Consider the following 57,466-nt stretch of genomic DNA (forward strand, 5'->3'; position numbering starts at 1 on the left):
TTGATGTAAGGAATATTGAGCTGCTTGGCCAGCGCCCCCGAAATCTGCTCTTCGGTGACAAACCCGTTCTCAATGAAGACACGCCCGAGTTTGCGGCCGGTACGCTTTTGCTCGGTCAGCGAAAACTGCAGTTGCTCTTCAGAAAGCAGTTTCTGCTGTACAAGAATTTCACCGAGGCGGACCTTCTCCGGCCGTGCCATACGCGCTCCTTACTCACAGAGGAAAATATCACTCGCGTATTTTAGCCAGAATCTACTTTCTGCAGTGAATTGTTTTTATTGGGAAATTTGGCAAATCCGGCTTCTCAGCCGTCGAGCGCCTGCCGGAAATCCTCGAGCAGGTCGACGGAATCCTCGATGCCGACCGATACCCGGATCAGGGATTCGGCGATGCCCATGCTGGTGCGCCGTTCCAGGCCCATTTCATAAAAGATGGTGTGCGCCACCGGGATGACCAGCGTGCGCGTGTCGCCAAGATTGCTTGCCGGAATGCCCAGCCTGAGCCGGTTCAGGTAGTCGAAGCAGTCGATGCCGTCCTTCAGTTCGAAGCTGAACAGGCTGCCGTAGCCGGCGAACAGGTCGGTCGCCAGCTTGTGCTGCGGATGGGAGGCCAGGCCCGGGTAGTGCACCGCGGCCACCCGGTCATCGGCTTCGAGCATGCGCGCCAGCGCGAGCGCGTTGGCGCACTCGCGCTCCATGCGCAGCGCCATCGTTTCCGCGCCGACGGCGATATGGTGCGCCGCTTCCGGACCGAGAGCGGCGCCGAAATCGCGCAGGCTCTTGGCGCGCACCTGCGCCATGCCCCACTGGCCGGGGATGTAGCGCTTGTAGGTGTCGAGAATGTTCGGAAACCTGGTCCAGTCGAACAAGCCGGTGTCGGTCAGGCTGCCGCCGAGAGCATTGCCATGCCCGCCAATCGATTTGGTGAGCGCGTTGACGACCAGGCTGGCGCCGACCATCTTCGGCCGGAACAGGTAAGGCGAGGTCATGGTGTTGTCGACCACATACAGGATGCCGCGGTCGCGGCACAATTGGCCGATGCGCTTCAGGTCGGCGACCTGCGTGCGCGGATTGGCAATGGTTTCGACAAACACCAGACGGGTCTTCGGGGTGAGCGCCGCCTCGACATTCTTCACATCGGTGGCATCGACCAGCGCGACATCAACCCCAAGGCCGCTGACGGTCTGCCACAGGCTGTTCGTATTGCCAAACAGAAATCCTGACGACACGACGTGGTCCCCCTGCCGCAGCAGCGCCTGCACTACAGCGCCGATCGCTGCCATGCCGGTGGAAAAACAGATCGTCGCCAGCCCCTGCTCCATCCGGGTAATCTTGTCTTCCAGCGCCGAAACCGTCGGATTGCCCTGGCGTCCATAGCGGTAGCCGGGCTGTTTGCCCTGGAATACCTCGGCGAGCTGGCGCGCGTCGCGGTAGCCGAAGGTGACCGAGGTATGCACCGGTTTGTGCAGGGAACCGTGCTCGATCGGCTTCTGGCGATCGCTGTGCAGGATGGAGGTAGTGAAACCGTATTTCTTCGTATCAGTCATGGCAAACAAAAACCCGTTCAGCGTGCGCTAGAACGGGTTGGCGATGGGAATCCGGATCCGTTTTAGCTGCATTTGTCATGGGACTCGACCCGGGCGCCCGCAAGCAGAATCAAATCGGCGCGGTCCTTATCGTAACGCAAAACGCAGCGAACGCAAAACCCTGGCATGTTACGGCACTTTCCTACAACTGTCGGAGAACATCCCTGCTTAAATTTGCACTAATCCGGACAGCAGTGATCCTAGTCAAACAAGCACAGTGTGCCGTCACGCGCCTGTCGAAACATTATCGTGACGAACAAACACGAAACCGGATGCCACCAATATTGAACGATGGATTTCGAGAGCCTGGTATTGCAAGAGTCGCCGGACGCCATCGCGGTGCTGGACGCGGGCGGCAAGATCCTCCACTGGAGCAGCGGCGCGGTGAACGTGTTCGGCTACATGCCGGAGGAGGCGGTTGGCGCCTCGCTCGGCGCGCTCATCGCCCCCCCAGGCCGCGAGCAGGATGAACTGCAACACCTGCAGGCGGCGATCCGCACCGGTTCCTGCAGTTACGAATCGGTGCGGCGGCGCAAGGACGGTTCATTGCTGTATGTGGATGTGACCGCCAAGGCGATCACCGGCAGCGGCGGCAGTGAACTCCTGCTGACGTCCCAAAAGGATGTGACCGCGTTGAAGGTCTTGCGCGATGCCAAGCTTCTCGAAGCGCGGTTTCGAAATCTGCTGGAATCGATGCCCGACGGTATAGTGATGGCCAATTCCACCGGGTATGTGGTGCTGGCGAACTCGCAGGCGGAAAAGCTGTTCGGCTACGACTCCGGCGAGTTGCGCGGCCTGCCGGTGGAAATGCTGCTGCCGGAGCGCTTCCGCCACGGCCACGTCGGTCACCGCGGCAACTACTTTGGCCAGCCGCGCACGCGTTCCATGGGGGCTGGACTGGAACTGTATGGCTTGCGCAAGGACGGCGTGGAGTTCCCGGTCGAGATCAGCCTGAGTCCGTTGCAGACGGAGGAAGGCACGCTGGTCATGAGCGCGGTGCGCGACATCAGCGAACGGAAGAAGGCGGAACGCAAATTCCGCGGCTTCCTGGAATCCGCGCCGGACGCCTTCGTGATCGTCAATCGGCAGGGGGAAATCTTGCTGGTGAACTCGCAGACGGAAAAGCTGTTCGGCTACCGGCGCGAGGAATTGCTCGGCAAAAAGGTCGACGTACTGGTGCCGCAGCGCTTTGAAACAAAGCACCCGACCTACCGCAGCGGGTTCTTCGACGAGCCGCGCACCCGCGCGATGGGCGCGGGACTGGAGCTGTATGGGTTGCGCAAGGACGGCACCGAGTTTCCGGTAGAAATCAGCCTGAGCCCGCTGGAGACCGAAGAAGGCATCCTGGTATCGAGCGCGATCCGGGACATTACCGAACGCAAGCGTATCGAGCGCACGTTGCACGACAAAAACATCGAGCTGGAGAAGGCGAACCAGGCCAAGGACCGTTTCCTGGCAAGCATGTCGCATGAATTGCGCACGCCGCTCAATGCGATCATCGGCTTCACCGGCACCTTGCTGATGCGCCTGCCCGGCCCGCTCACGGGCGACCAGGAAAAGCAGCTCAAGACCATACAGACCAGCGCGCGGCACCTGCTCTCGCTGATCAACGACCTGCTCGATCTGGCGAAGATCGAATCGGGCAAGATCGAGCTTTCCGCAGAACCCGTGGTTTGCCAGTCGGTGATCAACGGATTGACGGAGACCCTGAGGCCGCTGGCCGCGAGCAAGGGTTTGCAATTCCGTTCCGAACTGCCGGCCGAAGATGTCGTGATCACGACCGACCGCCGGGCGCTGAGCCAGATCCTGATCAACCTCATCAACAACGCGATCAAGTTCACCGACCGCGGCGAGGTGGCAATCACGCTGGCGCGCCCGGACGGCGACGGTCCCGGCGCGAGCATCACGGTGCGCGATACCGGCATCGGCATCAAGCCGGAAGAGCAGCCGAAACTGTTCCAGGCCTTCACCCAGCTCGACGCCACGTCGACGCGCCGTATCGAAGGGACCGGGCTGGGTCTCCACCTGAGCCAGAAGCTGGCCGACCTGATCGGCGCGCGGATCTCCTTCGAGAGCCGCTACGGCGAAGGCAGCGCATTCACCCTGCTCCTGGAGGGCTCGACCGCATGAACGCTCGCCCCGCCCCCGCCGTCCGGCCTGCGCCGGATCCCTGCAACCATGATCCATGGAGGACCCGCCCTTGAACGCGCGCATCCTCATCATCGAAGACAATCCGGCCAACATGGAGCTGATGGCCTACCTGCTCGAGGCACGCGGGCATCAGCTGAGCTTTGCCGCCGATGGCGAGGCCGGGCTGGCAGTTGCCTTTGCCGAGCCTCCCGATCTCATCGTTTGCGATGTCCACCTTCCGCGGCTGGACGGCGATGCCGTCGTCATGGCGCTGCGCCAGCACCCGGCGCTGTGCGATGTTCCGGTGGTGGCGGTGACGGCGCTGGCGATGGTGGGCGACCGCGAAAAACTGCTTGCGGCCGGATTCGACGGTTACATCAGCAAGCCGATCGAGCCGGAGACTTTTTCGCAAGACATAGAAGGCTTTCTGTCGAGGAAACATGGCACGCCGCAAGCGACGGCGCGGTGAAGGTGCAGTGACGGCAGGATCGCCGCGCCCTGCTTCCGGTATTGCACGATCTCCGTCCCGGTCTGTCGAATAGCAGGTGCGGCCGCGATGCATCGAGTCACAAGGAGAGAAGATGGCGACTATTCTGATCGTTGACGATCATGTGCTGAACCGGCAATTCCTGATGGTTCTCCTTGGTTACAGCGGTCACCGCCTGCTCGAGGCGACCAATGGCGCCGAGGGGCTGGAGCTTGCATGCGCCAAGCGGCCGGACCTAGTGATTGCCGACATACTGATGCCGAACATGGACGGCTATGAATTCGTCACCCGTCTGCGCGCCATTCCCGCCATCGCCCACACGCCGGTGATTTTCTACACCGCCGCCTATCACGAGCGCGAGGCCGGCATCATGGCGATGGCGTGCGGCGTGAAATGGGTCCTGCCCAAGCCGTCCGACCCGGACCTGATCCTGAAAACCGTGCATGAAGCACTCGGCGTGCAGGGCAAACCCCTGGCGGAACATGCGCCGGCACCGGTACCGGTGGAACAGCCGCGGCTCGGCGCGCTCGACGACCAGCTGTCCCAGTATCTGACGGAACTGGAAACGAGCAGCCATCTCGTGTCGCAGCTCGTCCATGGCGGCGAGGTGATGAATGCCGACATCGAAGGCTTGCAGCATGTGGTACAGCGGCTGTCGAAAGCGCTGTCCAGCCTGCAGGCGGTAAGCCTGCGCCTGACCGCATTGATCGAACTCGGGATCGAACTCGCGGCCGAGCGCGAACCAAGGCATCTGCTGGACATCAGCTGCCGGGTGGTACAGGACATCTGCATCGCGAAATATGCCGCGATCGGCATTTTCGCCGACGATCACAGCGGGCTCGAGCATTTCGTCACCCGCGGGATCGATCAGGACACGCTCGCGCGCATGGAGGCGCCTGCGCCCGGCGCCGGCCTGTTGGGCGAGATGCTAGCCGCCCGTGCTCCAAAGCGCCTGCGCGGCCTGCAGGGCGACCCTACCCGCGTCGGCCTGCCCGCGATGCACCCGCCGGTGCACTCCATCCTCGCCGTGCCCGTCGCGTCGCAGGAAAATGTCTTCGGATGGCTGTACCTGTGCGACAAGCTCGGCACGGAAGAATTCAGCGAGGTCGATGAACGGGCCGCGGTCACCGTCGCGGCGCAGCTCGCCGTCGTCTACGAAAACCTGCTGCTGTACGGGGCGATCCAGAAACAGCATGAACAGCTGAAACTGGAGGTCAACGACCGCAAGCAGGCGCAGGAAGCGCTGCGGCGCAGCCTGCGGGCGCGCACGGTCATGGCGGAATGCAACCACATCATGGTGCACGCATCCGATGAAACGAGCTTGCTGAAAGACATGTGCCGTACCGTGGTGGAAGCCGGCGGTTACCGCGCTGCGTGGATCGGCTATCTCGACGACGGCGGCAGCGTCAGGGCGGTCGCCCATGCCGGCGCACCGGTCGACTTCCAGCGCGCCACGGCGAACCGGTTTGCGGCGGCTCATGCCGCAGGCCCCGAGGCGTCGAAGGAGCCGGGCCGCGCCTGGCTCGTGATCGACGTCGCCGCCGGACCACCCGCGCGCGCCGGCCTCGGCGGCCCCGGGAGCGGCGATGACGAAGACGCGGTGGTATCCCTGCCGCTGAAGGACCATGGACGCGTCTTCGGCGTGCTGACAATCTGCGAACCCCATCCGGGGCTGTTCGACGCGGAGCAGATCGCCATGCTCGAAGAGCTTGCGGACGACATTTCCTTCGGCGTGGTCAGCCTGCGCACGAAGTCGGCGCGCGAACAGGCCGAGCGCGCGCTGCGCGCCACCGAAGAAAAGCTGTCGAGCATTCTCGACTCGATCGACAACGTGGTGTGGTCGGCCACCCATGAGCAGTTCATCTACCTGAATTCGATGGTCGAAAAGATTTACGGCCGGCCGATCGAACAGTTCTACCGGGACCGGACCCTGTGGTTCCGCGTGATCCATGCCGAAGACAGGCCGGCAGTGCTCGAAGCGCACGCCGGCCTGTCGCGCCAGTCCCGCATCACCTGCGAGTACCGCATCACGCGGCCCGACGGCGAGGTGCGCTGGATCGAGGAACGTGCCAGGGCCATCCGCGACGAGCGCGGCCAGTTACAGCGCTTCGACGGCATCGCCATCGATATCAGCGAACGCAAGGCGTACGAGGCGCGCATCGAATACCTGGCCGGGCACGACGCGCTGACCAGCCTGGCCAACCGCAACCTGCTGGGCGACCGCATCACGCAGGCAATGGCGCACTCGCGCCGCAGCGGGACGCTGCTGGCGCTGCTGTTTCTGGACCTCGACCGCTTCAAGGGCATCAACGACAGCTTCGGCCACGAACTCGGCGACGCGCTGCTGCTGGAAGTGTCGCATCGCCTGCGCGCGGTGATCCGCGAAGGCGATACCGTCGCGCGCCAGGGCGGCGACGAATTCATCATCCTGCTCACGAACCTGCAGCGCCCGCAGGACGTCACCGGCGTCGTGCACAAGATTTTCGATATCTTCACCGAGCCGTTCATCATCCGCGGGCACGAGCTCTTCGTCAGCACCAGCGTGGGCGCAACGATCTATCCGGACGACGGAGAGGACATGCAGTCGTTGCTGCGCAACGCCGACATCGCGATGTACCGGGCAAAGGAAGAGCGCGGCAATGCCTTCCAGTTTTATTCCCGCGAGATGAGCGTGCGTGCGCTCGAACGCGCGGAACTGGAAAGCGCGCTGCGGCGCGCGCTCGACCGCAAGGAATTCGAACTGTTTTACCAGCCCAAGGTCGAGGCGATGTCCGGGAAGATCATCGGCGCCGAGGCGCTGATCAGGTGGAATCATCCGGACATGGGCATGGTATCGCCGACACGCTTCATTCCGATGGCCGAGGAAATCGGACTCATCGTGCCGATAGGAGACTGGGTGCTGCATACCGCGTGCGCACAGAACAAGGCATGGCAGAACGCCGGACTGCCGCCGATCAGCATCTCGGTCAACCTGTCGGCGCGCCAGTTCCGGCAGGAGGGGCTGGTCGAATCGGTGGCCCGCGCGCTCGAAGACATGGATCTGGATGCGCGGCACCTCGAGCTGGAACTGACCGAAAGCATCGTGATGAACAGCGCCGAGCTGTTCATCGAAAAACTGAAGGAACTGGAAGACCTCGGGGTGCAGCTGTCGATCGACGATTTCGGCACCGGCTACTCCAGCCTCTCCTACCTGAAGCGCTTCCCGCTGCACCACCTGAAGATCGACCAATCCTTCGTGCGCGACATTGCCACCGATGCCGACGACGCGGCGATCACCAGCACCGTGATCTCGCTCGGCCACAGCCTGAACCTGAAGGTGATCGCCGAAGGAGTGGAGACGGAGGAACAGGTCGCCTTCCTGCGCGACCACAACTGCGACGAGATGCAGGGCTACTATTTCAGCCGGCCGCTGCCGGCAAATGAATTCGCCTCGCTGCTGCGCCAGGCGGCATGAAGTGCAAAAAAAGCCCGCTGTCCCTGCCGGGCAGCGGGCTTTTCTCCGCCTGGCGACGGCCGGTCAGTCGACCCGCGCCAGATTCAGGTTCAGCTGCGACCGTACCGCGTCCTCGCTGGACGGCTTCGGATTGTTGCGGGCGAATTCGAGACGATCGAGGTAATCGCGCGACACATCGCCGGTCACGTACACGCCGTCGAAGCAGGACGCCTCGAAATTCCGCAGCGCGGGATTGATGTCCGAGATGGAGCGCTTGAGCGCCTCCACGTCCTGGTACACCAGCGCATCCGCGGTGATCTCGCGGCACACTTCCTCTTCGCTGCGGCCGTGCGCGATCAGCTCGTTGCGCGTGGGCATATCAATGCCGTACACGTTCGGGAATTTCACCGGCGGCGCCGCCGACGCGAAGATCACGCGCTTGGCGCCGGAGTCGCGCGCCATCTGCACGATTTCGCGGCTGGTGGTGCCGCGCACGATCGAGTCGTCCACCAGCAGCACGTTCTTGCCCTTGAACTCGGCGCTGATCGCGTTGAGCTTCTGGCGCACCGACTTCCGGCGCTGCGCCTGGCCGGGCATGATGAAGGTGCGGCCGATGTAGCGGTTCTTGATGAAGCCCTCGCGGTACTCGAGGTTGAGCTTGTGCGCCAGCTCCATCGCCGCCGGGCGGGAGGAATCGGGAATCGGCATCACGACGTCGATGTCGCCGCCCGCGAACTCGCGCCGGATCTTCTCGGCCAGGTATTCGCCCATCTTCAGGCGGGTGGCGTACACCGATGCGCCGTCGATCACCGAGTCGGGACGCGCAAGGTAGACGAATTCGAACGCGCACGGATTGAGCACCGGGTTGTCCGCGCACTGCTGGTTGTACAGCTTGCCGTCGAGGTCGATGAAGATCGCTTCGCCCGGCAGCACATCGCGCAGGAAGCGGAATCCCAGGCCTTCCAGCGCCACCGACTCGCTCGCGACGATGTATTCCGTGCCCTTGTCGGTGTCATTGAAGCCGATGCACAGCGGACGGATGCCGAACGGGTCGCGGAACGCGAGCAGGCCGTAGCCAGCGATCTGCGCGACCACCGCGTAGGACCCGCGCACCCGCTTGTGCAGCGCGGTCACCGCCTTGAACAGCGCGGAAGGATCGAGCGAATAACCGGTCGTCGCCTGCTGGATCTCATGCGCAAGCACGTTCAGCAGCACCTCGGAGTCCGAATCGGTGTTGATGTGGCGGCGGTCGTTGTTGAACATCTCGACCTTGAGCTGTTCCCAGTTCGTCAGGTTGCCGTTGTGCGCGAGGATGATGCCGAACGGCGCGTTCACGTAGAACGGCTGCGCCTCTTCCGCGCTGTCGGAACCGGCCGTCGGGTAGCGCACCTGGCCGATGCCGGCAGTGCCCGGCAGCGAACGCATGTTACGCGTCCGAAACACGTCGCGCACCAGTCCATTGGCCTTGTGCATCGAGAACATATTGCCGTGATTGGTTGCAATACCGGCCGCATCCTGGCCGCGGTGCTGCAGCAGCAACAGCGCGTCATAGATCAGCTGGTTGACCGGGCCTTGGGAAACAACGCCAACAATGCCGCACATGGTGGGGCTCCTTACTTGAATATTTCAAAACTGTACATGCCGCGCGAAGTCGCCCGGCAGGAAAGGCTTGACGGTGCGCGCGGCGGTTTCCGCCAGCGGGCTGAGCAGCGCCTCCTTCCAGAAGGCCTGCTGCGGAATCGCCGTCATCCCGCACAACAGGACCGCCGCCAGCACGATCACCAGGCCGCGGCCCAGACCGAACAGGCCACCCAGGCCGCGGTCGGCCAGCGTCAATCCGGTTGCCTTGATCACCGCATCGATCGCCATGCTGAGCAACATCATGAGCAACCTGACACCGATGAACAATGCAACAAATGCCACGATCAGCCGCGTGGTATTGCCCGGCACCACGTCCGGCAACAGCCTGGCCAGGTCCTCGCCGTAGGCATTGGCGACCACGAAGGACACCACCCAGCTCATCAGCGACAGGATTTCCTTGACCAGGCCGCGCAGGGTGCTGATCACGACCGAGCACACCAGCACGAACACCACCAGGTAATCGAAGATTGTCACGGCGCGGCAAAAATCAAGCGGGCACCAGCGTGCCGTTCAGCCCGAGCTTGACGATCCTGGCGCGGACTTTCTCCGCTTCTTCCTTGCTTGGGAAGGGGCCGACCCGGATGCGGGTACGGTCGCCCGACTGGGTCGCGATCTTTTCGGTATACGACTTGATGCCGGCGCCTTTCAGCTTGCCCTGCAGTTCATCGATCTTTTCTTTGGTCGCAAGTGCCGCAACCTGGACCACAAATTTCTGATTTTTCTTGTCGGCGGCCTTGGGATCGGGTTTCCCGTCCAACAATGCCATGGCGCGCGCCGCATCCGCCGCCTTGTCAGCCTTTTCAGCCTTGTCGGTCTTCTCGGTCCTGGCTGCCTTGTCCTGCGCATCAGCGGGCTTGGCTTCGGCCTTGGCGGTATCCGCTGCCGGTTTGGCATCGTCCCTTGGTTTGGCGGCAGTGTCTTCCGCTGCAGCCGCCTTCGGCTCGACCGCCGCAGGCTCGATCACTTCCTCCTTCGGGTCAAGCGATGCGGAAGCCGCCACCCTGGTCGCCACCGCCGGTCCGTTCGGCCGGACAATGGCGCCGCCGGCAGGTTTGTCCTTGGAAGGAATCTGGATCGCGATATCGTCGGTCAGCGGCCTGGGCTCGGAATCGAGAATCATCGGCAGGCCCACTACCGCGGCCAGCACCAGCGCTACTGCGCCGATCAGCCGGCGGCGGGCGCGTTTCTTTTCCGGCAAGACCGGGTCGAGCGGATCATTGCCCTGCTCGTTCTTGCCGGTCCGGCGCCTGGCGCGGCTGCGTACCGCCTTGGAATCCTCTTCGGCGCGCGAATAAAAGGCGCTGTCGTCGGAAGCCGATTCCTGCTTGTTTTTACGGAGGAACGAGAACAAGCTCATGCGATAAAAATGAAGTCCATCAGTGAAAGCGGATGCGGTCTTGATAAAGCGTCATCGCCCTCAAGCCTGGGCGCCGGCCCTTCTCGCTTCCATCACGCCGGCGACAGTCAGGAAGGATCCGAAAACCGCAATTCTATCATTCTCCCCCGCCCTGCTTCTCGCGCTCGCGAATGCCGCCGCCGGCGATGCAAAGGTTTCAATGCTGCGTTCGGCGCCCGCCCCCGTCTGGGGAACGACGCCCGCTTCGAGCAGCTTCTGCTTCAGCTGTTCGGCCGTCGCCGCCCGCGGCAGCGGCAGGTCGGTCAGGCACCAGTGGTCGACGATGTCCTTCAGGTGCGCGATCACGCCGGCGATGTCCTTGTCCTGCATCGCGCCGAACACCGCATAGGTGTATGGATGAAAGCCCATGTTGTTCAGGTTCTGCGCAAGCGTTGCGGCGGCATGCGGGTTGTGCGCAACGTCGAGCACGATGCTCGGGCGACCCGGCAACACCTGGAAGCGGCCGGGCAGTTCAACCAGCACCAGGCCGTTACGCACTTCCTGCGCGCCCACCGGCAGCCGATGGCGCAGCGCTTCGAGGGCGGCCAGCGCCGCGGAGGCATTGAGCAGCTGGTTGGCGCCGCGCAGGCTGGGATAGCCGAGCGAGTTGCGGCGCTGCCCGCGCCCGCCGTAATTCCATTGCTGCTTGTCGCCGGAATAGTTGAAATCGCGGCCGAACAGCCAGAGGTCGGCGCCGATCGCCTGCGCATGGTCGATCAGCGATTGCGGCGGCACCGGATCGCTGCAGATCGCCGGCTTGCCGGGCCGGAAAATGCCGGCCTTTTCGAAGCCGATCTGTTCACGCGTATTGCCGAGGTATTCGGTATGGTCGATGTCGACGCTGGTGACGATGGCGACATCCGCATCGATCACGTTGACCGCATCGAGGCGTCCGCCGAGCCCGACTTCGAGGATCACCGCGTCCAGCTGCGCCTGCGCGAACAGGCGCAGGATCGCCAGCGTGGTGAATTCGAAATAGGTCAGCGAGACGTCGCCGCGCGCTGCCTCCACTGCCGCGAACTGCTCGATCAATGCCGCGTCGCCGGCCGGCTCTCCGAGGAGGCGCGCGCGCTCGTTGAAATCAATCAGGTGCGGCGAGGTGTACAGCCCGACGCGATAGCCTGCCTGCATCAGGATGGATTCCAGCATGGCGCAGGTCGAACCCTTGCCGTTGGTGCCGCCAACGATGATCACCGGGCAATCGAAGCGGATCTGCAGCCGGTCCTTCACCTGCGCGACGCGTTCCAGGCCCATGTCGATGGCCCTGGGGTGCATGGATTCGAGCTTGGCGAGCCATTCGGCGAGGGTTGCGGGAAGGTTTTGCATGGCAGGAAGAGAAAAAACGGACGCTGAAAATGAAAAGCCCGGACCTGTTCAGCCCGGGCTTCGCGGCGATATCGGAATCGTCAAGCCAGGACTTCGGCCGGCTGGTTCTGCAGCAGCGCCAGCAGGCGCGCGATTTCCTCGCGCATCTTGCGGCGGTCGACGATCATGTCGATGGCGCCCTTCTGCAGCAGGAATTCGGAACGCTGGAAGCCTTCCGGCAGCTTCTCGCGCACGGTGTTCTCGATCACGCGCGGGCCGGCGAAGCCGATCAGCGCCTTCGGTTCCGCGATCACCACGTCGCCCATGAACGCGAACGACGCAGACACGCCGCCCATGGTGGGGTCGGTCAGCACCGAGATGAAGGGCAGCTTCTTTTCGGACAGCTTGGTCAGCATCGCGGTGGTCTTGGCCATCTGCATCAGCGACAGCAGGCCTTCCTGCATGCGCGCGCCGCCGGTGGCGGTGATGCAGATGAACGGCACCTTCTGTTCCAGCGCCGCCTGCGCGCCGCGCGCGAAGCGCTCGCCGACCACGGAGCCCATGGAGCCGCCCATGAATTCGAATTCGAAGCAGGCCACCACCACCGGCAGCGACATGATCGCGCCGCCCATCACGATCAGCGCATCGGTTTCGCCGGTGCCTTCCATCGCATCCTTCAGGCGGTCCGGGTACTTCTTGCTGTCCTTGAACTTGAGCGTGTCGACCGGCAGCGCTTCCTGGCCGATTTCATAACGGCCGCCGGCGTCGAGCAGCGCGTCGAGGCGCTCTCGCGCGCGGATGCGCATGTGGTGGTCGCACTTCGGGCAGACGTGGACGTTCGATTCGAGGTCGGCACGGTACAGCACTGCCTCGCACGACGGGCACTTGACCCACAGACCTTCCGGTACGGACTTGCGCGTGCCGGAGTCGGATCGCTGGATGCGCGGAGGAAGCAGTTTTTCAAGCCAACTCATGGAGACCTCATTTCGGTTTTTCAGGTTCGGCATTGTACCGCCCGCCTTGCCTGACGCCAATATCGCGGATCAATAACAAAATGACACTTTATTCGTCCAGCGCGTGGCGGATGCCGGCGATGAACTGCTGCACTGCCGCAACCGCGTTCTCGCGCGGCGTGTTTTCCAGCTCCTGGATGATGCGGCTGCCGATCACGACCGCGTCCGACACCGAAGCAATCGCTCTTGCAGTCGCGCCGTCGCGGATGCCGAAACCGACACCGACCGGTACCCGCACGTGCTTCTTGATTGTCGGCATCTTGTTCGCCACCCCTTCGAGGTCGAGATGGCCGGAGCCGGTCACCCCCTTGAGCGACACATAGTACACATAACCGCTTGCTATTTTGCCAACCTGCTCAATCCGCTCGGCGGTCGAGGTCGGCGCGAGCAGGAAAATCGGATCGAGACCGTTTTCCTTCAACGCTCCGGCAAACTCCTCGCATTCCTCGGGCGGATAATCCACTACCAGCACGCCGTCCACGCCAGCCTCTTTCGCCGCCGCGATGAAGGCAGCGCTACCCATGTGTTCGATCGGGTTTGCGTAGCCCATCAGGACGACGGGCGTGGTCTGGTTGGTCTCGCGGAATTGCTTGACGAATTGCAAGACCTGCCGCATGCCGACGCCATTGGCCAGCGCCCTCTCCGAAGCGCGCTGGATCACAGGACCGTCAGCCATTGGATCGGAGAAAGGCACGCCGAGTTCGATCACGTCGGCGCCGCCGGCGACCAGCGCGTGCATCAGCGGCACGGTGAGTTCCGGCGCGGGGTCGCCGGCGGTAATGAAAGGAATCAGGCCCTTGCGGCCCTTCTCGGCAAGCGCGGACAGCGCGGATTGGATTCTCGACATGGTGGGATTCGCTTTTGTGCCGTGTTGTCAGCGTCCGGAAACCCGCGCCGCCCCTTGGCGGGGGCGGCGGCAGGTCCGGTGCGAACGACGGCGATTGTTATCGAAGGGATGGCGCACGGCCGGCTTCAGAACTGCTTCTTCATGCGTTCGGCGACGGTGTGCATGTCCTTGTCGCCGCGCCCGGACAAATTCGCCAGGATGATCTTGTCTTTCGGCAGGGTCTTGGCGAACTTGGCCGCGTAAGCAAGCGCGTGGCTCGATTCCAGCGCCGGGATGATGCCCTCGATGCGGCAGCAGTTGTGGAAAGCGTCGATCGCCTCATCGTCGGTGACCGACACGTACTGCGCCCTGCCCGCATCCTTCAGGTACGCATGCTCCGGGCCGACGCCGGGATAGTCGAGCCCGGCCGACACCGAGTGCGTCTCGATGATCTGGCCGTTCTCGTCCTGCAGCAGATAGGTGCGGTTGCCGTGCAACACCCCGGGCGAACCGGCGATCAGCGAGGCCGAATGGCGGCCGGTTTCCAGCCCCTCCCCCGCGGCTTCGACGCCGACCAGCTGCACTTCCTTGTGGTCGATGTAGGGATGGAAGATTCCCATCGCGTTCGAGCCGCCGCCGATGCAGGCAACCACATAGTCAGGCTGGCGGCCGGTCAGCTCAGGCATCTGCACCAGGCATTCCTTGCCGATCACCGACTGGAAGTCGCGTACCATCATCGGATACGGGTGCGGGCCGGCGACGGTGCCGATGATGTAGAAGGTATTCTCGACGTTGGTGACCCAGTCGCGCATCGCTTCATTGAGCGCATCCTTGAGCGTCTTCGAACCGGACTCCACCGGCACCACCTTCGCGCCGAGCAGTTCCATGCGGTACACGTTCTGCACCTGGCGCTTGACGTCTTCGCTGCCCATGTAGATCACGCATTCCAGGCCGAAGCGCGCGCAGATGGTCGCGGTTGCCACGCCGTGCTGGCCGGCGCCGGTCTCGGCGATCACGCGCGGCTTGCCCATGCGCTTGGCCAGCAGCGCCTGGCCGATCACGTTGTTGATCTTGTGCGCGCCGGTATGGTTCAGGTCTTCGCGCTTGAAGTAGATCTGCGCGCCGCCCTGCATTTCCGACCAGCGTTTGGCGTGATAGATCGGGCTGGGGCGGCCGACGAAATGCTTGAGTTCGCGTTCGAATTCGGCGAGGAAGTCGGGGTCGCTGCGGAAATGCGCGTAGCCGTCCTTCAGCTCGGCCAGCGCATGGGTCAGGGTTTCGGAGACGAAGCTGCCGCCGTACTGGCCGAAGTGGCCGCGGGCGTCCGGCAGGTTGTAGCGGGCTGCCTGGTGCAATGCGGTGGTCTGGATCGCCTGGCGCTCGGCGTAGTGTTCAAGCGCGTTCAGTTCTTTCATGGGGGTTCTCTCTGTTCATTCGCTCGTGGTCGCGTCCGCCTCGCGCACCGCGGCAATGAATGCGCGGATGCGGGCGGGGTCCTTGATGCCCTTGGCCTGTTCGACGCCGCTGCTGACGTCGACGGCGCGGGGGCGCACCTGAAGCACTGCCTCAGTGGCGTTTTGCGCGCTCAAGCCACCACTCAAAACGACCCGAGGCGCGAGCTCTTTTGGGATGAGAGACCAATCGAAAACCTTTCCACCGCCGCCATAGCCGTCCACCAGCGCATCAAGCAGCAATCCGGAGAACAGCGTGCTGGCTGCACGATACTGTTGCTCGCATTTTAGCAAATCCGCAGCTGTCATATCGGCACCGATCCGCACCGCGCGCAGGAAAGGCCGGTTGACCCGCTGCGCGATCGCCACGCAGTCCTCCACCGATTCGTCGCCATGGAATTGCAGCAGGGATACCGGCGCGGCCCTTACCACGGCTTCCACCTCGTCCGGCGTGGCATTGACGAACAGGCCGACGGCGGTCACGAAAGGCGGCACGCCGGCCAGGAGCGTGGCGGCCTGCTCGGGCGCTATGAAGCGCGGGCTCCTCGGATAGAACACCAGCCCGATCGCGTCGGCACCGGCCGCGACGGCGGCCTCAAGGTCCTCGGGGCGCGTCAGGCCGCAAATCTTGATGCGTGTACGGAAGTTCATGGTTCGGATACGGATGGTGGAACGGGCCGGTTCTGTCCCGGCTTGCATTACAGCCATGGCATGCCTGCGGCAGGCTCCTGCGGCAGCTGCCATTTCGGATCATAGGCGATCTTTGCCAGGTACAGGCCGTCCGGCATGAAAGTCGGCGCGGCCCGGCTGCGGTCCCGGCTTTCCAGGATGTCCGCCATCCATCCCGGTTTCTGGTTGCCGTTGCCGACCACGATCAGCGAACCGACAATATTGCGCACCATGTGATGCAGGAAAGCGTTTGCGGTCAAGGTAACGACAATCATGTCGCCGCGGCGTTCCATCCGGATCTCGTGCATCGTCTTGACCGGCGATTTTGCCTGGCACTCGGCAGCGCGGAAGGCGGAAAAGTCATGGGTGCCGAGCAGGAATCGCGCGGCCTCGCGCATCGGTTCGAGCTGCAGCGGGCGAAATACCCATCCTGCCTTTCCGGCGAGCAAGGGCGACCGTACCGGATGGTTGTAGATCACGTAATGGTAGGTGCGCGCGGTCGCGGAAAAGCGCGCATGGAAGGCATCCTCGCCGGCGCCCTGCACCTCGCACGCCCAGCGCACGGCGACCGAGGACGGCAGGAAGGCATTGACGCCGCGCACCCAGGAGAACATGTCGCGAGCGAGCCCGGTGTCGAAATGCACCACCTGCTCCAGCGCATGCACCCCGGCATCGGTCCGCCCGGCACATGTGGTGCCGATGTCGACCAGCGCAAAACGCTTCAGCGCCGCTTCCAGCGTGTCCTGCACGGTGCCGCCGCCCGGCTGGGTCTGCCAGCCGCGCCAGGGCTTGCCGTCGTATTGCACACCGAGCGCGATGCGTTTCAAGTCGTCTTCCTGTCTGGATAAAACAAAACGGGCGCCAGCTTCACGCCGCGCCCGTCAAACAAACACCTGCCGGATCAGGCCAGTTCGAGCAGCAGGGTCTTGGCCCGCTCGCTTTGTTCCGGCGTACCGCCCTTGAGCACTTCGTCCAGCAGTTCGCGCGCGCCTTCCTTGTCGCCGATTTCCTGGTAGGCGACCGCCAGGTCGAGCTTGGTCGCCATCTCGGCGCTGACCGTGGCGTCGTCCGCGAGGAACTGGGTATCCATGCTTTCGAAGTTCAGGTCGGGCAGTTCCGCCGGCGCGCCGGGCGCCGCTTCCGCCGACAACGGCTCGGCCGCGGCAAGGTCGTCCGCCGGCAGGCCGGCCGCCGGCTCGAGCGACAGCGGCTCGATCAGGTCGGCATCCATGGCGTCCGCGGTGGCATTGTTCTGCGTGCTTTCCGCCGCCGGTGTGGCGGGCGCGAGTTCGAGGCTGATGCCGGACAGGTCGAAGTCCAGCGGATCGGCCTCCCTCGGCGCTTCTGCCGGCGCCTCGAGCTCTGCCTCCAGGCTCGGGATGTCGATATCCAGCGGGTCGGCTTCAGCCGTTGGCGCCGCGTCTGGCAGGGCGTCGGCGGACGCCGTTTCGTCGGGCGACGCGTTGCCCGGCGAGGCGTCGTCCAGCGTCAGGTCATCCAGCGAAAGATCGGCCAGCATCGGCTCCGGTGCTGCCTCTTGTGCCGGCTCTTGCACCGGCTTGGTGTCGGTCAGCGAGAACGCCAGGTCATCGATGGACGGGATCGACGGCGAAGAGGGCTCGGAAGCCGGCTCCGACAGCGGTTCGAATTCGGCGACGGGCTCGCTCGACAGGTCCGGCATCGGCTCCGCCGGCTTGGCGGGCTCATCGAGGAAGTTGAAGTCGATCGACGTCAGGTCAGCCGGCGGCTCCACCGGTGCCGGGCGCGGAATGGTATCCGGCGGCGTCAGGTTCTGCATGCCGTCGAGGTCGAAGTCGAGGTCGTTGCTGGACAGCTTGTGCTCGGGCTCCGGTTCCGGCTCGGCTTCAGGCAGCGACTGCAGCGGGACATCCGACGCCATTTCCGTATTGTTGAAATAGGAGCTGTCGGCGTCGAGCGTGTCGATGGAGTCCAGCGTCGGCGTATCGCCGCCCTGCGTGGTCGACAGCAGCGTTGCCAGGCCTTGCTCGTCCAGCGGCTGGGTCGGCGCGACCAGGCCGGCCTCGCCGCCTGCCTTCTTGCCCGATGCATAGAGCGGATTGTTCGGGTCGATCGCCGCGCCCATTGCCGCAGCCTGCGCCCAATCCTCCCCTTCGCCCTTGGTCAGGCCGTACAGTTCGGTCGCCAGCACCTCGAAGGCGCGCAGATCCTTGCGGTTGGAATAGATTTCGAGCAGCTTCACCCGCACCGCATGGCGGTCCGGCTGGGTACGCAGCGCTTCCTTCAGGATTTCCTCTGCCTGCGCATCGCGGCCGTAGGCGATGTACACATCGGCTTCCGCAACCGGGTCGACCTCGTTGGTGTCGAGCTGGCCGGCCGACGGCGCGAAGCTGGAATTGAACACGCTGTTGCTGGTATCCACGCTCTGGCCGCCGGTAGAGCCGAACAGCGAGTTCGCCTTCAGGCTGGAATCGGTGATGATGCTGTCTTCGAACTGCTTGCTCTGCTTCTGGCGCCGGGCACGGTAGATGCCCAGGCCGCCGAGCGCGACCAGCAGTGCGCCGATACCCGGCAGGATCAGCGGATTGTCGAGCAATTCGTCGAGGAAGCTCGGTTCCGGCGCCGGCGGAGGCGGCGGTGCGGCGGGCTTCAGCTTGGCGGCCGGCGGCGTCTCGGCTGCAGGCGCGGCAACCGGCGGGGCTACCGGGGCGGACGGCGGTTCAGCCTTGGGTTCCGCCGGCTTGGTTTCGGCAGACTTGGTTTCGGCAGACTTGGCTTCCGCCGGTTTCGCTTCCGCCGGTTTCTCGGTCAACGCTTCCGCCGGCTTCGGCGCCGGTGCGGGCGCCTGTGCCACGGCCGGCGGTGCTGCCGGCGCGGCCGGTTTGGCTTCTGCCTGCTTCTGCTGGTCGGCGAGGGCCTTGCTCTTCACCTCGAGCAGCTTTTGCAGCTCGCTGACATTCTTTTCCAGTTCCTTGACGCGCGCATTGGCCTCGGCGATCGCCTTGTCGCGCGCGATCTTGTCTTCCACCGTCGGCGCGCCGGCCTTGTCCGCGCCCGCTCCGGCTGCCGGCGCGGCGTTGGACAGCTTGAGCTTATCCCTGGATTCGGAAGCCGGGGTCGGACGCTCTTCGACCTTGGCAGTGATCTTGCCGCCCGCGGACTGCTTGCCTTCCGCGGATTTCTGCGGCGCCGCGCCGGCAACCTGGCCGGCGAGCTTGTTGCGATAGGCATTGAAGTCGGCGGACTGGGCGACGATGATTTGGCGCGCCTCGGCGCTGTTGATGCCGCGCGCGGCGTCAGCATCCGGTACCGACAGGATCTGGCCCGCCTTCAGGCGGTTCATGTTGTTGCCGACGAAGGCGTCCGGGTTGGCCTGGTACAGCGCAACCAGCATCTGGTCAAGGGATACGCCGCCCGGCTTCACCTGGCTGGCGATACCCGCCAGCGTGTCGCCGCTGCGAACCTTGTAATCTCCGGGCGCTGCGCCGGTCCGGTTTTCCGCCTCGGGTTGCGGTGCGGGCTTGACGACGCGCGGTGCGGGCGCGGCCTGCGGCGACCTGCGCGGCGCCGGCTCGCGTACCGGTGCTGCGGCCTGCGGCGCTGCCGGAGCCTGGGCGGCCGGTGCATTCAGTTCGGGGACGCTGACCGGCGCGACCTGCGCGGACTGCGTGGTGCGCAGGTCGGCGGGGTCGAGCAGGAAGGTATATTCGCGCACCAGGCGGCCGTTCGGGCCGCTGAGTTCGAGCAGCATGTCGACAAACGGCTCGTTCAGCGGCTGGGAGGATGTCATCCGGATGAACTGGCGATCGCCGCGCTGTTCGATCGCAAAGCGCAGCGACGTCAGGGCCGGCGCGAATTCGATGCTCGCCTGGCGGTAGGCTTCGGCCGAAGCGAGTTTCGCCGAGAGAGCCCCCACTTCATCCTTGGATACGGCGGTGAGCTCAATCTCGGCGCGCAGCGGCTGGCCCAGCGAGGACAGCACCGTCAGTTTTCCCAACCCGGCGGCATACGCATTCGAAAGCACCAGTGCGGACGCAACGGCCGCGCTAAGCTTCTTCAAATTGAACGAGCCAGAATTCGGGCGTTTATTTGAATGCATTTTGGATGGCATAAGAGGGCATTCCGTTTGCGTATCTGGTACCGGCACTAGAACGCATTTCATAAACAGGAGGGCCGGCCCATTTATGAAATGTGTTCCACCACGGCGCCACTGTAACATTGTTAGGGGGAACTTTCACCATATCATCATGGACTTAGGCGCGCAAGTGTAACCAAGTTGCTAACTCGGGTAAAACTGGCATCGGGAATCCGCAAGGTGTGGCAAAAATGATTGTTGTTGCTTGACAACGTGACTGGGGCTTGCCGGCGACCGGTCTGTCGATCCGGTCTGCGGCAAGCCCCAAAATTAACAACTGCTATATATAACTATCTATTTATAACTATCTATTTCCAACCGTTCGCATCAAGCGTCCAGAACGATGCGCAGCATACGGCGCAGCGGTTCGGCCGCGCCCCACAGCAGCTGGTCGCCGATCACGAAGGCCGACAGGTACTCCGGCCCCATGTTCAGCTTGCGCACGCGGCCGACGCCGACTTCCAGGCCGCCGGTGATCGACGCGGGGGTCAGTTCTTTCTCGGTGGTCGAGCGGTCGTTCGGCACCCACTTCACCCACGGATTGCCGGCCTTGATGATGCCTTCGATCTGGGACAGCGGCAGGTCCTTCCGCAGCTTCACGGTCAGCGCCAGGCTGTGGCAGCGCATCGCGCCGATGCGCACGCACAGGCCGTCGACCGGGATCGGTTGCGCATTGCCGAGGATCTTGTTGACCTCGGCCTGGCCCTTCCACTCTTCCTTGGACTGGCCGTTGTCGAGCTGCTTGTCGATCCACGGGATCAGGCCGCCGGCAAGCGGGGCCGGGAAGTACTCGCGCGGCACGTCGTTGCGGATGGTCTCGGCTACCTTGCGGTCGATGTCGAGGATCGCGGACGCCGGGGTCGCCAGTTCGTCGGCGACGGCGTTGTGGATCACGCCCATGCCCTTGAGCAGTTCGCGCATGTGGTTCGCGCCGCCGCCCGAGGCTGCCTGGTAAGTCATCGAGCTGACCCATTCCACGAGGCCTTCGCGGAACAGGCCGTTCATGCCCATCAGCATGATCGAGTTGGTGCAGTTGCCGCCAATGTAGTTCTTGACGCCCTTGGCCAGCGCGGCGTCGATCACGTGGCGGTTGACCGGGTCGAGGATGATGACCGCGTCATCGGCCATGCGCAGCGTGGACGCGGCGTCGATCCAGTAGCCGTTCCAGCCCGCCGCGCGCAGCTTCGGGAAAATCTCGGTGGTGTAGTCGCCGCCCTGGCAGGTAATGATGATGTCGCACTTCTTCAGCTCATCAATATTGTTGGCGTCTTTCAGCGCGGTTTCGTTTTTCGCCATTGCGGGGGCCTTGCCGCCTGCATTGGAAGTCGAAAAGAATACCGGCTCGATATGAGCGAAATCGCCCTCTTCCTGCATGCGCTGCATCAGGACCGAGCCCACCATACCGCGCCAACCCACCAGACCGACTAACTTCACGATTTTCTCCCTCAAGGACACTTCGAAACCATTCCGGCCGTTTTCCGTCGCGGCCGGCGCAACGGGCGCCTGCGCGCCCTGCCTGTTCATTACGACGCCAGCGCCTTCACCACCGCGTCACCCATTTCCTTCGTACCGACCTTGGTCGTACCCTCTTCATAGATGTCGGGGGTGCGCAGCCCCTGCGCAAGCACCGCCTTGACCGCGTTTTCCACGCGGTCCGCCTGCTCCGGCCTGTTCAGGGAGAAGCGCAGCATCATCGCCGCCGACAGGATGGTCGCCAGCGGATTGGCGATCCCCTTACCGGCGATGTCGGGCGCGGAACCGTGCGACGGTTCGTACAGGCCCTTGTTGTTCGCATCCAGCGAGGCCGACGGCAGCATGCCGATCGAGCCGGTCAGCATCGCGGCCGCGTCGGACAGGATGTCGCCGAACATGTTGCCGGTCACGATCACGTCGAACTTCTTCGGCGCGCGCACCAGCTGCATTGCCGCGTTGTCGACATACATGTGGTCCAGCGCGACATCCGGATAGTCCTTGTGCACGTCGGTCACGATGTCCTTCCAGAACTGGAAGGTCTCCAGCACATTGGCCTTGTCCACGCTGGTCAGGCGCTTGCCGCGCTTGCGCGCTGCCTGGAAGGCAACATGCGCGATGCGGCGGATCTCGGTCTCGGCATAACGCATCGTGTCGAAACCTTCACGCTCGCCCTTGAACGGGCCATCCGGGCATTCGCGCACGCCGCGCGGCTGGCCGAAGTAGATGTCGCCGGTGAGTTCGCGGATGATCAGGATGTCGAGGCCCGAAACGACCTCGGCTTTGAGCGTGGATGCGCCCGCCAGTTCCGGATACAGGATCGCCGGACGCAGATTCGCGAACAGGTTGAGGTTCTTGCGCAGTCCGAGGATCGCCTGCTCGGGACGCAGCGGACGGTCCAGCTTGTCGTATTTCCAATCGCCGACCGCGCCGAACAGCACCGCGTCGGCTTCCTTGGCCAGCTTCAGCGTGCCCTCGGGCAGGGGATGGCCGTGCGCCTCGTAGCCGGCGCCGCCGACCGGCGCGGACTCCATGTCAAACTTTTCATCGAGCGCATTGAGCACGCGCACCGCTTGTTCGATGATCTCGGGACCGATGCCGTCGCCCGGCAGGATTGCAATTTTCATCTGTACTCGTCTGCGTTTATTGTTGAATCGTGTTCGCAAGCCACGGCCGGGCCGCGAGGTGGCGTTCTTCGAACGCGCGGATCTTGTCGGCGTGGCGCAACGTCAGGCCGATGTCGTCCAGGCCGTTGAGCAGGCAGTACTTGCGGAACGCATCCACCTCGAACGCATAGCTGGCGCTGCCGTTCGCGGTGCGCACCACCTGGTTTTCGAGGTCGATCACCAGGCGGAAGCCGGGGAAGGCCTTGACCTCGTTGAACAGCTGGTCGACCTGCACTTCCGACAGTACGATCGGCAGCAGGCCGTTCTTGAAGCAGTTGTTGAAGAAGATATCGGCAAAGCTGGGCGCGATCACCCCGCGGAAGCCGTACTGCTGCAGCGCCCACGGCGCATGTTCGCGCGAGGAGCCGCAGCCGAAGTTCTTGCGGGTCAGGAGGACGGAGGCGCCCTGGTAGCGCGGCTGGTTCAGCAAGAAGTCCGGGTTCAGCGGGCGCTTCGAATTGTCCATGCCCGGCTCGCCGTGGTCGAGGTAACGCCACTCGTCGAACAGGTTGGGGCCGAAGCCGGTACGCTGGATCGACTTCAGAAACTGCTTCGGGATGATGGCGTCGGTATCGACATTGGCGCGATCCAGCGGGGCCACCAGGCCTTCGTGTATGGTGAATTTATCCATGGTCCTGATTCTCTTGCGCCGCCCCGGCCCGGGACGGCGTGACTTCACTATCTCTTGGCGGCGTTCTCGACAACTTCGCCTGCCTTCTTCACATCCTTGCCGATGCCCTGGACGGTGTTGCAGCCCATGATGATGAGCGAGGAAGCAATGAGCACGATGATTTTTTTCATTCTTGTCCTCCCTGAAAAAAAGCTATCGCAATGCGCGCACGTCGACGAAATGCCCTTGGATGCCGGCCGCCGCGGCCATCGCCGGCGACACCAGGTGGGTGCGGCTGCCCTGCCCCTGGCGGCCTTCGAAATTGCGGTTGGACGTCGAGGCGCAGCGCTCGCCCGGCTCCAGCCGGTCGGCATTCATTGCCAGGCACATGGAGCAGCCCGGCTCGCGCCATTCGAAGCCCGCATCCTTGAAGATCTTGTCGAGTCCTTCGCGCTCGGCCTGCTCCTTCACCAGCCCGGAACCCGGCACCACCAGCGCCAGCTTCACGTTGGACGCGCGGAACTTGCCGCGCACGACGGCGGCGGCCGCGCGCAGGTCCTCGATGCGGGAATTGGTGCAGGACCCGATGAATACCTTGTCGATACGGATGTCGGCAATCGCGGTGTTCGGCTTCAGGCCCATGTAGACCAGCGCCTTTTCCATCGCGTCGCGCTTGACCGCATCCTTTTCCTTTTCCGGATCCGGCACGCGGTCGTCGACCGCGACCACCATCTCGGGCGAGGTGCCCCAGGTGACCTGCGGCTTGATCTCGGCGGCGTTGAGCGTGACCACCATGTCGAACTTCGCGCCGGCATCGGAGTGCAGCGTGCGCCAGTACTCGACCGCGCGCTCCCAGTGGGGGCCGACGGGCGCGAACGGACGCCCCTTGACGTAGTTGATCGTGGTGTCGTCGACGGCAATCATGCCGGCGCGCGCGCCCGCTTCGATCGCCATGTTGCAGATCGTCATGCGGCCTTCCATCGACAGGCCGCGGATGGTGGAGCCGGCGAACTCGATCGCGTAGCCGGTGCCGCCGGCGGTGCCGATCCTGCCGATCACCGCCAGCACGATGTCCTTGGCGGTGACGCCGAACGGCAGCGCGCCGTCGACCTGCACCAGCATGGATTTGGATTTCTTGGCCAACAGGGTCTGGGTCGCCAGCACATGCTCGACTTCCGAAGTGCCGATGCCGTGCGCCAGGCAGCCGAACGCGCCATGGGTGGAGGTGTGCGAGTCGCCGCAGACCACGGTCATGCCCGGCAGCGTCGCGCCCTGTTCCGGCCCGATCACGTGCACGATGCCCTGGCGCTTGTCGCGCATGCTGAAGTAGGTCACCCCGTATTCCCTGGTATTCGCATCCAGGGTTTCGACCTGCAGGCGCGAGATCGGGTCGGCGATGCCGTTGGCGCGGTCGGTGGTCGGCACGTTGTGGTCGGCCACCGCCAGGTTGGCGGACAGGCGCCACGGCTTGCGGCCGGCCAGCTTCAGACCTTCGAATGCCTGCGGGCTGGTGACTTCATGCACCAGGTGGCGGTCGATGTAGAGGACGGCGGTGCCGTCTTCCTCGGTATGGACGACGTGCGACTCCCAGAGTTTGTCGTAGAGCGTTTGGGCCATGGATCGAAAGCCTGCAAAAAGGTGCGCCTCGAGCGGTTTGCGGGTCATTTCAGGGAGCCCCTGAACTGCCCCGCCAGCCGCTCTATAGCGCAGAAACGGGAAAAATAGTCTTCGATTATGCCATAGTTGTGCAACGCAAAACCAAGCCGGACGCCGCGCCGCCCCCCAATGAAAAACGCCCGCGGACAAGGGCGCGGGCGGTCCGAATTGGCTGTTTTGCAATCAGCGTTGCTTTTTTGCCTGTTCGTACAGGGGCATCACGCGCTGCGCATAGACGGTCAGGTCGCTCAGGCGCTCGGACTGGGACGGGTGTGTCGACAGGAATTTGATCGTCTCGCCGCCGCCGAGCTGCCCCATTTTCTGCCACAGGCTGACGGCCGCCTGCGGGTTGTAGCCGGCGCGCGCCGCCAGCTCGATGCCGACGCGATCGGCTTCGGTCTCGTGCCGGCGCGAGTTGGGCAGCCCCCGCGCGCCCATGTAAGCATACTCTGCCAGCTGCTGCGTTCCCTGGCCGAGGCCGGCGAGCGCGGCGCCGATCGAAATGACAGTGCCTGCAACCATTTCCTCGGACGCGCGCTCCCGCGCATGCTCGCGCAAGGCATGCGCGATCTCGTGGCCCAGCACGGCTGCCAGCTCATCGTCGGTGAGCTGCAGTTTTTCGATGAGGCCGGTGTAGACGGCGATCTTTCCTCCCGGCATACACCAGGCATTCACCTCCGGCGATGTCAGGACATTCGCTTCCCACGCCCAGGCCCGCGCGTCGGCGCGGAAGGCGGCGGTCTGCGGAATGAGCCGGTTGACGATGGCGCGGACCCGCGCGACCTGGGCCGGGTTACGGTTGACGGTGCCCTTCTGCCGCTCCTGCGCCATCAGCGCGGCGTACTGCTGGCTCGAGACGCCTTCCAGCTCCTGCGCCGACACGGCCATTTTCTGCGGGCGGTCGACACCGACCACACCGCCCTGAGTGGTCTGCACCGTTTCGCACGCCACGAGGGCAAGGAGGCTGGCGCCAGCCAGCACCGGCTTCATGTTCCTGACGATCGATTTCATGCGCTCTCCTGATGATGATGCGACTGCCACCGATAGGACAAGACTGCGGCGGCGGCTCCGGCAAGCGAGAAGACCGCCGCAATCAGATAGACTGCCTGCGGACCGAATGTTTCCCAGAGCTCCCCCATCGCCAGCCCGCCGAGCGTGCCGCCTAACCCATAGGAAATACTGGTGAACAGCGCCTGTCCGCGCGCCTGCAGCGGGCCGGAAAACCAGCGCTGCAGCGTCGCCACCGAGGCCGAATGATGCACCCCGAAGGTCGCCGCGTGCATCACCTGCGCCACGAGCAGTACCAGCAGCGATTGTGCTCCGAAACCGATCATCAGGAATCGAGCTACCGCAATCAGCAGGCTCGCAATCATCAGGTTGCGTATGCCGAAGCGCTTGAAGATCGGCGCCTGGTAGAAGAAAAAGACGATTTCCACCACCACGCCGAGCGACCACATCAGCCCGATCACCGTATTGCTGTAGCCGATGCGCGCCAGGTACAGCGAGTAAAACACGTAGAGCGACGCATGGGCGGCGATCATCAGGAAGGTCGACGCGAAGAAGGCGGCCACTTCAGGCCGGCGCAGCAGCGCGGCCACCGACGGCGCGCTGCCGTGCAGGTCGGCGTGCGGCGTTTCCTGCATCCGCAGGCTGGAATACAGCACCAGCGACAGCAGCGCCAGCGCGATCCATGGCATCAGGCGGATGCCCTGCCAGTCGAGCAGCGGGCCGGCCGCGGTCACCGCCAGGATGAAGCCGACCGAACCCCACAGCCGCAGCCTCCCGTAATGGGTCAGGTCGCCGCGCATCTCGGAAAGCATCAGCGCTTCCGACAGCGGCGCTTGCGCGCTGGTGAACAGGTTGACCGCGACCATCACGAGGAAGAACTGCGCGAAGGTCTGGCCGAAGAACATGCCGACGAAGCAGGCCGCCGCGGCGACCGCGGTGATGCGCAGCACCCGCACGCGCTGCTGGTGGCGGTCGGCCACCCATCCCCACAGGTTGGGGCCGAAAATCCGCATCACCTGCATCAGCGACATCAGCACGCCAATCTGGGCGGCAGTCATGCCGCGCTCGGAAAAATAGAGGCTGGCATAGGGCGAAAACACGCCCACGTAGCCGTAGTACGCGAAAAAAAACAGCGCGAAGCTGAAGGATTGCTTGGGCCAGGGCGGGTGCTGCACGGGAAGGTTCTTGCGTTTGAATTTTTGTCGGTCCGCCACCGGCGCGGCGGTCAGCCGGCGCCCGCCCCGGCGGTACCTGGCGGGCGCGGGGATGCGCTTATTTCGCGCGGGCGGCGATCTTCGGGGTGGCGACGCGCACGTCGCCGCACTGCGCGCGATGGCGCAGCGCATGGTCCATCAGCACCAGCGCCAGCATTGCCTCGGCGATCGGCGTGGCGCGGATGCCGACGCAGGGATCATGCCGGCCATGGGTCTCGACATTGACCGGGTTGCCGCTCTTGTCGATCGAGCGGCGCGGCGTGCGGATGCTGGAGGTCGGCTTGATCGCGATCGACACCGTGATGTCCTGTCCGGTGGAGATCCCGCCCAGCACGCCGCCAGCATTGTTCGTCAGGAATCCTTCCGGCGTCAGTTCGTCGCCGTGTTCCGTTCCCTTCTGCGCCACCGACCTGAAGCCGGCGCCGATTTCAACGCCTTTCACCGCATTGATGCCCATCATCGCATAGGCGATGTCGGCATCCAGCTTGTCGTAGATCGGCTCGCCCAGCCCGACCGGAACGTTCTGCGCCACCACCTCGATGCGCGCGCCGCAGGAGTCGCCATCCTTGCGCAGCTGGTCCATATACGCTTCAAGCTGCGGCAGGATCGTCGCGTTCGCGGCGAAAAAGGGATTGTTCGGCACATGCTCCCAGGATTCGAACGGGATGGCGATCTCGCCGAGCTGGCTCATGCAGCCGATGAAAGTGGTGCCGTACTGCTGTTGCAGCCATTTTTTCGCAATCGCCGCGGCGCCGACCACCGGCGCCGTCAGGCGCGCCGACGAGCGGCCGCCGCCGCGCGGGTCGCGGATGCCGTACTTGTGCCAGTACGCGTAGTCGGCATGGCCGGGACGGAAAGTATCGGCGATGTTGCCGTAATCCTTGCTGCGCTGGTCTTCGTTGCGGATCAACAGCGCAATCGGCGTGCCCGTGGTCTTGCCTTCAAACACGCCGGACAGGATTTCCACCGTGTCGGATTCCTGGCGCTGGGTCACATGGCGCGAGGTTCCGGGCTTGCGCCGGTCCAGTTCCGGCTGGATGTCCGCCTCCGACAACGCCATGCCCGGCGGGCAGCCGTCCACCACGCAGCCGATGGCCGGTCCGTGCGATTCGCCGAAGGTGGTAACGGTAAAGAGCGTGCCAAAGGTGTTGCCGGACATGATGGGGAATGGTGTTGATCTGGAAAGGATCGATTCTAACGTATCGACGCGCGTCTCCGCCAATTGTCGACCACCGGAAAAATGACCAGCATGACAACGAATGTCGACGGAATGCCGCGAAAACCACGCACATGCACAACAGGCGATTGCACGTCGCAAAAATATCGTGCAACATCGAGGAACAGTTACTAATATGCAAGATATGTCCAGCGGTATCAGCATGCCCGGTTCCGCACCGGCGCGGCACGACATGACAGAACAGGCAACAAAGGCATCCTGCCTATTTCGCCAGCGGATGCCGGATATGTTGCCTATACAAAACACGCGCAGCTGGAGAGGACAATGAGCAGATCGACAGCGGCAGCCGACGACGATCTCGTATTTCTTGACGAAACAGTTCCCGCGTCAGACACCCGCGCGCAAGCGGAGGCGAAGGGGGTATGGCGCGTGATGATCGTGGACGACGACACTGACGTCCATTCCGCGACCACGTTCGCGCTCAGCAACCTGGAAATGCAGCAGCGTCCGCTGGAATTCCTCCATGCCTACTCGGCGGCCGAGGCGCGCGAACTGCTGGCGCAGGAAGACGACATCGCAGTCATCCTGCTCGACGTGGTGATGGAGCAGGAGGATTCCGGCCTGCAGCTGGTGCGCCACATCCGCGAGGTGCTGAAACTCTCCGAGGTGCGCATCATCCTGCGTACCGGCCAGCCAGGCTATGCGCCCGAGATCGATGCCATCCGCGATTTCGACATCAACGACTACAAGACCAAGTCCGAGCTTACCCGCATCAAGCTGTATACCACGGTAACCGCCGCGATCCGTTCCTACGAGCAGATCCGCGCGATCAACGCGAGCCGGCGCGGGCTGGACCGGATCGTGCGCGCCAGCGCCGAACTGATGGCGCTGCACGGCCTGAACAATTTCGCCGATGGCGTGATCGCGCAAGTCGCACGGCTTCTCGACATGGAAGGCAACGGCGTGCTGTGCGTGCAGGAACGTCCGAACGGGCATGAGCGCGAACTGCAGGTCATCGCGGCAGCCGGCGTCCATGCCAGGATTGCCGGCGCCTGCCAGGAAGTGCGCGACGCACGCATCGCTCAATTGCTGCACCGCTGCATCGGGCAGCGCAACAACATCTATGGCGCCGACTTTGCGACGCTGTACTTCGGCGGCAACGCCAACCGCGACTTCGCCGCCTATTTCGACACACGCGCTTCCCTTGGCGAAATCGACCGCCGCCTGCTGGAAGTCTTCTGCCGCAACATCGCGGTCGGCCTGGACAATGTCCTGCTGGTCACGCGCCTGCACGATTTCGCGTTCTACGACACGCTGACCAAGCTGCCCAACCGTACCCGCCTGCGGGAACTGGTGGACGATGCGCTGACCGGCGCAAACCGCGGCGACGCGACGCTCGCGCTGGTGGACATCGACCATTTTTCGGAAACCAACGATGCGCTCGGCCACCAGTTCGGCGACCTGCTGCTGCTCGGCGTTTCCGCCCGCCTGCAGGCGCAGCTCGGCGACCAGCTGGTCATCGCCCGCGTCGCCGGCGACACCTTCGGCGTGCTCGGCGATGCCGCGCTGGTCAATCCGGCCGTGCTGCTGGACCTGTTCGAGGAACCGTTCAGCATCGACGGTCAGGACGTCCGGCTTTCCGCCACCGCCGGCCTGGTCCGCCTCGGCGACTACGAGGGACGCGGCACGGATGCGCTCAAGGATGCGGATATCGCGCTCAAGCGCGCCAAGCAGGTGCAGCGCGCCGGGCATTTCTACTTTTCGCGCAGCATGGGCGTGGACATCCGCGAGCGCGTGCGAATGATGCACGCATTGCGCAACGCGCACGAGAACCGCGAGCTGTTCGTCGTCTACCAGCCGCAGATCGATCTCGCCACCCGCCGTCCGGTCGGCGCGGAAGCGCTGCTGCGCTGGCGCACCAAGGACGGCAGCTTCGTGCCACCGGACCGATTCATACCGATCGCCGAGTACTCCGGCCTGATCATCGACATCGGCGAACGGGTGATGCGAGACGCCTGCACTGAACTCGTCAGGCTCAGCAAGCTCGGATTCGACCAGTTCACCATTTCCGTCAACGTGTCGCAGGTGCAGTTCCGCCATCCGCGCTTTCTCAACATGCTGCGAACGGTGCTGGCGGAAACGCAGGCCGACCCGTCCCGTGTCGAGCTGGAGATTACCGAATCGATCGCCATGGAAGAGCCGGATGCGCTCATCCAGCTGCTCGGCCAGGTCAAGCAGACCGGCGTGAGCATTGCCATCGACGACTTCGGCACCGGATTCTCCTCGCTCAGCTACCTGCAGCGCCTGCAGGCCGACCGGCTGAAGATCGACCGCAGCTTCGTCACCGAGATCACCAGTTCGTCGCGCGGCAGCAGCATCGCCGAAATGGTGATCCAGCTCGGCCGCAACCTCGGTCTGTCGGTGGTGGCCGAAGGTGTCGAGGATGAGCGCCAGGCGGAAATCCTGCGCGCGCTTGGCTGCCCGCTCGCTCAGGGCTACCTGTTTGCCCGGCCCATGGCAGTCGACCAGCTTACCGCCTGGCTTACCGACAACGGCGCGAAGTAGCGCCGTCGGCGAGCCGGCAACTCGGACACTTTCGCGGGACGGGACCTCCATGATCTTCAAGGGACGCACCCTTACCTTAAGGCGCGCAATCGTGCTGGTGGTGGTGCTCGGTCTGCTCGCGCCGGCCTTGCTGATCAGCGGCTATTCCTGGTTCAGGCAATACAACGACGGCATCAAGAAGCAGACACTGGAACTCCTCGAGCAGAACGCCGACATTCTGTCCAACGGCATGCAGGAACCGCTGTGGAACATCAACCAGGAAAGCGGCAACGCGTTGCTGGACGCGATGATGTCCCGCAATACGGACATCGTGCATATCGAAGTGCGCGACAATGCACTCGGCGTGTTCGTGTCGAAGCAGCGCCCGGAGCGGCGCGACGGATTTACCGCAGCCACAGAAAAGCCGGTGATTTACCGGGAAAGCACGATAGGCTCGGTCAAGATCGAGGTAGGCAGCGCGCGCCTGCGCAGCAACATGCTCAAGGGCCTGATGGAGTCGATGGGAGCGGTGCTGGCGCAGGCGGCGTTGTCGATCGCGCTGATCCTTGCCCTGCTCGACCGCCGCCTGGTCCGGCCGCTGCAAAAGCTGGGAGCCGGCGCGGAGCGCCTCGCCGGCCGCGAGCTCGACGTGCCGTTTACCTGGCAGCGCCTGGACGAGATCGGCTTGCTGAGCCGGCGCATGGAAGACACGCGGATCAGCCTGCGCAAACTGTTCGAGGAACTCGACAGCAAGAACCGCGAACTCGAGCGGGACATCGATAAGCGCAAGCGCATCGAGCAGGAGCTGTACGAACGCGAAGAGCGGTTCCGCGTGCTGGTTGAGCAAAGCCCGATCGCGATCATCGAGTGGGACCGCGCGTTCCAGGTAATCGAATGGAATGCGGCCGCCGAGCGCATCTTCGGCTACCGCCGGGAGCAGGCGATCGGAAGACATGCGGGTTTCATCATTCCCGATGCCAGCCGCGAATCGGTGAACGCCTTGTTCAGCCGGCTCACCTCCGGACAGGGCGACAGCCGAAACATCAGCCAGAACCGGCGTTCCGACGGCAGCATCATCACCTGTCAGTGGAGTCACACGCATATCGCCGACGAGGACGGCAAGTCAGCCCGCCTGCTGTCGATTGCCGAAGACATCACCGAGAAGCGCCACGCGGAAGAAGCGCTCAGCCTGTCCGAAGCCAAGTTCGCCGGCGCTTTCCAGTGCAATCCCGACTCGATTTCCATCTCGCGCATGAGCGACGGCGTGCTGATCGACGTCAACCAGACCTTCGAGCTGATCTCGGGATACTCGCGCGCAGAGTCGGTCGGCAGGACCACGGTCGACCTCAATATCTGGGTGCACCCGGGCCAGCGCCGGGCGCTGCTGCAGGAACTGAGCGCCGGCAGGATGGCGCGCAACTTCGAGTGGGACATGCGCACCAAGCACGGCCAGCTGCGTAAGTGCATGACCAACGCCACGGTATTCAGCGCCAACAACGAACGTTATGCCCTTGCTGTAATCCGGGACATCACCGACCAGCGCCTGCTGGAAGAGCGCAAGGCGGAGGCGGACCGCGCGCTGCTGCGCCTGGCGCAGGGCACCCGCGACATCGCCGGGGAATCCTTCTTCGAACTGCTGGTCGCCGACCTTGCTTCCGCCCTGCGCACCGACTGCGCCTTCATCGGCCTGCGCATGCCGAGTGCGCAAAGCACCCTGCGCTCGATCGCCGCCCACGTGCGCGGCCATGCCGTCGACAACTTCGAATACAGCAGCAGCGGCACGCCATGCGAACAAACGCTCGAAGGCGACATCTGCGTGTTCGCATCCGGCGTGCGTTCCCGGTTCCCGAACCAGATCTCGCTCGGCGAACAGGGATGGGTGAGCTACGCGGGAGCGCCGTTGCGCGACGCGGCCGGCAACACCATCGGCGTGCTCGCCGTGATGCATACCGAACCGATGGGAAATCCGGACCTGATCAAGTCGCTGCTGCAGGTATTCAGCGAACGTGCTTCTGCGGAGCTGGAGCGCAAGCGCGCCGAGGAGGAGCTTCGCAACAGCGAACAGCGCTTCTCCACGATCTTCCAGTCGTCGCCGATCGCAATGTGGGTCACCCAGGTGCGCGGCAATTACATCGTCAAGGACGTCAACCGCGCGTTCGAGCGCTTGTTCCTGCGCAGCAGGGAAAACGTGATCGGCAGGAATACCAGCGAGCTTGGCCTCTATTGCGACGCCGCCGACCGCGCATTGCTGGTGGAGGAACTCAAGCGCACCGGCAGCACCGACAGCAGCCGCGAGCTATGGATGTACCGCGGCGACGGCAGCAAGATCCTGGTGCAGTTCGCCGGACACATCTTCACGCTGGCAGGCGAACGCTACGGCATCCTTGCATGCGCCGACGTCACCGACAAGCGGCGCATCGAGAACGAGATCCGGGAACTGAATGCGACCCTCGAACAGCGCGTGATCCGCCGCACGGAAGAACTGCAGCAGGCGAACGAAGAACTGGCGCACACCCTGGAAACGCTGAACAAGGCGCAGGAGGAACTGGTGCGCAGCGAAAAGCTGGCAGCGCTCGGCTCGCTGGTGGCGGGCATCGCGCATGAGCTCAATACGCCGATCGGAAACAGCCTGATGGCGGCGAGCACGCTGGCGGATCAGACGCGTGCGCTGGCGGCGAGCTACCAGAGCAACGGGTTGCGCCGTTCCACGCTGGAAAGCTACATCAACGACGCCGGTACGGCGGGCGACATCCTGGTGCGCAACCTGCAACGCGCGGCGAACCTGGTGACGGGCTTCAAGCAGGTGGCGGTCGACCAGACCAGTTCGCAGCGCCGCCGGTTCTCGCTGGCGGAGGTGGTGTCCGAAATCATGCTCACGTTGTGGCCGACCCTGAAAAAGACTTCGTTCATCGTGCGGCAGCACATCCCGGATTCGCTTTCCATGGACAGCTATCCGGGGCCGCTCGGCCAGGTGGTCACGAACCTCGTCAACAACGCCCTGCTGCACGGCTTCGAAGGCCGGCAGTCCGGCACCGTCACCATTTCGGCGGAAGAGAGCGGCGAGGGATGGATGGAACTGGCGGTCAGGGACGACGGGGTCGGCATCCCGCCCGCGAACCTGAACCGCATCTTCGATCCCTTCTTCACCACCAAGCTGGGTGCCGGCGGCTCCGGGCTGGGGCTGAACATCACCCACAATATCGTGACCGGAATTCTCGGTGGCCGCATCCGCGTGCAGAGCGAAGTCGGCAAGGGCAGCGCTTTCGTCATCAGCCTGCCGCTGATGGCGCCGCAGCGGCAGGTCGACGACGAACCGATCCGGGCGCAGTCTTCCTGCGCCTGACACTTATGCTGCGGCCCGGGCCAGCGCAAGGCCGGAGAGAAACGCGTTCTCCACCCTGCCACTGCCGTCCAGGCCGGCAGCAAACCAGTCGCCGCAGACCCCAAGCCGCGCCTGCGCATCCCACAGGCACTCTCCGGGCAGCGTGCTGGTCGCCTGCGCATAGCGCCAGCGGTGCACGTCAGCGTAAACCGGCCGCACCTGCGAGCCGGTCGCCTGGTGGAAGGCCTTGAGCAGTTTTTCCTTGACGCGCTCGGGATCGTCGGCAAGATGTTCGGTGCTCCACTCCGGCGACGCGTGCGCGATCCAGTGTTCGCCCGGGCGCCGCTCCGGCTTGGAAGCGTCGCGCGCGATCCATTTCAAGCGCGATCCCTGCACCCAGGCACCGTCATACGGGAGCCCCAGCTCGTCCTGGAAGCCGAGGATCAGCGCCCAGCACGGCGCCAGGTGCTCCTGGCCGACCTCGCCGGCCAGGGGCGACACCGGCTGCAGCAGCGGCTGCGCGAGATCCGCGGGAAGCGCCAGGATCACGGCATCGAACGGCCCGGCGCTGGCGTCGATCGCGACGGTCTCGGCTTGCACCGCCAGCAGCCATTGCCCGCCGAAGCGTTCGAGGCGCCGCACCGTCTGTTCGAAACGGATCGACAGGCCTTGCGCCAGATGCTGTCCGAGCGCGCCCATGCCCGGCACCGCGACCATGCGCTGCTGCGCGCCGGAACGGCCGGCGGCGGATGCGCGTCCCTGGTCGAGGCTCACCAGGCGCCCGGCCCAGGGCGCGACCCAGCCCGCCTTGCGCCAGGCGGCGACTTCCTTCCTGAACGTGTCGCTGCTTGCGGTGAAGTACTGCGCGCCGTGGTCGAAGCCGCCGAGCTCGGTCTGGCGCGTCCCCATTCGCCCGCCGGCTTCGGCGTTGCGTTCATAAATCACGACGCGGTGACCGCGCTCCGCAAGATGGCGGGCACAGGTCAGTCCGGCAAGGCCGGCGCCGACAATGGCAATATGCATGGAGAAGTCCTTTCTCGATCAGAAATCAGGTCAGAAAATGCAAAAGGCGCGCAGAAATGAAAAAGCCGCTCATGGACGGCTTGGTCCATGAACGGCTTTCCCTGCCATTAGTGCGAGGCAGTATCTTATTCGTCACCCTCGGACGGCCAGTCGCGGATATAGGCCTTGAGCATCTTGTTCTCGAAGCTCTGCGCTTCGAACACGGCCTTGGCGACGTCATAGAAGGAAATGACGCCGTGCAGCGTCTTGGCGCTAACGACCGGCACGTAGCGTGCATGGCGTTCCAGCATCAGGCGGCGGACTTCATTGACTTCGGTATCGGGCGTAATGGTGATCGGGTGGTCATCCATGTGCTTGCGCACGGTCTCCGCGCCAACAGAGCCCTTGTTTTCATAGAGCGTCTTCATCACTTCCCGGAAGGTCAGCATGCCGACCAGTTCGCCGAACTCCATCACGACCAGCGAGCCGATGTCCTTCTCGGCCATCGCCTCGACCGCCTTCTGCAGCGGCGTATCCGGGGTTACGGTATAGAGGATGTCGCCTTTGACTTTGAGGATTTCGGATACTTTCATGGCATCGTCCCAGGAGGAAAAATTGTTGTTGTCCCGTTTGAAATGTAGCCTAAGCTGCATGAAAAATCCAGCCGGTGGGTTGTCGCCCGGGTGACAGCCGGCTGTTGCATTCAATGCTAGCATGCAAGGACTCGCAGAGAGACCGACGCAAGACTGATCTAGAACAAGTTTTGGAGACATACCAATGAGCGGCCCCAAATACCCAGGGTTCGACACCCTGTCCCTGCACGCCGGCGCAGCGCCGGACCCGGCCACCGGCGCGCGCGCGACGCCGATCTACCTGACCACGTCCTTCGTCTTCAAGGATTCCGACCACGCGGCGTCGCTGTTCAACATGGAACGCGCCGGGCATGTGTACTCGCGCATTTCCAATCCGACCAACGCGGTGCTGGAAGAGCGCATCGCTGCGCTTGAAGGCGGCGTGGCCGGGCTCGCGGTCGCCAGCGGACAGGCGGCAATGCATCTCGGCCTGGCTACGATCGCCGGGGCCGGCTCCCATGTGGTCGCCTCGCGTGCGCTGTACGGCGGCTCGCAGAACCTGCTTGCATATACCATGAAGCGCTTCGGCATCGAGACCACCTTCGTCGATCCGCGCGACCTCGACGCCTGGCGCGCGGCGATCCGGCCGAACACCAAGGTGCTGTTCGGGGAAACCCTCGGCAATCCCGGCCTGGACGTGCTGGACATCCCGAAAGTCGCCGAGATCGCGCATGAACACTACCTGCCGCTGATGGTGGACGCGACCTTCACCACGCCCTACCTGCTGCGTCCCTTCGACCACGGCGCCGACCTGCTTTTCCATTCGGCGACCAAGTTCCTGTGCGGCCACGGCACCGCGATCGGCGGGCTGCTGGTGGACGGCGGCACCTTCGACTGGCAGCAAGCCTATGAAAAGACCGGCCATTTCGCCGAGCTGTGCGAGCCGTACGACGGCTTCCACGGCATGGTGTTTTCGGAGGAATCCTCGGTGGCGCCCTTCTCGCTGCGCGCCCGGCGCGAGGGCCTGCGCGACTTCGGCGCGGTGATGAGCCCGCACAATGCGTTCGCGATCCTGCAGGGCATCGAGACGCTCAGCCTGCGCATGGAGCGCCATGTGGCAAATACCCGCAAGGTGGTGGAATTCCTGGCGGCCCATCCGGCGGTGGAATCGGTGTCCTACCCGGAACTGGAATCGCATCCCGACCACGCGCTGGCAAAGACGCTGCTGCCCAAGGGCTGCGGCGCCGTCTTCTCCTTCGGCATCAAGGGCGACCGCGCCGCCGGCCGCCGTTTTGTCGAGTCGCTCAAGGTCTTCTCGCACCTGGCCAACGTCGGCGACGCCAAGTCGCTGGTCATCCATCCGGCGTCGACCACCCACTTCCGCGTGCCGACCGAACAGCTTGCCGCTTCCGGCATCACCGAAGGCACGATGCGCCTGTCGATCGGACTGGAAGACGCGGACGACCTGATCGAAGACCTGGCACGCGGGCTGAAAGCCGCACAGAAGGGAGCTTAAGATGCTGCTGAACGTACAAGGACAGGATACCTTCTGCTACACCGGCGGCAAGGCATTCAACCCGGAATTGCCGACCGTCGTGTTCATTCACGGCGCGCAGAACGACCACTCGGTCTGGACCCTGCAGACCCGTTATTTCGCACACCACGGCTACGGCGTGCTGGCGGTCGACCTGCCCGGCCACGGCCGCAGCAAGGGCGCGCCGCTGGCCAGCGTGGAAGCGATGGCCGACTGGCTGCTCGCATTGCTCGACGCGGCCGGCGTGCAGAAGGCCATCCTGGTCGGACACAGCATGGGCTCGCTGATCGCGCTGGAAGCCGCATTCCGGGCGCCGCAGCGCGTGGCAAAGCTGGCCCTGGTTGGCACCGCCTATCCGATGAAGGTATCGGAGGCGCTGCTCGATGCGGCGCTGAACCGCGAGCAGGACGCGGTCGACATGGTCAACATCTGGTCGCACAGCTCGATCGCGCACAAGCCGTCCAGCCCGGGTCCCGGTTTCTATGTGATGGGCGGCAGCCGCCGCCTGATGCAGCAGGTCTCCCGGCGCAACCCGGAGCACAAGGTTTTCCATACCGGTTTTTCGGCATGCAATGCCTACGCGAACGGAGAAAACGCGGCGAAGTCGGTTGCCTGCCCGACCCTGCTGCTGCTGGGGAAACGGGACATGATGACGCCGCCCAAGGCGGCCGCGGCGCTGTCGCAGGCCATCGCCGGCTGCCAGGTGCAGCAGATCGACGCATGCGGGCACTCGCTGATGGCGGAACAGCCGGATGCGGTGCTCGAAGCGCTGTACGGCTTCGCTGGCCGCTGAACTGAAGCGGGGACGAGGCCGCGTGGCGGGCAGGGATGCCCACGAGGCCGCGGCTAGCTGGTCGCGGCAAGCTTGCCCTGCATGAAGTGGGTGGAAAGGGTTTCATCCAGGCCCTTTTCCACCGCATTCTCCACCTTCTTCGCCAGCAGCTCGTTGCTGGCAGTATTGAATACAAACAGCCGGTAGACGTCGGCCACCTTCAGCTTTTCCGGATTGATCAGCAATACCCAGTTGTCCTTGCCTTCGATGATGCGCTTGCCGAAGCGGCTGCGTTTCGGCGTCTCCGCCTTGATGCGTCCGACCCAGCCGGCATCGAGCATCCTCTGCAGCAGGGATTCGGACTCATCGAACCCGAGCCGGGTCCGATCACGGATGGTACGCGCATCCACCGATGCCGTGGCCCCCTCCGCGCGCGCGTCGTGCAGCACTTCCAGGATCGCCATCGCCTCGATGAAGGCGCTGCCCGGCGACGCCTCGTGCCACCAGCGCTCGTACTTCACCACCGGCAGCGCCGCCGCGAGCACCGCGCCCATCAGCGTTAGCAGCCAGGAGACATAGACCCACAGCAGGAAGATCGGCAGCGCGGCCAGCGCGCCGTAGATCACGGTGTAGGTCGGGAACTGGGTGATGAATACCACGAACGCGCGCTTGGCGATTTCAAAGGCGACCGCCGCCAGCAGGCCGCCCGCGGCGGCATCGCGCCAGTCGACGAAACGGTTCGGCACCACGATGTAGAGCAGCGTGAACGCCACCGTGGTCAGGGTCACCGAAATCACGGTGTACGCCATCGCCCCGAAGAACGGCACGCTGCTCACCACGCCGCTGGTTGCGGTCAGCAGATGGGATGTCACCGAGATCGACACGCCGATCAGCAGCGGGCCGAGGGTCATGATCGCCCAGTAGACGACCAGCCGCTGGTGGAACGGACGCGACGACTTCACCCGCCAGATGTGGTTGAACGCGCGGTCGATGGTCATCATCATGATCAGCGTCGTCAGAATCAGGCCGATCGCGCCGACCGCGGACAGCCGTGTCGCCTTGTTCGCGAACTGGTTCAGGTTGCCGAGTATGGTGTTGGCGATACCCTTGGGCATCACGCTCTTGATGAAATACGCTTCCAGGGATGCGCGGAAGGTATTGAACATCGGGAAAGTGGTAAAGATCGCGAACGCGACCGTGAGCATCGGCACCAGCGCCAGCACGGTGGTCAACGTGAGGCTGCCGGCCACCTGCGGCAGGCGTTCCTGGTCGAGGCGCCGCATCGCGAAACGCCACAGCCCGCGCATGTCGTCGAGCGGAAAGCGCTGGAATAAAGGTAGCCTGGAAAGGAACATTCGATCGGTCATCTGCGAAGGCGGCATTGCTTCCTGGGTGAATTTTTTGGCTGTCAAAGCAGCCTATAATACCAAGCATGATTGCCTCCGACCTCCCGATTCTTGTCCTGTATTATTCCCGGAACGGTGCGACGCGCAAACTGGCCGAGCTGATCGCCCAGGGCGTGGAAAGCGTTTCCGGCTGCGAAGCCCGGCTGCGTACGGTGCCGCCGGTATCCACCGTGGCCGAAGCCACCGAACCGGCGATTCCGGGCAGCGGCGCTCCGTATGCCGAATTGCGCGACCTCGAAGAATGCGCCGGCCTGGCGATGGGCTCGCCTACCCGCTTCGGCAACATGGCGGCGCCCCTGAAGTATTTTCTGGATGGGACTTCCGCCCAGTGGCTGTCCGGCGCGCTTGCCGGCAAGCCGGCCTGCGTATTCACCTCGACCGGCAGCCTGCACGGCGGCCAGGAAGCCACGCTGCTGTCGATGATGATCCCGCTGCTGCACCACGGGATGCTCATGATGGGGCTGCCGTATACCCATCCGCAACTGATGACCACCGCCAGCGGCGGCACCCCCTACGGCGCCAGCCACTGGTCCGGGTCGAACGGCACGCACACGGTCTCGGACGACAGCCGGGTGCTGGCCGTCGCGCTTGGCCGCCGGCTCGCCGAAACCGCGGTCAGGCTGAGGAGGCAATGATGCAGGGAACGATGCAAAAGACCTATCACGCCGGCTCGGTCGCCAGCCTGGTATTGCTGATTCTGCTGTGCGTGGCCTGGGAACTGGCGCTCGCGCCCTTGCGCCCGGGCGGATCCTGGCTGGTGCTGAAGGTCATTCCGCTGTTGCTGCCGCTGCGCGGCGTGCTCAAGCGCGATCTTTACACCATGCAGTGGGCATCGATGCTGATCCTGCTGTATTTCGGCGAGGGCATCGTGCGCGCCACCAGCGACCGCGGCCTGTCGGCCACGCTCGGCTGGGTGGAAGTGGCGCTGACGACCCTTTTCTTCGTATGCACCATTCTGTACTTGCGCCCGTTCAAGAAGGCAGCCAAGAAGCTGGCGCAGCAAGCGATCCAGAAGGCGTCGAAATGAACCCGTTCCTAGACCAGTGCCGCGCCGCCATCGGCGCAGCCCACCTGCTGACCGACGCCGCCGACATGGCGGGCTACCTGACCGACTGGCGGCGCCGCTACACCGGACGCGCACTTGCCGTCGCCAGGCCGGCGACGACCGCGGAGCTTGCCGCGCTGGTGCGCCTGTGCGTGCAGCACCGTGTCCCCATCGTGCCGCAAGGCGGCAATACCGGCCTCGTGCTGGGCAGCGTGCCCGATGACAGCGGCAGCGCGCTCATATTGTCGACGGCGCGTCTGAATCGCATACGCGCAATCGATCCGGTCAACAACACGATGACGGTCGAAGCCGGATGCATCCTGCAGCGGATTCAGGAGGCCGCTGCCGAAGCCGGCCGCCTGTTTCCGCTGTCGCTCGCGGCCGAGGGCAGCTGCACCATCGGCGGCAACCTCGCCACGAATGCCGGCGGCACCGCTGTCCTGCGTTACGGCAATACCCGCGAGCTTTGCCTCGGACTGGAAGTCGTCACTGCGGATGGCGAGGTCTGGGACGGCTTGCGCGGCCTGCGCAAGGACAATACCGGTTACGACCTGCGCGACCTTTTCATCGGCGCGGAAGGAACGCTGGGCGTGATCACCGCCGCCGTACTCAAGCTCTACCCGCAGCCGCAGGCACAGCTGACCGCGCTGGCGGCGCTGCGCACGCCGGAGGATGCGCTGCGCCTGTTGTCGCTCGCACAGGACAAATGCGGAGCCGGGCTCACCGGCTTCGAGCTGATGTCCGATTTCAGCCTGCGCCTGGTGACGAAGCACTTTCCGCAGATGCGCCTGCCCTTTCCGCAGGCTTACCCGCAATATGTGCTGCTCGAACTGTCCGACAGCGAATCGGAGAAACATGCGAACGGCGTGCTGGAAGGCCTGATCACGGACGCGCTGGAACAGGACATCATCCAGGACGCGGTGGTGGCTTCCTCCATCGCGCAATCGAAAGCGTTGTGGCAGCTGCGCGAGCACATTCCGCTGGCGCAGGCCGAGGAAGGCAAGAATGTGAAGCACGACGTGTCGGTGCCGATCTCGCGCATCGGCGAGTTCATCCGCGCCACCGATGCGCTGCTGCAGCAGCAGTTTCCCGGCTGCCGGATGGTCACCTTCGGCCATCTCGGCGACGGCAACCTGCATTACAACGTGTCGGCGCCGGAAGGCGAGCCGGCGGACGCGTTCATCCAGCGCCAGGAACCGGTCAACCGCGTGGTGCATGACAGCGTGCACCGGTTCGGCGGCTCGATTTCTGCCGAGCACGGCATCGGGGCGCTCAAGCGTGACGAAATCCGCAGGTACAAAACGGCGGTGGAACTGCAGATGATGCGGGCGGTGAAACAGGCGCTCGATCCGCTGGGCTTGATGAATCCGGGAAAAATCCTATGAACGGGAAAACGCCGCTGTTCGCTCTCCTGCTGCTCGCACTATCGGCGCCGGCATTCGCCGTCTACAAATGCGAAGCCGGCGGCAAGGTCACCTATACCGATACACCGTGCGACGGCGGCAAGCTGATCGAGGCGAACCATACCGCGCCGGCGGATACCGGCGCGGCGAAACGCGAGGCCGATCTCGATCAGCACAAGCTGAAAAAGCTCGAGGGAGAGCGCCACCGGCGCGAGGCGCTTGAACAAAGGGATCTGCGCAAGGCTTCGCACGCGAGCGCCGCAAGACAGAAAAAATGCGCGAACCTGGCCCGCCGGCAAGCCAGGGCCAATGAAGAAGTTGCGCGGACGGCCGGCATCGCCGGCGACAAGGCGAAGCGCAAGGCACGGCATGCGGCAGACGAGTTTGTCGCGCAATGCGGCCAGTGGTATGACCGGGAACTCGGCTTTGCGCGCTGACGCAATAGATCATCCGGATGAACCTGCAGGGTGGGTAGAGCGTAGCGAAACCCACCGGCACCGCCCCTGGAGCGCATGGTGGGTTTCGCTACGCTCTACCTCGGCGGCCCCCACCCACCCTACGATCCTCTACGTGCTAAATTTATCTGGATGACCTACTAGTGCGCGCCGTCAAGCAAGGCGATCAGCGGCTGTAGCGTGTCCGCTTCCCGCTGGTCGAGTGCCGATGCGTGCAGGGAGACATCCCGGGCAACGTCGCGCAGCCGCCAGAGGATCTCGCGCGTCGCCACATCCGTTTCAAACAGGATGGAAGTGCTGCGCGTATCGAAGAACCGGGACGCCTCATCCAGGCAGGCATCGAGCCCGGTGCTGCTGAAGGCCCGCTCGATCGCGGTCACGCGGCGCTTGGTATCGGCGAGCAGCTGGCGCGCTTTCTTCGATTGCAGTTCCGGCTTGTCCATCGACTCCTCGACCGCGGACTGGGCGGTGCAGATGCGCTCGTACAGGGCCTGCACCTTCAGCCGCTCCTCGCCGGTCGGCGTGCCGCCCTCGTCCGGCATATCGCCCGGGGCGCGCGCCGCCTGCATCGCCAGCGACACCACCGTCACCAGCTCGCGCGCGAACTCCCCCGGCATGATCTTCAGCGCCAGTTCGGCGCGTTGCAGGGCCTTGTCCTGATGCAGGAAGATTCCCGAAATCATTTCCGCTGCCGAGATCACCTGCCCGGCCATGCTGATGCTCGCACCGGCGATCTGTCTTGGGTATCCCCCGCCGTCATGGCGCTCGTGATGCTCGTACACCGCTTGTGCCACGCTCGCCGGGTAGTTTTCGAGGCCGGAAATCAGCATCTGGCCGATGCGCGGATGGACGATCACATGACGCCACTCATGCGGATAAAGGGTACGGTTTGACTGCAGGTACTCGGGATCGATGTAGAGTTCGCCGATATCGTGCAGCAGCCCGGCGACGGCAACGACCGTCTGGTCGGTGCTGCTCATCCCGAGCTTGCGGGCGAGGCAGACCGACAGCAGGCTGACCATCACGCTATGCATGAGCGCGGTCTTGCCGCCGCGCTCGATGATCGTCAGCATGGTGCTCATCGCGCTGCCAAACTGGATGCCGGCCAGGACCTGCACCGGCGACTGCCCGTTGCCGATGGTGCGCAGGATGGAAGCCATCGGCTCGACGGTGTCGGCGATGCGCTGCGCTTCCGCCGCGACGACGCCGGTGTCGACGCCCTCCCCGACCGCGATGCTCGATTCGAAGGGTTTGTTCAGCTTGCGCAGGCTCAGCCGTTCCTGCAAGCTGCGCGAAATCCGCGCGCCCTTGGCGACAAGCTTCATGCCGCGCGCATCGAAAATGTCTTCGGTGGCCTTGATGTCCGCCTGATCGGCAAGGTTCATCACCTTGTCGAGATAGTATTTGTTGACGGAGTTGATCAGCTGTTCTTCTGGCATGCGCGGGCGTTGTGCTGTACGGCACCAAACGGGATAATTTCCCTATGGCAACAATTTTCGCATTCTGCCCCGAAAGAGTTATTTCGTAAACATCTTTTTCTGCTGCATGGCAGCGAGGACGGACCAAAACGGCGGAAAGGGAAGCAGGCGGAGGGATGGTGGCCTGCCCAGCAGGAGTCGAACCTGCGACCTACGGCTTAGAAGGCCGTTGCTCTATCCAACTGAGCTATGGGCAGTGCGGCGGCATGCCGGGACCGAGGCAAAGGCGAAAGCCTGTCGTCAGCTTCCTGCCCGCCCGAAACGAGGCTTGCGGATATTACATCTAATGGCGGCGGGTTTCAATGATTGCGCGCACGCGATTCACGCGCATTTGCCTTGCAGCAGGAAAGCGCCGAACTGGTCCACCGGCAGCGGCCTGCTCAGGAAATACCCCTGCATCTGGTCGCACTTCTGCTCGCGCAGGAAATCGAGCTGCTCGATCGTTTCGACACCTTCGGCGATCACTGCCAGCTTCAGGCTGTGCGCCAGCGCGATCACTGCCTTGGCAATCGCGGCATCATCGGCATCCGTCGTGATGTCGCGCACGAAGGAGCGGTCAATCTTGAGCGCGTCGATCGGAAAGCGCTTGAGGTAGCTGAGGCTGGAATAACCGGTGCCGAAGTCGTCGATCGCCAGGCGCACGCCCATCGCGCTCAGCCTGTGCAGCGTTTCCGCGGCTGCTTCGGGATTTTCCATGATGATGCTTTCGGTAATCTCGAGTTCGAGCCACTCCGGCCGGCATCCGGTCTCCGCCAATACCCGCGACACCATCTTCACCATGTCCTGCTGCTTGAACTGCCGCGCCGACAGGTTGACCGCCAACTTCAAGTCGGTGAACATCCCGGCGCGGTGCCACTCCCGCTTTTGCATGCATGCCTGCCGCAGCACCCATTCGCCGATCGGCACGATCAGCCCGGTCTCCTCCGCGATTGGAATGAAGTCGCCGGGAAATACCATCGTCTGGCCCGGCGGCGCCCAGCGCAGCAGCGCTTCGGCACCCATGACGCGTCCCGATGCGATATCCATCTGCGGCTGGTAATGCACCGCGAACTCCTGGCGCTCCAGGGCGCGGCGCAGGCCGCTTTCCAGCTTCAGGCGGTCGAGCGCGCGGGTATTCATTTCGTGCGCGTAAAACTGGAAGGTATTCCTGCCCGCATCCTTGGCGCGGTACATCGCCATGTCCGCGTTTTTCAGCAGCGTCTGTCCGTCCGTACCGTCCTTCGGGAACACGCTGATGCCGATGCTGGCAGTCGGAAAGAACTCGTGTCCCTGAAGTGTGATCGGTTGCGCGAGGCCGGCCAGGATCTGCTGAGCCATGCTGGCGACCGCATCTTCGCGCGCCACGTCCGGCCTGATCACCACGAATTCATCGCCGCCGAGCCGGGCGATCGTGTCGCCGGCCCGGATGCAGGCCGACAGGCGGCGCGAAATCTCGATGATGATCTTGTCGCCGATGTCGTGGCCGAGGCTGTCGTTGATCGTCTTGAAACGGTCGAGATCGATCAGCATCACCGCGACCCGCGCGTCGGAGCGCCGCGCAAACACCAGCGCCTGCGCGAGCCGGTCGAGCAGCAGCGAGCGATTCGGCAGGCTGGTCAGGGAATCATGGTTGGCAAGATGCAGCAGTTCTTCCTCGACCTGCTTGCGGCGGGAGATGTCTTCCACCACGGTGCTGTAATACTTGGGGCTGCCTGCGGCGTCGCGCACCATGGAACTGGTGAGATTGACCCAGATGTAGTACCCGGCCTTGTGCCGATAGCGCTTCTCGCGGGTTTTTTCATAGATTTCGCCGGCAATCATGCGCCGCGCCAGCGCCCAGTCCGCGACCAGGTCTTCCGGATGCGTGATGTCCTGGAAGCTCATGGAAAGCAATTCCTTGCGCGAATAGCCGACGATGTCGCACAGCTTGTTATTGACCATGAGCCAGCGGCCGTCGGGCGCCACGTGCGCCAGCCCGACCGCCGCCTGGTTGAATGCGACACGGAACCGCTCCTCGCTTTCGCGCAGCACCGCTTCCGCCTGCAAGCGGTCGGTAAGGTCCCGCACCACCGCCACCAGCAGCTGCCGGCCTTCGGACTGGATCGCCCGCAGATAGACTTCGACCGGCAACCGCGAGCCGTCCTTGCGCTGGTGCACGGTCTGGATCATCCCGGTCTTGCTCTCGCTGACGATCACTTCGTCGAAGCGGCGGTGGACCCGCTCCAGCTCGCCTTCGTCAGGCTTGAGATCCTGCGGCCCGAGCTGCAGCAGCTCCTCATAGGAGTAGCCGAGGGTGGCCAGCGCTGTTTCATTGGCATCGATGAAGCGCATCTCCTCGCGGTCGATCAGGTAGACCGCGTCGATGGAGCTGTCGAGGGCCATCCGGAAACGGCGCAGCTCTTCCTGCGACTGCACGCGGCCGGTGATGTCCTGCCCCATCAGCAACAGGACGTTCTCCTGCCTCAGCAGCGCTGCCGAGATGTCGAATTCGAAGTGGCGCTTGCCGCTATCATCGATCACGCTGATCACCAGGTCGCGCATGCCCTCGCCGGTCGCCAGCGCGGTCTTGAGCGCCTCCGTCAGTTGACGGCTCCAGACGACGGCGGTCAGCGGCAGGCCGGCCACCTCGTCTCCGGCCCCAAGCCTGAACATACGGCACATCGCATGGTTCATCGAGCGTATCTTCAGCTCGGCATCGAGCACGATCAGTCCGGATGGAATCGACGCCAGCATCTGCTCCGCGTAATTCTTGACGCGCACAACCTCGGACCGGTCCGCTTCGAAATAGGTGTCGAGCGCCAGCACCATGTCGAAGCACACGACCTTGAGCAGCGCATCGCACGCGCGGAAGAATTGCTCGCGGTCGCCCGCGGCCGCTTCGGCCAGAACCGGGATGACGTCGGAAAGGTATTTGCGATAGGCGCCCACGTACCATTTCGGCTCGAGCCCGATCTGCTGGTGCACAAGGCCCACGCGCAACCGGTCCGTCACGTACCCGCTGTCGTAGTTACCCTGGCTGAGGCGGTTGAAATAGCCGAGTTGCGCCTGCTTCAGGCGCTCGAGCTTGTCCCCGTCGCCGAGCCACTGCTTCAGCTCCGGAAACTGGGTGAGATAACTGTGGAAGGATTCGACCAGTGGCGGCTGATGCGCGGCCAGCTTGTCGTGCAACTGGCGCAGTAGCGCAATGTCGGCATCGGTGATGTCGAACACGGCGCTGCGCCGGGCGATGTCGTCCGTGGAAAGCCCGATCTTGCGGGCGACGAGGTCGAGCAATTCCTCCAGCTGCCTCATGGGAAGGCTCCGCTCCGACAACCATTCGTCCGGGCTGTTTTTCGCGCAGACGCCAAGGTCCCCCCTTGCCGTTGTTCATTATTGGAATCATTGCATTATCACCGCGGCGGCCGTGCATGGCAATCGGGATGCAGCACCGCGTGGCGACGCAGACACCATATTTGCGGCAGAAAGGCGCGGGCGAACGTGCCGCACGGCGACCGCAAACGCAGGAAAGGCGAAAATGGAAGATAGGCGCGCATCAGGAATGGGATGCGCTGAGGATGTCTGGTCGGGGCGAGACGATTCGAACGTCCGACCACCTGATCCCAAATCAGGTGCGCTACCAGGCTGCGCTACGCCCCGAGAATCAAGCATCATACCGGCGCGATGCCGGGCGGTCAATTTATTACTGTCCGCGGGCGTCATTTCTTGCCCGCAGCGCACCGCGGCGAAAGAAATCCGCCGCGGCTTGACCAGGGATCAGACGGCGAGCTTGTCGGCGATGCGCCGGGCGAAGCGCCCGGCATCGTCGGCGTTACGCGCTTCAACCATCACGCGCACCAGCGGTTCGGTACCGGACGCGCGAATCAGCACGCGCCCGTTGTCGCCCAGTTCGGCCTCCACCACTTCCTTTTCACTGCGGGCCGCCGCATTTTTCTGCCAGTCGAAGCCCGGCGTCACCTTCACGTTGACCAGCGACTGCGGGAACAGCACCAGGTCGGACGTTGCCTGCTCCAGCGTCTGTCCGCTGCGCTTTAGCGCCGACAGCACCTGCAGCGCGGAGACGATGCCGTCTCCGGTCGTGTGCTTGTCGAGGAACAGCAGGTGACCCGAGCCCTCGCCGCCGATCTGCCAGCCGCGCTCGTGCAGCACTTCCAGCACATAGCGGTCGCCCACCTTGGCGCGGGCAAAGCCGATACCCATGCGCTTGAGCGCGACTTCCAGCGCCATGTTGGTCATCAGGGTGCCGACCACGCCTTCCACGCGTGCCGTCTTCACCCGGTCCTTGACCATCACGTACAGCAGTTCATCGCCGTTGTACGCGCGGCCGGAGGCATCCACCATCAGCAGACGATCGGCATCGCCGTCGAGCGCAATGCCGAGGTCGGCCTTGTGCTCGCGCACTGCCGCCGACAGCGTCGCCGGGGCAGTCGCGCCGACCTCGTCGTTGATGTTCAAGCCGTTCGGCTGGTTGGCGATGGCGACCACCTCGGCACCGAGTTCGTGGAAGACATCCGGCGCAATGTGGTAGGCGGCGCCGTGCGCGCAGTCGACCACGATCTTCAGGCCCCTCAGGTCGAGTTCGCTCGGGAAGGTGCTCTTGCAGAATTCGATATAGCGGCCCTGCGCATCGAACAGGCGCTTGGCCTTGCCCAGCTTTTCGGACGACACGCATTCGATCGGCGCTTCCAGCATGTCCTCGATCGCGGATTCCACCGCATCCGGCAGCTTGTTGCCCTGTGCGGAAAAGAACTTGATGCCGTTGTCATGATAGGGATTGTGCGAGGCCGAGATCACGACGCCTGCCGACAGGCGCAGCGCGCGCGTCAGGTAGGCGATCGCCGGCGTGGGCATCGGGCCGGCAAGCATCACGTCGACGCCGGCGGCGGCGAACCCTGCCTGCAGCGCCGCTTCCAGCATGTAGCCGGAAATGCGCGTGTCCTTGCCAATCAATACCACCGGCTTGATGCTGCTGGTTTCCGCCTGTGCCAGAACCTTGCCCGCCGCATAGCCGAGCTTCATCACCAGATCCGGCGTGATCGGCAACTCCCCGACCCTTCCGCGTACACCGTCGGTGCCAAAATATTTGCGTGTCATTGCTTACCCCTGTTGATCTTCTTCGACCGCCCGCCAAACCTTGAGCGCATCCACTGTCTCCGCCACGTCATGCACCCGCACGATCAGCGCGCCACGCGCCACCGCCGCCAGCGCTCCGGCAACGCTTCCGGCAACCCGGCGCTCCACCGGCTTGCCGGTAATCGCACCGATCATGGACTTGCGCGACAGGCCGGCCAGCACCGGCACGCCGGTTTCCCCGGCGATCCTGCCGATATTCCGCAGCAGCATCAGATTGTGCTCCAGCGTCTTGCCGAATCCGAATCCGGGATCGACGCAGATCCGCCGGCGGTCGATTCCGCCCTGCTCCATCCGCTCCACGCCCTGCCGCAGGAATTGCGTAACCTCGGCGGTCACGTCGTCGTAGTGCGGCTGCACCTGCATGGTCAGCGGCGCGTTCTGCATGTGCATGATACACAACGCGCAGTCACTCTCGTTGACCGCACTCAACGCCCCCTCGGCGCGGAAGCCATTGATATCGTTGATCATGTCCGCACCGGCGTTAATCGCCTCGCGCATCACTTCCGGTTTATAGGTGTCGACAGACAGCGGCTTGCCGCAATCGCGCAATGCGAACAGCACCGGCATGACGCGCCGCAATTCTTCGTCCAGCGGCAGCGGCTGCGCGCCGGGCCGGCTCGATTCCCCGCCGATGTCGATGATGTCGACGCCTTCGGCGATCATCTGCTCTGCATGGGACAAGGCCTGGTCGAGCGAATGGAAACGCCCGCCGTCGGAGAAGGAGTCGGGTGTCACGTTGAGCACCCCCATCACAAGCGGGCGGGACTGGCCGGGCCGGGTCGGAAAGCGGTAGCGGCCGCACTGGAAATAGTCTGTTTTCATTCCGGACAAACAAAAAGGGCGAGGATTGCTCCTCACCCTTGTTGACAACAGGTTAATACGCGCGATAGTTACGCAGGCGCGGTCGCGTTCGGGGAAATGCCACCGGACGCGTTGTCGGACGGAGAACGCTTGACCGGCACACCAGCCTTCGGCGGACGCGGCTCATTGCCTTCCATGATGTCGTTGATCTGGTCGGCATCCAGGGTTTCCCACTCGAGCAGCGCCTTGGCCATCACTTCGACCTTGTCCTGGTTTTCCTCGAGCAAGCGGCGCGCCAGTGCATACTGGCCGTCCAGGATCGAGCGGATTTCCAGGTCCACCTTCTGCTGCGTCGCTTCCGACACGGTCTTCGACGTCATGCGGCCGAAATAGGCATCCTGCTCGCTGTCTTCGTAGACCATGGTGCCGAGCGTCTCGGACATGCCGTAGCGGGTCACCATCGCACGCGCCAGCTTCGTCGCGCGCTCGAAGTCGTTGGATGCGCCGGTCGACATCTGGTGCATGAAGATCTCTTCGGCGATGCGGCCGCCGAACAGGATCGCGATTTCCTCGAGCATCTTGTCCTTGTACATGTTTACGCGATCATGCTCGGGCAGCTGCCAGGTCAGGCCGAGCGCATAACCGCGCGGCATAATCGTGACCTTGTGCACCGGATCCGCCTTCGGCAACAGCTTGGCGACCACCGCATGGCCGGACTCATGGAAGGCGGTGTTGCGGCGCTCTTCCTCGCGCATCACGGCCGACTTGCGCTCCGGGCCCATCACGATCTTGTCCTTGGCGTCCTCGAAGTCCTGCATCTCAACCAGGCGCTTGTTGCGGCGCGCGGCAAACAAGGCAGCCTCGTTGACCAGGTTGGCCAGGTCGGCGCCGGAGAAGCCGGGAGTGCCGCGGGCCAGGATATCGGCCTTGACGTCCGGTGCGATCGGCACCTTGCGCATATGTACATACAGAATCTGCTCACGGCCGCGGATGTCCGGCAGGCCGACCATCACCTGGCGGTCGAAGCGGCCGGGACGCAGCAGCGCCTTGTCGAGCACGTCGGCGCGGTTGGTCGCGGCGATCACGATGACGCCGGAGTTCGCTTCGAAACCGTCCATCTCGACCAGCAGCTGGTTCAGCGTCTGTTCGCGCTCATCGTTGCCGCCGCCGAGGCCGGCGCCGCGATGACGGCCGACCGCGTCGATCTCATCGATGAAGATGATGCACGGGGAATGTTTCTTTGCATTCTCGAACATGTCGCGCACGCGGGATGCGCCCACGCCGACGAACATCTCGACAAAGTCGGAACCGGAAATCGTGAAGAACGGCACCTTGGCTTCACCGGCAATCGCGCGTGCCAGAAGGGTCTTACCGGTACCCGGAGGGCCCACCATCAGCACGCCGCGCGGGATGCGACCGCCCAGTTTCTGGAACTTGGTCGGGTCGCGCAGGAAGTCGACCAGTTCCTGCACTTCCTCCTTGGCCTCGTCGCAGCCGGCGACGTCGGCGAAGGTGACGGTATTGCTCGCTTCATCCAGCATGCGCGCCTTGGAACGGCCGAACGAGAATGCCCCGCCCTTGCCGCCGCCCTGCATCTGGCGCATGAAGAATACCCAGACGCCGATCAGCAACAGCATCGGGAACCAGGAAATGAAAACCTGCGACAGGAAGGACTGCTCTTCCGGCTGCTTGACGTCGAACTTGACGCCGTTGTTGATCAGGTCGCCGATCAGGCCGCGGTCGAGATAGGTAACCGCCGTCTTGATGCGCTTGCCGTCATTCGTCGTCGCGATGATGGTGCGATCCTCAATGGTCGCTTCACGGATCTGCCGTGCCTTCACCTCGTCCAGGAAGTCCGAGTACGGAATAGGCGTCGCGCCTCCCGCCAGCGTGCGACCGTCGAACTGCTTGAAGACGGTAAACAACACCAGGGCAATCACGACCCAGATGGCGGCTTTCGAAAACATGTTGTTCACTGGAACTCCTTAGACGCAGGGGCGCCCATTTACAAGACTTGTAAAATTGATTCTACCCGCAATGACCGGCGCTTGCCAGCCTGAACCTGTGGCGGACGGACGGGATGACGGCATGCAAAAACAATTCCTGAAATGACATGCGGCGTCCGGTCCATATAACTCTCACCGCCCATATACGGCTGGATTCCGGAAAATCAAGAGTTGCCCTTGTGCTAACTTGCAAGAATGCAATCAGGATGGGTGCTTGAGTGACTTGCCCAGCAGGAACACTTCGGAAGACTTGTCTCTGCTGGCTTTGGGCTTCTTCTGCGCGACCGTCTTGAACTCCTGCCGGAACTTCTCGAGAATCTGCGTAAAACCCGTACCGTTGAAGCATTTGACGAGCAAGGCGCCGGAAGGTTTCATGTGCGCACGGGCGAAGTCGAGCGCAAGGTCGATGATGTGCTCGACGCGCGCCGCGTCCGTGATCGCCACGCCGGACAGGTTGGGCGCCATGTCGGACAGGACGAGATCGACCCGGCGTCCTTCGAGCACCGCTTCAAGCTGGTCCAGCACTTCCTGCTCGCGGAAGTCGCCCTGAATGAAATGCACATCGGCGATCGGCTCCATCGGCAGCATGTCCAGGCCGATGATGGTGCCGTTGATGCCGCCGCCCTCCTTCCCGGCGAGCTTGTTGCGTGCGTACTGCGACCAGCTGCCGGGCGCGCAGCCGAGATCGACGATCACCTGCCCGTGCCTGATCAGCTTCTCGGTCTCGTCGATTTCCTTGAGCTTGTAGACGGCACGCGCGCGATAGCCATCCTTCTGCGCCTGCTTCACATAAGGATCATTGATGTGGTCGTGCAGCCAGTTTTTGTTGAATTTGTTCTTTGCCATTCGCGTAGAATACCGCTTTTGAGGGATATTAAGATTATGTTGAAACTGACACCCGCGGAGCGCAGCGCGCTTCGCTCCGAGGCCCACGGGCTCAACCCGGTCGTGATCATCGGCGATGCGGGCCTGACGCCGGCGGTCATGAAGGAAATCGACGCCAGCCTCGATGCCCACGGCCTGATCAAGGTTCGCGTCTTTGGCGACGACCGTGATGCACGAGTCGGCATGTATGAAACGATCTGCGAGGAACTGGGCGCGGCCCCGATCCAGCACATCGGCAAGCTGCTTGTCCTGTACCGCCCGAAGAAGGAGGTCCAGAAGGAGCGCAGCGAGAAGCGCGGCAAGGGCTTGCGTGAAGTCACCATCATCAAGGGCAGCCCGAGCGGCACCAAGCGCCCCACCGTCCAGAAGGTCATCCTGAAGGGAAACGAGCGCGTGACTGCCGGCGGCAACATCAAGCGCGCGAAGAAGCGCCAGACCAGTTCGAAGAAATCGGCGCTCGACAGGACCTGACCGGTCCTTACCGGAGTTTCCACACCAGCGCCGCGCCAAGCAGGCTTTGCACCAGGTAGAAGGTGCTGGCCACCCCGTGCAGGATGCCGAACTGGGCGCGGCTCTCGCCCTGCATGCCGGCGGCTCCCGCCGCTTCCTTCAATGCCGCCATGAAAGGCTGCAGGCCGAAATAGCCGACCAGGGTACAACCGAGCATGCCGGCGACTATCCATATCAGCTGTCTGCCTGTGTTCGTCCCCCGCTCATCGGGCGACGCCTTCAGCAGCACGACCATCGCGATCGCACACACCAGCGACAGCCAGGCTTCGATACGGAACAGGCTGCCCGCAATCAGACCAGCGAGCACACGGTCGGCCAGCGTCGAGAACAGCGTCGGCGCGACGATATAGCCGACGGTCCACAGGCTGCCCACCCAGAGCGTGGCGAGCAGCCGCCGTATGCGGGCGGCGGTCATCGCAGGTCAGATATAGCGGACTTCGAGAACTTCGTATTCGCGGATGCCGGACGGTGCATTGACCTCGACCACGTCGCCGGCGTACTTGCCGATAAGCGCGCGCGCGATCGGGGAGGTGATGGAGATCTTCTTTTCCTTCAGGTCGGCTTCGTCTTCGCCGACGATCTGGTAGGTCACCTTGGTACCGGACTCGAGGTCTTCCAGGTCCACGGTCGACGCGAACACGATGCGTCCTTCCGCATCCAGCACCGTCGGATCGATGATCTGTGCAGCGCTCAGCTTGCCTTCGAGTTCGGCAATGCGGCCCTCGATGAATGCCTGGCGCTCCTTGGCGGCATCGTATTCGGCATTTTCGGACAGGTCCCCCTGGGCACGCGCTTCCGCGATCGCGCTGATGACGGCCGGACGATCCTTGGTCTTGAGGCGATGCAGTTCTTCCTTCAGCATTTCTGCGCCGCGCTTGGTAATCGGTACTGTGCTCATGATTTCTTTGGACAAAATGAAAACCACAGAGGTCACAAATAATTCCGGGAAACCCGGAATCGTCTGTGACCTCTGTGGCAAGAGTTTAGCTTTGGAGTCTTAGTGTAAAGACTTATGCAGGCCTTGTAAATCGTAGACATGCAACTCGTCGAGATGGCGCAGGCCCTCGACTGCGGCTTCGGCGCCGGCGATCGTGGTATATGTCGTCGCACGCGCCAGCAGCGCCGAGGTGCGGATCGCGCGCGAATCCACGATCGCGTTACGCTTTTCCTCGACAGTGTTGATGACCAGGACGATCTCGTTGTTCTTGATCATGTCCACCACGTGCGGACGGCCTTCAACCACCTTGTTCACCGGTGAGACCGGAATGCCGGCAGCGCTGATGGCGGCCGCCGTACCCCTGGTAGCCACCAGGGAGAAGCCGAGTTCGACCAGGTCGCGCGCGACCTGCACCGCGCGCGGCTTGTCGCTGTTCTTGACACTCAGGAAGACCTTGCCCGACTTCGGCAGCTTCACGCCGGCGCCGAGCTGCGACTTCACGAAGGCTTCGCCGAAGGTCTTGCCCACGCCCATGACTTCGCCGGTCGACTTCATTTCCGGGCCGAGGATGGTGTCGACGCCCGGGAATTTGTTGAACGGGAAGACGGCTTCCTTCACGCTGTAGTATGGCGGCACGACCTCGTTCTTGATGCCCTGGCTGTCGAGCGACTGGCCGACCATGCAGCGCGCGGCGATCTTCGCCAGCTGCAGGCCGGTGGCCTTGGACACGTAGGGCACGGTGCGCGAGGCGCGCGGATTCACTTCCAGCACGTACACGATGTCCTTCAGCTGGCCTTCGACCTCCTGCTGCTGGATCGCGAACTGCACGTTCATCAGGCCGACCACGTTCAGGCCCTTGGCCATCAGCGCGGTCTGGCGCTTGAGCTCTTCCACGGTTTCCTTGGAGAGCGAATACGGCGGCAGCGAACAGGCGGAGTCGCCCGAATGCACGCCCGCCTGTTCGATGTGCTCCATCACGCCGCCGATGAAGGTGCGCTGTCCGTCGGACAGGCAGTCGACGTCGACTTCGATCGCATCGTTCAGGAAGCGGTCGAGCAGCACCGGCGAATCGTTGGACACTTTCACCGCCTCGCGCATGTAGCGTTCGAGGTCGCGCTGCTCATGCACGATTTCCATCGCGCGGCCGCCAAGCACGTAGGACGGGCGAACCACCAGCGGATAGCCGATTTCCTGCGCCAGGCGCAAGGCCTCCTCTTCAGCGCGCGCGGTGCGGTTCGGCGGCTGGCGCAGGCCGAGGTCCTGCAGCAGCTTCTGGAAGCGCTCGCGGTCTTCCGCTGCATCGATCATGTCCGGCGAGGTGCCGACGATCGGCACGCCATTGGCTTCGAGGTCGAGCGCAAGCTTCAACGGCGTCTGGCCACCGTACTGCACGATCACGCCGTAGGGCTTTTCCTTGTCGACGATTTCCAGCACGTCTTCCAGCGTCAGCGGCTCGAAGTACAGGCGGTCGGACGTGTCATAGTCCGTCGACACCGTTTCCGGGTTGCAGTTGACCATGATGGTTTCGTAGCCGTCTTCGCGCATCGCCAGCGCGGCATGCACGCAGCAGTAGTCGAATTCGATGCCCTGGCCGATGCGGTTCGGACCGCCGCCCAGCACCATGATCTTCTTCTTGTCGGTCGGCTGCGATTCGCACTCCTCGTCGTAGGTCGAGTACATGTACGCGGTGCGCGTCGCGAACTCCGCGGCGCAGGTGTCGACCCGCTTGTAGACCGGGCGTACCCCGAGTTCGCGGCGATGCTCGCGCACGGCGCGGTCGGTGGTCTTGAGCAGCTTGGCCATGCGGCGGTCCGAGTAGCCCTTTTGCTTCAGCTTGAACAGCGTCGCCTTGTCGAGCGATTCCAGCGTCTGCTTTTCCAGCCACAGTTCGATGTCGACGATTTCCTTGATCTGCACCAGGAACCACGGATCGATGTGCGTCAGCTGGTGCACTTCTTCCAGGGAGAAACCCTGCGCGAACGCGTCGCCGACGTACCAGATGCGCTCCGGCCCCGGCTCGCCGAGTTCTTCCTCGATGGTCTCGCGGTCGGTGGTCTTTTCATTCATGCCGTCGACGCCGACTTCCAGGCCGCGCAGCGCCTTCTGGAAGGATTCCTGGAAGGTGCGGCCGATCGCCATCACTTCGCCGACGGATTTCATCTGGGTGGTCAGGTGGCTGTCGGCAGTCGGGAATTTCTCGAACGCGAAACGCGGCACCTTGGTGACGACGTAATCGATGCTCGGCTCGAACGACGCCGGGGTGGCGCCGCCGGTGATCTCATTGCGCAGCTCGTCGAGCGTGAAGCCGACCGCCAGCTTGGCCGCGACCTTCGCGATCGGGAAGCCGGTCGCCTTCGACGCCAGCGCGGAGGAACGCGACACGCGCGGATTCATCTCGATGACGATCATCCGGCCGTCCTTCGGATTGACCGCGAACTGCACGTTGGAGCCGCCGGTGTCGACGCCGATCTCGCGCAGCACCGCGAGCGACGCGTTGCGCATGATCTGGTATTCCTTGTCGGTCAGCGTCTGCGCCGGCGCCACGGTGATCGAGTCGCCGGTATGCACGCCCATCGGGTCGAGGTTCTCGATCGAGCAGACGATGATGCAGTTGTCCTTCTTGTCGCGCACCACCTCCATCTCGAACTCCTTCCAGCCGATCAGGGATTCCTCGATCAGCAGTTCGGAGGTCGGCGAGGCTTCCAGGCCGCGCTTGCAGATGGTTTCGAATTCTTCCGGGTTGTAGGCGATGCCGCCGCCGGTGCCGCCCATGGTGAAGGACGGACGGATGATGACCGGGAAGCCGATTTCCTTCTGCACCGCCCACGACTCTTCCATCGTGTGCGAAACACCGGACCGGGCGGAGCCGAGGCCGATCTTGGTCATCGCCTGCTTGAACTTGGAGCGGTCTTCCGCCTTGTCGATCGCTTCCGGCGTGGCGCCGATCAGCTCGCAGCCGTACTTGGTCAGCACGCCGTTGCGGTGCAGGTCGAGCGCACAGTTCAGCGCGGTCTGGCCGCCCATGGTCGGCAGGATCGCGTCGGGGCGCTCCTTGTCGATGATGCGCTCCACCACCTGCCAGGTGATCGGCTCGATGTAGGTGACGTCCGCCATTTCCGGATCGGTCATGATGGTCGCCGGATTGCTGTTGACCAGGATGACCTTGTAGCCTTCCTCACGCAATGCCTTGCATGCCTGCGCGCCGGAGTAGTCGAATTCGCACGCCTGGCCGATGATGATCGGGCCGGCGCCAATGATCAGGATGCTTTTGATGTCTGTGCGCTTAGGCATTTTTGTGTTTCTCCATCATCGCCACGAAGCGATCGAACAGGGG

43 protein-coding genes, 2 tRNA genes and 1 pseudogene are annotated in these 57,466 nt (G+C 63.8%); 12 read left to right on the plus strand and 34 right to left on the minus strand.

Translation table 11 applies throughout. The features are described from left to right. A pseudogene (locus VEC01_RS04750) lies at positions 1 to 200 on the minus strand (MSHA biogenesis protein MshE); the annotation flags it as partial. A 104-nt stretch (positions 201 to 304) separates the two neighbouring features. Then, the gene (locus VEC01_RS04755; RefSeq protein ID WP_324899274.1) at positions 305 to 1,546 is read right to left on the minus strand and encodes a cystathionine gamma-synthase family protein; all 1,242 of its coding nucleotides are present in this window, start codon (positions 1,544 to 1,546) and stop codon (positions 305 to 307) included. Positions 1,547 to 1,876: 330 nt separating this feature from the next. Between VEC01_RS04755 and VEC01_RS04760 the strand changes: the two genes are divergently transcribed. The 3 genes from VEC01_RS04760 (at position 1,877) to VEC01_RS04770 (ending at position 7,656) form a co-directional block, all read left to right on the plus strand. Continuing rightward, a complete protein-coding gene (locus VEC01_RS04760) occupies positions 1,877 to 3,715 on the plus strand; it encodes a PAS domain S-box protein (RefSeq protein ID WP_324899276.1) in 1,839 nt (612 codons plus the stop codon). Between the two features lie 70 nt (positions 3,716 to 3,785). Beyond that, a complete protein-coding gene (locus VEC01_RS04765) occupies positions 3,786 to 4,184 on the plus strand; it encodes a response regulator (protein WP_324899278.1) in 399 nt (132 codons plus the stop codon). Between the two features lie 112 nt (positions 4,185 to 4,296). Further along, positions 4,297 to 7,656 carry an EAL domain-containing protein gene (locus VEC01_RS04770; protein ID WP_324899280.1) on the plus strand — a complete coding sequence of 1,120 codons (3,360 nt, stop codon included), beginning with the start codon at positions 4,297 to 4,299 and terminating at the stop codon, positions 7,654 to 7,656. A gap of 63 nt (positions 7,657 to 7,719) precedes the next feature. Here the strand turns inward: VEC01_RS04770 and purF are convergent, their stop codons facing one another. The 18 genes from purF to aroC all read right to left on the minus strand — a co-directional run bounded on the left by purF (position 7,720) and on the right by aroC (position 28,333). After that, positions 7,720 to 9,237, minus strand: coding sequence for an amidophosphoribosyltransferase (gene purF / locus VEC01_RS04775; protein ID WP_324899282.1), 1,518 nt, complete (start codon positions 9,235 to 9,237; stop codon positions 7,720 to 7,722). A gap of 24 nt (positions 9,238 to 9,261) precedes the next feature. Beyond that, on the minus strand, positions 9,262 to 9,750 hold the full coding sequence (locus VEC01_RS04780; protein ID WP_324899284.1) for a CvpA family protein: 489 nt from the start codon (positions 9,748 to 9,750) through the stop codon (positions 9,262 to 9,264). 13 nt (positions 9,751 to 9,763) lie between these two features. Further along, entirely contained in the window at positions 9,764 to 10,633 is an 870-nt protein-coding gene (locus VEC01_RS04785; RefSeq protein WP_324899286.1) for an SPOR domain-containing protein, read from the minus strand. 60 nt (positions 10,634 to 10,693) lie between these two features. Next, entirely contained in the window at positions 10,694 to 11,998 is a 1,305-nt protein-coding gene (gene folC / locus VEC01_RS04790) for a bifunctional tetrahydrofolate synthase/dihydrofolate synthase (RefSeq protein ID WP_324899287.1), read from the minus strand. 80 nt (positions 11,999 to 12,078) lie between these two features. After that, a complete protein-coding gene (accD, locus tag VEC01_RS04795) occupies positions 12,079 to 12,951 on the minus strand; it encodes an acetyl-CoA carboxylase, carboxyltransferase subunit beta (RefSeq protein WP_324899289.1) in 873 nt (290 codons plus the stop codon). Between the two features lie 88 nt (positions 12,952 to 13,039). Continuing rightward, complete coding sequence (trpA, locus tag VEC01_RS04800) at positions 13,040 to 13,837, minus strand: tryptophan synthase subunit alpha (protein ID WP_324899291.1); 798 nt, start codon at positions 13,835 to 13,837, stop codon at positions 13,040 to 13,042. 125 nt (positions 13,838 to 13,962) lie between these two features. Further along, positions 13,963 to 15,231: a tryptophan synthase subunit beta gene (gene trpB / locus VEC01_RS04805; protein ID WP_324899293.1), complete on the minus strand. Its 1,269-nt coding sequence runs from the start codon at positions 15,229 to 15,231 to the stop codon at positions 13,963 to 13,965. 15 nt (positions 15,232 to 15,246) lie between these two features. Then, complete coding sequence (locus VEC01_RS04810; RefSeq protein ID WP_324899355.1) at positions 15,247 to 15,966, minus strand: phosphoribosylanthranilate isomerase; 720 nt, start codon at positions 15,964 to 15,966, stop codon at positions 15,247 to 15,249. Beyond that, complete coding sequence (gene truA, locus VEC01_RS04815) at positions 15,966 to 16,763, minus strand: tRNA pseudouridine(38-40) synthase TruA (protein WP_324899295.1); 798 nt, start codon at positions 16,761 to 16,763, stop codon at positions 15,966 to 15,968. Before truA ends, VEC01_RS04810 begins: the two co-directional genes overlap by 1 nt. A 74-nt stretch (positions 16,764 to 16,837) precedes the next feature. Beyond that, entirely contained in the window at positions 16,838 to 19,975 is a 3,138-nt protein-coding gene (locus VEC01_RS04820) for a FimV/HubP family polar landmark protein (protein ID WP_324899297.1), read from the minus strand. A 402-nt stretch (positions 19,976 to 20,377) separates the two neighbouring features. Continuing rightward, on the minus strand, positions 20,378 to 21,484 hold the full coding sequence (asd, locus tag VEC01_RS04825) for an aspartate-semialdehyde dehydrogenase (RefSeq protein ID WP_324899299.1): 1,107 nt from the start codon (positions 21,482 to 21,484) through the stop codon (positions 20,378 to 20,380). Positions 21,485 to 21,573: 89 nt separating this feature from the next. After that, on the minus strand, positions 21,574 to 22,647 hold the full coding sequence (gene leuB / locus VEC01_RS04830) for a 3-isopropylmalate dehydrogenase (RefSeq protein WP_324899301.1): 1,074 nt from the start codon (positions 22,645 to 22,647) through the stop codon (positions 21,574 to 21,576). Between the two features lie 16 nt (positions 22,648 to 22,663). After that, on the minus strand, positions 22,664 to 23,317 hold the full coding sequence (leuD, locus tag VEC01_RS04835) for a 3-isopropylmalate dehydratase small subunit (protein ID WP_324899303.1): 654 nt from the start codon (positions 23,315 to 23,317) through the stop codon (positions 22,664 to 22,666). A 47-nt stretch (positions 23,318 to 23,364) separates the two neighbouring features. Next, positions 23,365 to 23,487 carry an entericidin A/B family lipoprotein gene (locus VEC01_RS04840; protein WP_324899305.1) on the minus strand — a complete coding sequence of 41 codons (123 nt, stop codon included), beginning with the start codon at positions 23,485 to 23,487 and terminating at the stop codon, positions 23,365 to 23,367. A gap of 22 nt (positions 23,488 to 23,509) precedes the next feature. Then, positions 23,510 to 24,913 (minus strand): 3-isopropylmalate dehydratase large subunit, encoded by a 1,404-nt coding sequence (leuC, locus tag VEC01_RS04845; protein WP_324899307.1) that lies wholly within the window; start codon positions 24,911 to 24,913, stop codon positions 23,510 to 23,512. Between the two features lie 222 nt (positions 24,914 to 25,135). Continuing rightward, the gene (locus tag VEC01_RS04850) at positions 25,136 to 25,963 is read right to left on the minus strand and encodes a M48 family metallopeptidase (RefSeq protein WP_324899309.1); all 828 of its coding nucleotides are present in this window, start codon (positions 25,961 to 25,963) and stop codon (positions 25,136 to 25,138) included. Then, entirely contained in the window at positions 25,960 to 27,135 is a 1,176-nt protein-coding gene (locus tag VEC01_RS04855; protein WP_324899311.1) for an MFS transporter, read from the minus strand. The genes VEC01_RS04850 and VEC01_RS04855 overlap by 4 nt, the downstream gene beginning before the upstream one ends. 97 nt (positions 27,136 to 27,232) lie before the next feature. Beyond that, positions 27,233 to 28,333, minus strand: a complete 1,101-nt coding sequence (aroC, locus tag VEC01_RS04860) for a chorismate synthase (protein WP_324899313.1) — start codon at positions 28,331 to 28,333, stop codon at positions 27,233 to 27,235. Positions 28,334 to 28,675: 342 nt separating this feature from the next. Between aroC and VEC01_RS04865 the strand changes: the two genes are divergently transcribed. Next, a complete protein-coding gene (locus tag VEC01_RS04865; protein WP_324899315.1) occupies positions 28,676 to 30,916 on the plus strand; it encodes a two-component system response regulator in 2,241 nt (746 codons plus the stop codon). A 49-nt stretch (positions 30,917 to 30,965) separates the two neighbouring features. Continuing rightward, positions 30,966 to 34,238, plus strand: coding sequence for a PAS domain S-box protein (locus VEC01_RS04870; RefSeq protein WP_324899317.1), 3,273 nt, complete (start codon positions 30,966 to 30,968; stop codon positions 34,236 to 34,238). A 3-nt stretch (positions 34,239 to 34,241) separates the two neighbouring features. On the opposite strand, the gene VEC01_RS04875 is transcribed toward VEC01_RS04870, so the two are convergent. After that, positions 34,242 to 35,240: an NAD(P)/FAD-dependent oxidoreductase gene (locus VEC01_RS04875; RefSeq protein ID WP_324899319.1), complete on the minus strand. Its 999-nt coding sequence runs from the start codon at positions 35,238 to 35,240 to the stop codon at positions 34,242 to 34,244. Between the two features lie 125 nt (positions 35,241 to 35,365). Further along, positions 35,366 to 35,812, minus strand: coding sequence for a CBS domain-containing protein (locus VEC01_RS04880; protein WP_324899321.1), 447 nt, complete (start codon positions 35,810 to 35,812; stop codon positions 35,366 to 35,368). Between the two features lie 184 nt (positions 35,813 to 35,996). Here VEC01_RS04880 and VEC01_RS04885 point away from each other — a divergent pair, with 184 nt between their 5' ends. Beyond that, positions 35,997 to 37,307, plus strand: a complete 1,311-nt coding sequence (locus VEC01_RS04885) for an O-acetylhomoserine aminocarboxypropyltransferase (protein WP_324899323.1) — start codon at positions 35,997 to 35,999, stop codon at positions 37,305 to 37,307. 1 nt (position 37,308) lies between these two features. Then, complete coding sequence (locus VEC01_RS04890) at positions 37,309 to 38,118, plus strand: alpha/beta hydrolase (protein WP_324899325.1); 810 nt, start codon at positions 37,309 to 37,311, stop codon at positions 38,116 to 38,118. 53 nt (positions 38,119 to 38,171) lie between these two features. On the opposite strand, the gene VEC01_RS04895 is transcribed toward VEC01_RS04890, so the two are convergent. Next, entirely contained in the window at positions 38,172 to 39,464 is a 1,293-nt protein-coding gene (locus tag VEC01_RS04895) for a YihY family inner membrane protein (RefSeq protein WP_324899327.1), read from the minus strand. 65 nt (positions 39,465 to 39,529) lie between these two features. Here VEC01_RS04895 and wrbA point away from each other — a divergent pair, with 65 nt between their 5' ends. Genes wrbA through VEC01_RS04915 form a run of 4 tightly spaced genes read left to right on the plus strand, consistent with a single transcriptional unit; the run spans position 39,530 to position 42,388 of the window. Beyond that, on the plus strand, positions 39,530 to 40,138 hold the full coding sequence (gene wrbA / locus VEC01_RS04900) for an NAD(P)H:quinone oxidoreductase (protein WP_324899329.1): 609 nt from the start codon (positions 39,530 to 39,532) through the stop codon (positions 40,136 to 40,138). Further along, positions 40,138 to 40,530, plus strand: coding sequence for a DUF2069 domain-containing protein (locus VEC01_RS04905; protein WP_414691414.1), 393 nt, complete (start codon positions 40,138 to 40,140; stop codon positions 40,528 to 40,530). Before wrbA ends, VEC01_RS04905 begins: the two co-directional genes overlap by 1 nt. Further along, a complete protein-coding gene (locus VEC01_RS04910; protein WP_324899332.1) occupies positions 40,527 to 41,933 on the plus strand; it encodes an FAD-binding oxidoreductase in 1,407 nt (468 codons plus the stop codon). Before VEC01_RS04905 ends, VEC01_RS04910 begins: the two co-directional genes overlap by 4 nt. After that, positions 41,930 to 42,388 (plus strand): DUF4124 domain-containing protein, encoded by a 459-nt coding sequence (locus VEC01_RS04915; RefSeq protein WP_324899334.1) that lies wholly within the window; start codon positions 41,930 to 41,932, stop codon positions 42,386 to 42,388. The genes VEC01_RS04910 and VEC01_RS04915 overlap by 4 nt, the downstream gene beginning before the upstream one ends. 158 nt (positions 42,389 to 42,546) lie before the next feature. Here the strand turns inward: VEC01_RS04915 and VEC01_RS04920 are convergent, their stop codons facing one another. From VEC01_RS04920 to VEC01_RS04955, 8 genes are all read right to left on the minus strand, one after another. Continuing rightward, positions 42,547 to 43,845, minus strand: coding sequence for an HD-GYP domain-containing protein (locus VEC01_RS04920; protein WP_324899336.1), 1,299 nt, complete (start codon positions 43,843 to 43,845; stop codon positions 42,547 to 42,549). Positions 43,846 to 44,004: 159 nt separating this feature from the next. Next, a tRNA-Arg gene (locus tag VEC01_RS04925) sits at positions 44,005 to 44,081 on the minus strand. 124 nt (positions 44,082 to 44,205) lie between these two features. Further along, positions 44,206 to 47,154: an EAL domain-containing protein gene (locus VEC01_RS04930; protein ID WP_324899338.1), complete on the minus strand. Its 2,949-nt coding sequence runs from the start codon at positions 47,152 to 47,154 to the stop codon at positions 44,206 to 44,208. Between the two features lie 268 nt (positions 47,155 to 47,422). Continuing rightward, a tRNA-Pro gene (locus tag VEC01_RS04935) sits at positions 47,423 to 47,499 on the minus strand. Between the two features lie 117 nt (positions 47,500 to 47,616). Beyond that, positions 47,617 to 48,954 (minus strand): phosphoglucosamine mutase, encoded by a 1,338-nt coding sequence (gene glmM, locus VEC01_RS04940; protein ID WP_324899340.1) that lies wholly within the window; start codon positions 48,952 to 48,954, stop codon positions 47,617 to 47,619. A gap of 3 nt (positions 48,955 to 48,957) precedes the next feature. Beyond that, the gene (gene folP, locus VEC01_RS04945) at positions 48,958 to 49,815 is read right to left on the minus strand and encodes a dihydropteroate synthase (protein WP_324899341.1); all 858 of its coding nucleotides are present in this window, start codon (positions 49,813 to 49,815) and stop codon (positions 48,958 to 48,960) included. Positions 49,816 to 49,883: 68 nt separating this feature from the next. Beyond that, on the minus strand, positions 49,884 to 51,770 hold the full coding sequence (gene ftsH, locus VEC01_RS04950; RefSeq protein ID WP_324899343.1) for an ATP-dependent zinc metalloprotease FtsH: 1,887 nt from the start codon (positions 51,768 to 51,770) through the stop codon (positions 49,884 to 49,886). Between the two features lie 231 nt (positions 51,771 to 52,001). After that, complete coding sequence (locus VEC01_RS04955) at positions 52,002 to 52,646, minus strand: RlmE family RNA methyltransferase (protein ID WP_324899345.1); 645 nt, start codon at positions 52,644 to 52,646, stop codon at positions 52,002 to 52,004. Between the two features lie 36 nt (positions 52,647 to 52,682). On the opposite strand from VEC01_RS04955, the gene VEC01_RS04960 reads away from it, so the two are divergent. Next, positions 52,683 to 53,156 (plus strand): YhbY family RNA-binding protein, encoded by a 474-nt coding sequence (locus VEC01_RS04960; protein WP_324899348.1) that lies wholly within the window; start codon positions 52,683 to 52,685, stop codon positions 53,154 to 53,156. A gap of 7 nt (positions 53,157 to 53,163) precedes the next feature. On the opposite strand, the gene VEC01_RS04965 is transcribed toward VEC01_RS04960, so the two are convergent. The 3 genes from VEC01_RS04965 to carB form a co-directional block, all read right to left on the minus strand. After that, positions 53,164 to 53,610, minus strand: a complete 447-nt coding sequence (locus VEC01_RS04965; RefSeq protein WP_324899350.1) for a DUF4149 domain-containing protein — start codon at positions 53,608 to 53,610, stop codon at positions 53,164 to 53,166. A gap of 6 nt (positions 53,611 to 53,616) precedes the next feature. Beyond that, positions 53,617 to 54,093, minus strand: a complete 477-nt coding sequence (gene greA / locus VEC01_RS04970) for a transcription elongation factor GreA (RefSeq protein ID WP_324899352.1) — start codon at positions 54,091 to 54,093, stop codon at positions 53,617 to 53,619. A gap of 99 nt (positions 54,094 to 54,192) precedes the next feature. Next, entirely contained in the window at positions 54,193 to 57,423 is a 3,231-nt protein-coding gene (gene carB / locus VEC01_RS04975; protein WP_324899353.1) for a carbamoyl-phosphate synthase large subunit, read from the minus strand. Between the last annotated feature and the right edge of the window lie 43 nt (positions 57,424 to 57,466).

The organism is Noviherbaspirillum sp. (assembly GCF_035627455.1).
In the GTDB taxonomy this organism is placed as follows: Bacteria; Pseudomonadota; Gammaproteobacteria; order Burkholderiales; family Burkholderiaceae_D; genus Noviherbaspirillum.

Excerpts from the sequence above, each read along its gene's own strand:
- VEC01_RS04755 (WP_324899274.1), bottom strand. The coding sequence starts at position 1,546 with ATGACTGATACGAAGAAATACGGTTTCACTACCTCCATCCTGCACAGC.
- VEC01_RS04760 (WP_324899276.1), top strand. The coding sequence starts at position 1,877 with ATGGATTTCGAGAGCCTGGTATTGCAAGAGTCGCCGGACGCCATCGCG.
- VEC01_RS04770 (WP_324899280.1), top strand. The coding sequence starts at position 4,297 with ATGGCGACTATTCTGATCGTTGACGATCATGTGCTGAACCGGCAATTC.
- purF (WP_324899282.1), bottom strand. The coding sequence starts at position 9,237 with ATGTGCGGCATTGTTGGCGTTGTTTCCCAAGGCCCGGTCAACCAGCTG.
- VEC01_RS04785 (WP_324899286.1), bottom strand. The coding sequence starts at position 10,633 with ATGAGCTTGTTCTCGTTCCTCCGTAAAAACAAGCAGGAATCGGCTTCC.
- folC (WP_324899287.1), bottom strand. The coding sequence starts at position 11,998 with ATGCAAAACCTTCCCGCAACCCTCGCCGAATGGCTCGCCAAGCTCGAA.
- accD (WP_324899289.1), bottom strand. The coding sequence starts at position 12,951 with ATGAGTTGGCTTGAAAAACTGCTTCCTCCGCGCATCCAGCGATCCGAC.
- trpA (WP_324899291.1), bottom strand. The coding sequence starts at position 13,837 with ATGTCGAGAATCCAATCCGCGCTGTCCGCGCTTGCCGAGAAGGGCCGC.
- trpB (WP_324899293.1), bottom strand. The coding sequence starts at position 15,231 with ATGAAAGAACTGAACGCGCTTGAACACTACGCCGAGCGCCAGGCGATC.
- VEC01_RS04810 (WP_324899355.1), bottom strand. The coding sequence starts at position 15,966 with ATGCAAGCCGGGACAGAACCGGCCCGTTCCACCATCCGTATCCGAACC.
- leuB (WP_324899301.1), bottom strand. The coding sequence starts at position 22,647 with ATGAAAATTGCAATCCTGCCGGGCGACGGCATCGGTCCCGAGATCATC.
- leuD (WP_324899303.1), bottom strand. The coding sequence starts at position 23,317 with ATGGATAAATTCACCATACACGAAGGCCTGGTGGCCCCGCTGGATCGC.
- VEC01_RS04840 (WP_324899305.1), bottom strand. The coding sequence starts at position 23,487 with ATGAAAAAAATCATCGTGCTCATTGCTTCCTCGCTCATCATCATGGGC.
- leuC (WP_324899307.1), bottom strand. The coding sequence starts at position 24,913 with ATGGCCCAAACGCTCTACGACAAACTCTGGGAGTCGCACGTCGTCCAT.
- VEC01_RS04850 (WP_324899309.1), bottom strand. The coding sequence starts at position 25,963 with ATGAAATCGATCGTCAGGAACATGAAGCCGGTGCTGGCTGGCGCCAGC.
- aroC (WP_324899313.1), bottom strand. The coding sequence starts at position 28,333 with ATGTCCGGCAACACCTTTGGCACGCTCTTTACCGTTACCACCTTCGGC.
- VEC01_RS04865 (WP_324899315.1), top strand. The coding sequence starts at position 28,676 with ATGAGCAGATCGACAGCGGCAGCCGACGACGATCTCGTATTTCTTGAC.
- VEC01_RS04870 (WP_324899317.1), top strand. The coding sequence starts at position 30,966 with ATGATCTTCAAGGGACGCACCCTTACCTTAAGGCGCGCAATCGTGCTG.
- VEC01_RS04875 (WP_324899319.1), bottom strand. The coding sequence starts at position 35,240 with ATGCATATTGCCATTGTCGGCGCCGGCCTTGCCGGACTGACCTGTGCC.
- VEC01_RS04880 (WP_324899321.1), bottom strand. The coding sequence starts at position 35,812 with ATGAAAGTATCCGAAATCCTCAAAGTCAAAGGCGACATCCTCTATACC.
- VEC01_RS04885 (WP_324899323.1), top strand. The coding sequence starts at position 35,997 with ATGAGCGGCCCCAAATACCCAGGGTTCGACACCCTGTCCCTGCACGCC.
- VEC01_RS04890 (WP_324899325.1), top strand. The coding sequence starts at position 37,309 with ATGCTGCTGAACGTACAAGGACAGGATACCTTCTGCTACACCGGCGGC.
- VEC01_RS04895 (WP_324899327.1), bottom strand. The coding sequence starts at position 39,464 with ATGACCGATCGAATGTTCCTTTCCAGGCTACCTTTATTCCAGCGCTTT.
- wrbA (WP_324899329.1), top strand. The coding sequence starts at position 39,530 with ATGATTGCCTCCGACCTCCCGATTCTTGTCCTGTATTATTCCCGGAAC.
- VEC01_RS04905 (WP_414691414.1), top strand. The coding sequence starts at position 40,138 with ATGCAGGGAACGATGCAAAAGACCTATCACGCCGGCTCGGTCGCCAGC.
- VEC01_RS04910 (WP_324899332.1), top strand. The coding sequence starts at position 40,527 with ATGAACCCGTTCCTAGACCAGTGCCGCGCCGCCATCGGCGCAGCCCAC.
- VEC01_RS04915 (WP_324899334.1), top strand. The coding sequence starts at position 41,930 with ATGAACGGGAAAACGCCGCTGTTCGCTCTCCTGCTGCTCGCACTATCG.
- VEC01_RS04920 (WP_324899336.1), bottom strand. The coding sequence starts at position 43,845 with ATGCCAGAAGAACAGCTGATCAACTCCGTCAACAAATACTATCTCGAC.
- VEC01_RS04930 (WP_324899338.1), bottom strand. The coding sequence starts at position 47,154 with ATGAGGCAGCTGGAGGAATTGCTCGACCTCGTCGCCCGCAAGATCGGG.
- glmM (WP_324899340.1), bottom strand. The coding sequence starts at position 48,954 with ATGACACGCAAATATTTTGGCACCGACGGTGTACGCGGAAGGGTCGGG.
- folP (WP_324899341.1), bottom strand. The coding sequence starts at position 49,815 with ATGAAAACAGACTATTTCCAGTGCGGCCGCTACCGCTTTCCGACCCGG.
- VEC01_RS04955 (WP_324899345.1), bottom strand. The coding sequence starts at position 52,646 with ATGGCAAAGAACAAATTCAACAAAAACTGGCTGCACGACCACATCAAT.
- VEC01_RS04960 (WP_324899348.1), top strand. The coding sequence starts at position 52,683 with ATGTTGAAACTGACACCCGCGGAGCGCAGCGCGCTTCGCTCCGAGGCC.
- VEC01_RS04965 (WP_324899350.1), bottom strand. The coding sequence starts at position 53,610 with ATGACCGCCGCCCGCATACGGCGGCTGCTCGCCACGCTCTGGGTGGGC.
- greA (WP_324899352.1), bottom strand. The coding sequence starts at position 54,093 with ATGAGCACAGTACCGATTACCAAGCGCGGCGCAGAAATGCTGAAGGAA.
- carB (WP_324899353.1), bottom strand. The coding sequence starts at position 57,423 with ATGCCTAAGCGCACAGACATCAAAAGCATCCTGATCATTGGCGCCGGC.